54 protein-coding genes and 6 pseudogenes (1 of these 60 running past the window's edge) are annotated in these 57,671 nt (G+C 48.6%); 44 read left to right on the top strand and 16 right to left on the bottom strand.

What is annotated here, in order from left to right; translation table 11 throughout:
• The 4 genes and pseudogenes from BM135_RS10090 to BM135_RS10075 all read left to right on the top strand — a co-directional run.
• Positions 1-1,328, top strand: a pseudogene (locus BM135_RS10090) (type VI secretion system Vgr family protein) (it extends 711 nt beyond the left edge of the window).
• A complete protein-coding gene (locus tag BM135_RS10085; RefSeq protein WP_092519615.1) occupies positions 1,325-2,119 on the top strand; it encodes a DUF4123 domain-containing protein in 795 nt (264 codons plus the stop codon). The pseudogene BM135_RS10090 and the gene BM135_RS10085 overlap by 4 nt, the downstream one beginning before the upstream one ends.
• Positions 2,120-2,130: 11 nt before the next feature.
• Positions 2,131-2,700: a hypothetical protein gene (locus BM135_RS10080; RefSeq protein ID WP_092519614.1), complete on the top strand. Its 570-nt coding sequence runs from the start codon at positions 2,131-2,133 to the stop codon at positions 2,698-2,700.
• 1 nt (position 2,701) lies between these two features.
• Positions 2,702-3,127 (top strand): hypothetical protein, encoded by a 426-nt coding sequence (locus BM135_RS10075; protein ID WP_092519613.1) that lies wholly within the window; start codon positions 2,702-2,704, stop codon positions 3,125-3,127.
• A gap of 230 nt (positions 3,128-3,357) precedes the next feature.
• On the opposite strand, the pseudogene BM135_RS10070 reads toward BM135_RS10075, so the two are convergent.
• The 5 genes and pseudogenes from BM135_RS10070 to BM135_RS10055 form a co-directional block, all read right to left on the bottom strand.
• Positions 3,358-4,359, bottom strand: a pseudogene (locus BM135_RS10070) (helicase RepA family protein); the annotation flags it as partial.
• Positions 4,360-4,425: 66 nt separating this feature from the next.
• Positions 4,426-4,958: pseudogene (locus tag BM135_RS10065) on the bottom strand (primase-helicase zinc-binding domain-containing protein); the annotation flags it as partial.
• A complete protein-coding gene (locus BM135_RS16975) occupies positions 4,918-5,064 on the bottom strand; it encodes a hypothetical protein (RefSeq protein ID WP_175486069.1) in 147 nt (48 codons plus the stop codon). The gene BM135_RS16975 and the pseudogene BM135_RS10065, both read right to left, overlap by 41 nt.
• 105 nt (positions 5,065-5,169) lie before the next feature.
• Entirely contained in the window at positions 5,170-5,376 is a 207-nt protein-coding gene (locus BM135_RS10060; RefSeq protein ID WP_092519612.1) for a helix-turn-helix transcriptional regulator, read from the bottom strand.
• Positions 5,377-5,515: 139 nt separating this feature from the next.
• Positions 5,516-6,784, bottom strand: a pseudogene (locus BM135_RS10055) (tyrosine-type recombinase/integrase).
• 284 nt (positions 6,785-7,068) lie between these two features.
• Between BM135_RS10055 and BM135_RS10050 the strand changes: the two are divergent.
• From BM135_RS10050 to ssb, 13 genes and pseudogenes are all read left to right on the top strand, one after another.
• The gene (locus BM135_RS10050; RefSeq protein WP_092519611.1) at positions 7,069-7,956 is read left to right on the top strand and encodes a ParA family protein; all 888 of its coding nucleotides are present in this window, start codon (positions 7,069-7,071) and stop codon (positions 7,954-7,956) included.
• The gene (locus BM135_RS10045) at positions 7,953-8,345 is read left to right on the top strand and encodes a hypothetical protein (protein WP_092519610.1); all 393 of its coding nucleotides are present in this window, start codon (positions 7,953-7,955) and stop codon (positions 8,343-8,345) included. The genes BM135_RS10050 and BM135_RS10045 overlap by 4 nt, the downstream gene beginning before the upstream one ends.
• Entirely contained in the window at positions 8,332-9,564 is a 1,233-nt protein-coding gene (dnaB, locus tag BM135_RS10040) for a replicative DNA helicase (protein ID WP_422646143.1), read from the top strand. The genes BM135_RS10045 and dnaB overlap by 14 nt, the downstream gene beginning before the upstream one ends.
• Positions 9,482-10,981 (top strand): ParB family protein, encoded by a 1,500-nt coding sequence (locus BM135_RS10035; RefSeq protein WP_092519609.1) that lies wholly within the window; start codon positions 9,482-9,484, stop codon positions 10,979-10,981. Before dnaB ends, BM135_RS10035 begins: the two co-directional genes overlap by 83 nt.
• Before the next feature lie 107 nt (positions 10,982-11,088).
• Entirely contained in the window at positions 11,089-11,664 is a 576-nt protein-coding gene (locus tag BM135_RS10030; RefSeq protein ID WP_092519608.1) for a DUF2857 domain-containing protein, read from the top strand.
• A 35-nt stretch (positions 11,665-11,699) separates the two neighbouring features.
• Complete coding sequence (locus BM135_RS10025; RefSeq protein ID WP_092519607.1) at positions 11,700-11,954, top strand: ParE family toxin-like protein; 255 nt, start codon at positions 11,700-11,702, stop codon at positions 11,952-11,954.
• Between the two features lie 108 nt (positions 11,955-12,062).
• Positions 12,063-13,286: an STY4528 family pathogenicity island replication protein gene (locus BM135_RS10020; protein WP_092519606.1), complete on the top strand. Its 1,224-nt coding sequence runs from the start codon at positions 12,063-12,065 to the stop codon at positions 13,284-13,286.
• 386 nt (positions 13,287-13,672) lie between these two features.
• Positions 13,673-14,386, top strand: a complete 714-nt coding sequence (locus BM135_RS10015; RefSeq protein ID WP_092519605.1) for a PFL_4669 family integrating conjugative element protein — start codon at positions 13,673-13,675, stop codon at positions 14,384-14,386.
• A 55-nt stretch (positions 14,387-14,441) separates the two neighbouring features.
• Positions 14,442-16,145: pseudogene (locus tag BM135_RS10010) on the top strand (DNA topoisomerase III); the annotation flags it as partial.
• 183 nt (positions 16,146-16,328) lie between these two features.
• Positions 16,329-16,484, top strand: coding sequence for a hypothetical protein (locus tag BM135_RS16970; protein ID WP_175486067.1), 156 nt, complete (start codon positions 16,329-16,331; stop codon positions 16,482-16,484).
• Complete coding sequence (locus BM135_RS10000) at positions 16,460-16,924, top strand: STY4534 family ICE replication protein (RefSeq protein WP_092519603.1); 465 nt, start codon at positions 16,460-16,462, stop codon at positions 16,922-16,924. The genes BM135_RS16970 and BM135_RS10000 overlap by 25 nt, the downstream gene beginning before the upstream one ends.
• On the top strand, positions 16,905-17,210 hold the full coding sequence (locus BM135_RS09995; protein WP_422646142.1) for a hypothetical protein: 306 nt from the start codon (positions 16,905-16,907) through the stop codon (positions 17,208-17,210). Before BM135_RS10000 ends, BM135_RS09995 begins: the two co-directional genes overlap by 20 nt.
• Before the next feature lie 16 nt (positions 17,211-17,226).
• On the top strand, positions 17,227-17,745 hold the full coding sequence (gene ssb / locus BM135_RS09990; protein WP_092519602.1) for a single-stranded DNA-binding protein: 519 nt from the start codon (positions 17,227-17,229) through the stop codon (positions 17,743-17,745).
• Positions 17,746-17,828: 83 nt separating this feature from the next.
• On the opposite strand, the gene BM135_RS09985 is transcribed toward ssb, so the two are convergent.
• The gene (locus tag BM135_RS09985; protein WP_092519601.1) at positions 17,829-18,509 is read right to left on the bottom strand and encodes a DUF4276 family protein; all 681 of its coding nucleotides are present in this window, start codon (positions 18,507-18,509) and stop codon (positions 17,829-17,831) included.
• Complete coding sequence (locus BM135_RS09980) at positions 18,502-19,608, bottom strand: AAA family ATPase (protein WP_092519600.1); 1,107 nt, start codon at positions 19,606-19,608, stop codon at positions 18,502-18,504. The genes BM135_RS09985 and BM135_RS09980 overlap by 8 nt, the downstream gene beginning before the upstream one ends.
• A gap of 465 nt (positions 19,609-20,073) precedes the next feature.
• Here BM135_RS09980 and BM135_RS09975 point away from each other — a divergent pair, with 465 nt between their 5' ends.
• The 9 genes and pseudogenes from BM135_RS09975 to BM135_RS09935 all read left to right on the top strand — a co-directional run bounded on the left by BM135_RS09975 (position 20,074) and on the right by BM135_RS09935 (position 28,445).
• The gene (locus BM135_RS09975) at positions 20,074-20,355 is read left to right on the top strand and encodes a helix-turn-helix domain-containing protein (RefSeq protein ID WP_092519599.1); all 282 of its coding nucleotides are present in this window, start codon (positions 20,074-20,076) and stop codon (positions 20,353-20,355) included.
• A 156-nt stretch (positions 20,356-20,511) separates the two neighbouring features.
• Positions 20,512-21,057 carry a PFGI-1 class ICE element type IV pilus protein PilL2 gene (gene pilL2 / locus BM135_RS09970; protein WP_092519598.1) on the top strand — a complete coding sequence of 182 codons (546 nt, stop codon included), beginning with the start codon at positions 20,512-20,514 and terminating at the stop codon, positions 21,055-21,057.
• Positions 21,057-21,758: a TIGR03759 family integrating conjugative element protein gene (locus tag BM135_RS09965; protein ID WP_092519597.1), complete on the top strand. Its 702-nt coding sequence runs from the start codon at positions 21,057-21,059 to the stop codon at positions 21,756-21,758. The genes pilL2 and BM135_RS09965 overlap by 1 nt, the downstream gene beginning before the upstream one ends.
• Positions 21,734-22,273: pseudogene (locus BM135_RS09960) on the top strand (integrating conjugative element protein). The gene BM135_RS09965 and the pseudogene BM135_RS09960 overlap by 25 nt, the downstream one beginning before the upstream one ends.
• Positions 22,270-24,333, top strand: a complete 2,064-nt coding sequence (gene traD / locus BM135_RS09955) for a type IV conjugative transfer system coupling protein TraD (RefSeq protein ID WP_092519596.1) — start codon at positions 22,270-22,272, stop codon at positions 24,331-24,333. Before BM135_RS09960 ends, traD begins: the two are co-directional and overlap by 4 nt.
• 9 nt (positions 24,334-24,342) lie before the next feature.
• Complete coding sequence (locus BM135_RS09950) at positions 24,343-25,101, top strand: TIGR03747 family integrating conjugative element membrane protein (RefSeq protein ID WP_092519595.1); 759 nt, start codon at positions 24,343-24,345, stop codon at positions 25,099-25,101.
• A 193-nt stretch (positions 25,102-25,294) separates the two neighbouring features.
• Complete coding sequence (locus BM135_RS09945; protein ID WP_092519594.1) at positions 25,295-26,725, top strand: DNA cytosine methyltransferase; 1,431 nt, start codon at positions 25,295-25,297, stop codon at positions 26,723-26,725.
• Between the two features lie 9 nt (positions 26,726-26,734).
• Positions 26,735-27,208, top strand: coding sequence for a very short patch repair endonuclease (locus tag BM135_RS09940; RefSeq protein WP_092519593.1), 474 nt, complete (start codon positions 26,735-26,737; stop codon positions 27,206-27,208).
• Positions 27,201-28,445 (top strand): type II restriction endonuclease, encoded by a 1,245-nt coding sequence (locus BM135_RS09935; RefSeq protein WP_092519592.1) that lies wholly within the window; start codon positions 27,201-27,203, stop codon positions 28,443-28,445. The genes BM135_RS09940 and BM135_RS09935 overlap by 8 nt, the downstream gene beginning before the upstream one ends.
• A 139-nt stretch (positions 28,446-28,584) precedes the next feature.
• On the opposite strand, the gene BM135_RS09930 is transcribed toward BM135_RS09935, so the two are convergent.
• On the bottom strand, positions 28,585-29,355 hold the full coding sequence (locus tag BM135_RS09930; RefSeq protein ID WP_245737365.1) for a DUF5710 domain-containing protein: 771 nt from the start codon (positions 29,353-29,355) through the stop codon (positions 28,585-28,587).
• 195 nt (positions 29,356-29,550) lie between these two features.
• On the opposite strand from BM135_RS09930, the gene BM135_RS09925 reads away from it, so the two are divergent.
• The 18 genes from BM135_RS09925 to BM135_RS09845 all read left to right on the top strand — a co-directional run bounded on the left by BM135_RS09925 (position 29,551) and on the right by BM135_RS09845 (position 46,465).
• A complete protein-coding gene (locus tag BM135_RS09925) occupies positions 29,551-29,880 on the top strand; it encodes an integrative conjugative element protein, RAQPRD family (protein WP_092519590.1) in 330 nt (109 codons plus the stop codon).
• Positions 29,877-30,113: a TIGR03758 family integrating conjugative element protein gene (locus tag BM135_RS09920; protein WP_092519589.1), complete on the top strand. Its 237-nt coding sequence runs from the start codon at positions 29,877-29,879 to the stop codon at positions 30,111-30,113. The genes BM135_RS09925 and BM135_RS09920 overlap by 4 nt, the downstream gene beginning before the upstream one ends.
• Before the next feature lie 79 nt (positions 30,114-30,192).
• The gene (locus BM135_RS09915) at positions 30,193-30,525 is read left to right on the top strand and encodes a TIGR03745 family integrating conjugative element membrane protein (RefSeq protein WP_244175543.1); all 333 of its coding nucleotides are present in this window, start codon (positions 30,193-30,195) and stop codon (positions 30,523-30,525) included.
• 10 nt (positions 30,526-30,535) lie between these two features.
• A complete protein-coding gene (locus BM135_RS09910; RefSeq protein WP_092519588.1) occupies positions 30,536-30,892 on the top strand; it encodes a TIGR03750 family conjugal transfer protein in 357 nt (118 codons plus the stop codon).
• On the top strand, positions 30,889-31,545 hold the full coding sequence (locus tag BM135_RS09905; protein WP_092519587.1) for a PFL_4703 family integrating conjugative element protein: 657 nt from the start codon (positions 30,889-30,891) through the stop codon (positions 31,543-31,545). The genes BM135_RS09910 and BM135_RS09905 overlap by 4 nt, the downstream gene beginning before the upstream one ends.
• Entirely contained in the window at positions 31,542-32,375 is an 834-nt protein-coding gene (locus BM135_RS09900; protein ID WP_092519586.1) for a TIGR03749 family integrating conjugative element protein, read from the top strand. Before BM135_RS09905 ends, BM135_RS09900 begins: the two co-directional genes overlap by 4 nt.
• Positions 32,365-33,777 (top strand): TIGR03752 family integrating conjugative element protein, encoded by a 1,413-nt coding sequence (locus tag BM135_RS09895; protein ID WP_092519585.1) that lies wholly within the window; start codon positions 32,365-32,367, stop codon positions 33,775-33,777. Before BM135_RS09900 ends, BM135_RS09895 begins: the two co-directional genes overlap by 11 nt.
• A complete protein-coding gene (locus BM135_RS09890; RefSeq protein WP_092519584.1) occupies positions 33,777-34,133 on the top strand; it encodes a hypothetical protein in 357 nt (118 codons plus the stop codon). Before BM135_RS09895 ends, BM135_RS09890 begins: the two co-directional genes overlap by 1 nt.
• On the top strand, positions 34,121-34,522 hold the full coding sequence (locus tag BM135_RS09885; RefSeq protein WP_092519583.1) for a TIGR03751 family conjugal transfer lipoprotein: 402 nt from the start codon (positions 34,121-34,123) through the stop codon (positions 34,520-34,522). Before BM135_RS09890 ends, BM135_RS09885 begins: the two co-directional genes overlap by 13 nt.
• Complete coding sequence (locus tag BM135_RS09880; RefSeq protein ID WP_092519582.1) at positions 34,522-37,266, top strand: conjugative transfer ATPase; 2,745 nt, start codon at positions 34,522-34,524, stop codon at positions 37,264-37,266. The genes BM135_RS09885 and BM135_RS09880 overlap by 1 nt, the downstream gene beginning before the upstream one ends.
• A gap of 103 nt (positions 37,267-37,369) precedes the next feature.
• On the top strand, positions 37,370-38,524 hold the full coding sequence (locus BM135_RS17445; protein WP_245737364.1) for an inverse autotransporter beta domain-containing protein: 1,155 nt from the start codon (positions 37,370-37,372) through the stop codon (positions 38,522-38,524).
• On the top strand, positions 38,497-40,614 hold the full coding sequence (locus BM135_RS09875; RefSeq protein ID WP_245737363.1) for an Ig-like domain-containing protein: 2,118 nt from the start codon (positions 38,497-38,499) through the stop codon (positions 40,612-40,614). Before BM135_RS17445 ends, BM135_RS09875 begins: the two co-directional genes overlap by 28 nt.
• Before the next feature lie 130 nt (positions 40,615-40,744).
• Entirely contained in the window at positions 40,745-41,143 is a 399-nt protein-coding gene (locus BM135_RS09870) for a TIGR03757 family integrating conjugative element protein (protein WP_092519581.1), read from the top strand.
• Complete coding sequence (locus tag BM135_RS09865) at positions 41,140-42,108, top strand: TIGR03756 family integrating conjugative element protein (protein ID WP_092519580.1); 969 nt, start codon at positions 41,140-41,142, stop codon at positions 42,106-42,108. The genes BM135_RS09870 and BM135_RS09865 overlap by 4 nt, the downstream gene beginning before the upstream one ends.
• Before the next feature lie 14 nt (positions 42,109-42,122).
• On the top strand, positions 42,123-43,559 hold the full coding sequence (locus tag BM135_RS09860; protein ID WP_092519579.1) for an integrating conjugative element protein: 1,437 nt from the start codon (positions 42,123-42,125) through the stop codon (positions 43,557-43,559).
• Positions 43,560-43,564: 5 nt separating this feature from the next.
• A complete protein-coding gene (locus BM135_RS09855; RefSeq protein WP_245737362.1) occupies positions 43,565-43,903 on the top strand; it encodes a hypothetical protein in 339 nt (112 codons plus the stop codon).
• A complete protein-coding gene (locus BM135_RS09850) occupies positions 43,900-45,414 on the top strand; it encodes a conjugal transfer protein TraG N-terminal domain-containing protein (protein WP_092519578.1) in 1,515 nt (504 codons plus the stop codon). Before BM135_RS09855 ends, BM135_RS09850 begins: the two co-directional genes overlap by 4 nt.
• Before the next feature lie 628 nt (positions 45,415-46,042).
• Entirely contained in the window at positions 46,043-46,465 is a 423-nt protein-coding gene (locus BM135_RS09845; RefSeq protein ID WP_092519577.1) for a hypothetical protein, read from the top strand.
• Positions 46,466-46,619: 154 nt separating this feature from the next.
• On the opposite strand, the gene BM135_RS09840 is transcribed toward BM135_RS09845, so the two are convergent.
• From BM135_RS09840 to BM135_RS09800, 8 genes are all read right to left on the bottom strand, one after another.
• The gene (locus BM135_RS09840) at positions 46,620-47,168 is read right to left on the bottom strand and encodes a hypothetical protein (protein ID WP_092519576.1); all 549 of its coding nucleotides are present in this window, start codon (positions 47,166-47,168) and stop codon (positions 46,620-46,622) included.
• 201 nt (positions 47,169-47,369) lie between these two features.
• Positions 47,370-47,750: an SMI1/KNR4 family protein gene (locus tag BM135_RS09835; protein WP_092519575.1), complete on the bottom strand. Its 381-nt coding sequence runs from the start codon at positions 47,748-47,750 to the stop codon at positions 47,370-47,372.
• A gap of 193 nt (positions 47,751-47,943) precedes the next feature.
• A complete protein-coding gene (locus BM135_RS09830; protein WP_092519574.1) occupies positions 47,944-48,447 on the bottom strand; it encodes an SMI1/KNR4 family protein in 504 nt (167 codons plus the stop codon).
• Between the two features lie 692 nt (positions 48,448-49,139).
• Positions 49,140-49,553: a hypothetical protein gene (locus tag BM135_RS09820; RefSeq protein WP_092519572.1), complete on the bottom strand. Its 414-nt coding sequence runs from the start codon at positions 49,551-49,553 to the stop codon at positions 49,140-49,142.
• Positions 49,554-49,829: 276 nt separating this feature from the next.
• Positions 49,830-50,276, bottom strand: a complete 447-nt coding sequence (locus BM135_RS09815; RefSeq protein ID WP_038194260.1) for a DUF6386 family protein — start codon at positions 50,274-50,276, stop codon at positions 49,830-49,832.
• Between the two features lie 11 nt (positions 50,277-50,287).
• On the bottom strand, positions 50,288-54,676 hold the full coding sequence (locus tag BM135_RS09810; protein WP_092519571.1) for an RHS repeat-associated core domain-containing protein: 4,389 nt from the start codon (positions 54,674-54,676) through the stop codon (positions 50,288-50,290).
• 12 nt (positions 54,677-54,688) lie between these two features.
• Positions 54,689-55,108, bottom strand: a complete 420-nt coding sequence (locus BM135_RS09805; RefSeq protein WP_092519570.1) for a DUF1795 domain-containing protein — start codon at positions 55,106-55,108, stop codon at positions 54,689-54,691.
• 39 nt (positions 55,109-55,147) lie between these two features.
• On the bottom strand, positions 55,148-57,178 hold the full coding sequence (locus BM135_RS09800) for a type VI secretion system Vgr family protein (RefSeq protein WP_092519569.1): 2,031 nt from the start codon (positions 57,176-57,178) through the stop codon (positions 55,148-55,150).
• Between the last annotated feature and the right edge of the window lie 493 nt (positions 57,179-57,671).

Genomic DNA, 57,671 nt, shown 5'->3' with positions numbered 1-57,671 from the left:
ATCACCTCTCTCATATGCACAGCAGCGAAGGCTTCCGCGATTTTGGCAGCCAGACCCCCTATACCGTGTTTGAAAGTTACGGGCGCTTCCAGAAAGATGCCGCCGCTATCCCGTTTTTAAAATACCGACAAGAAGCATTGAATAACCAGAAGCAAACCGGCAGTGGCAGCAGTAACTGCATCAAACTGATGCCGGGCAAAATCTTCGAGATAAAAAGCCATCCGCATAATCCGCTGAATGTTCGCTGGCAGGTAGTCGGTATCAGCCATCACGGACGCTGCCCGCAGGCATTAGGAGACAGTGGTGGTGAAGGCACGACACTTTCTAACCATTTCAGTTTTATTTCCGGTCTCGATGATTACCGTCCGCCTTTTCACTACAAACCGCTGGCGGATGGTGATGAAACGGCCATCGTGGTTGGCCCGGAAGGAGAGGAAATTTTCGTCAATAAAGACGGTGCGATTAAAGTGCATTTCCACTGGAACCGCTATGACCAACCGGATGATGGCGCTTCGTGCTGGGTTCGTGTGGCACAGGGCTGGAACGGTAACGGCTTTGGTTTTATGGCAATACCGCGTATCGGGCAGGAGGTGATTATCTCTTATCTGAACGGCGATATTGACCGGCCCATTGTCACGGGGTGTGTTTACAACGGCCTGAACCGTCCGCCACTGGATTTACCGGCCCAAAAAACCCGCACCACCTTTAAGACCAAGACACACAAGGGCAAAGGGTTTAATGAACTGCGTTTTGAGGATGCAAAAGACAGTGAAGAAATCTATCTCCACGGTCAGAAAGACCTGACTGCACATATTGAAAATGATGCTTACTGGCATATCAAACACGACCAGAAACAGCGTATCGATAACAACCGTTACCACGATATCCGCGCCGATGACCATCATCAGGTCGCCGGTTCGCGCAAAATCACCACCGAAGGCGATGTGTCGCACCGGATTGCCGGCAGCCAGCATACCCAGACCGGGGATGCCACCGTGATTGACAGCGGGCAGGAAATCCACCTGAAAAGCGGTGGCAAAGTGGTGCTGGAAGCGGCGGCAGAAATCACGCTGAAAGTGGGCGGCAGTTTTCTCAAAGTCACACCGGGCGGTATTTTGTCTTCAATGATTAATGTCGGGCAGGGTTCCGCAGGCAGCGGGCGTGGGGTTTCACTGCAACTCCCAGAGGGGGTAGCACCGCTCGCACAAGTAGGGCAACTTCCGATGGCGGAAGCACTACCGGTAACCGAATTTCCGGCTAAACCCCCTTGTGCCATTCTCGCACAGCAAGAAGAAAATTGGGTTATCACCGGAGCAGAGGAAGCATGATGGAATCGGCTAATTGGAAAAATTGGTTATCACAGCAGGACAGGGGCGAGTGTTATTTTCTGGTCAACAGTTTGGCGGAGCCGAATCCCGTCCAGCTTTTTTATCTCAACGGTTGGACAGAGCAGGCATTTCCGCTCTACAGCGGTACACCGATGAATGCCATGCTGGAACAAAGCCCGTGGCTGATACAACCCAAAGTAAAATGCCTGCCGGAACTGGCCTTACTGCTGGATAAACACGCATTCAGCGATGCCAGTTGGGGCTGGGGATATCGCAGCACTTTACCGTGGTCATTTCAATTAGAGCATTGGCGGTTACATCAGCAGGTGTTGCTGCGTGGTCAGGTTGTAGTGTTGAGGTTGATGGATAACCGTATTTTCACACCGTTGCTGCCCGCCCTGAAATCGGGGGACTGGCGTGAACTGTTAACACCGGTTAATGAGCTGATGATCGATACGCCTAACCCGGTTTACTATTACCGGCCAGAAAATTGCCCTCAGGAACTGAACACAAGTTTATTTGTATTGGGCGATCATCTGATTGAAGCGCGTTACTCAACCGATACGACTCTTAAAAATCTGGCCTATGTCTTAAGTTGCCAGCTTTGGGAAGAAAATCCCGAATTGGCACTGAAACTGGACGAACCGGCAGGGCAATTGCAGCACAGCCTTGTCGTATGGCTGAAACAGGCAAGGGATGAAAAACAGTTACTGTTGAACACTTTATTACAGATAGCCAACAGGCTGCGATTAACAAAGATAGCTAAGGTTAGTCAACAACTATCTATATAAGGAAGAAAAGAATGAGTCAGTTAGAACCAACGGATTGCATTGATTGTCAAAATATATTGAGACATTGGATTGAATTTCAACTTGTGGATGAAGAAGGTAAGCCACTGGTTGGAGTGCCTTATAAAATACACGCCAGAGCTTTTAATGCTGCTAGGCGTGACGATTTTAACAAAGTGACTGCTATTATTAATGGAGGATTCACTGGTTATACTGATAGATTAAATAAACTAAGAACAGCAATTACGGTATTGAAGGCTGGACATCTTAATCAATTGTTAGAAGATGAAAGATTCGAATTTACTCGTAGTTCTATCTACAATAACCCAATTAATTCTTTTGCATGGGGGCTCTGGCATGATTCTGGTACAACACAACATGGACCGGTAAAAAATAGAGATGAAGCTTTGAGAGGTTATGAAAGAGCACAGGAATTACTCGCTGCAAGTCCTTTTCCAGAAAAACAATTGGATAAAAAAATATATGAAATAAAAAAGCGTAATGTCCCCAATTATATAAACGAGAGAATCGCGGTTCTGAGAAGAGTGGCAGAAAGGGAAAGCAGAGAAAGAAGAGGAAATTAAAATGTTTAAAAAAATTATTTTTTTGATGTTTATCATATCATCTTCCAATGTTTTTGCGTCCGAATTATCTATTTCAGTTTCTTGTTATACTGATGATGATAAACCGATAAATATAAAATATGTCACTTTGTATTCAGAAAAAGATAAAGCCTATCTTGGTTATGTTAAGTATGAAAAGTCCGATAATGCTATACCGATTGTTTTTGTGAAGGACGATGTAATATTAAGTGAGACTAGGCCATCTATCGATACAACGGTATGGCATGAAATAATTAAAGGGGAAGTCAATGGAACCTATACGGTTCTTTCACAAGGAACGTACTACTCTGGTTTAATATATAAAAATAAAAAAGGTAAGCGAGTTGATTTTGTAGAAATTGAAGATGCTTATGATGAAAAAATAGGTGATTGTGTCTGGAAAAAATAGGATCTTGTTTCCGAAGAATTTGGCCCTAGACCTTGTTTAGTATTTTGTGTAATCGCCATTTCATTTTAAACGTGATCGTTTAGATGGTCTCATTTTTGACCTGTTCAGATTGACACTGACGCGCTACACTTGTCTTCTCCTAGTTACCGGGCTAATACATTAACCCGGTAACTAGGAGAGCCGAAAAAATGCCTGCCAGAAAAAATATTTCCTCATCATCTCCTCGTTTTTTAATTTTCATTATTCTGGTTAACAATGGTGAGTTCCTGCCCGTTACGGGTAATCAGCCCGTCTTGCTCTAACTTGGTCAACCAGCGGCTGAAATTCTTCACATTAACCCTCATCGATTTTAAATCATCACGGACAAGGTCAGTGCGAGACCGGATACATTGCCATAATGCTGTGTGGTTATCGGTCTTATTGGGGATGCGTTCAATTTCTTCCTCTTCAACTGGATCACGTGGTCTGTCAATCAGAGCCAGTGATGTAATATCTTCACCATCTTTATCGGTAAAGAGTTCAACCACACGCATATTATAGGCTTTGGTTTCCGGTTCTTCGGCATCTTTCATTTTGGTACAGGTGATAACCAGCGAGCCGCCTTTTTTCCCTTTCCGGTTGATCTTGTATTCAACATACAATGCGGCACGAAGGGCGCTGGAACCTCTTGCACCTTTGCTTTCATCTTTGCCGGAATGGTGAACCACGAGAATGCTTGCCCCTGTCTTGGCTTTTAATTCATTACAACCCCGAACAAACGCGCCCATATCTTTTGAATCATTTTCATCAACCCCGCCAAAGCAGCGAGCAAGGGTATCCAGAATAATCAGGCATATCGGCTGACCGGTTTCAGCTTCAACCTACCGGGCGGCAATCACCAGTTCATGCACTTCGGCAGGCGAGGCCAGAAACACGGGAGTGTTAATCAGATACATATTTTTAACCGTCTGACCGTTGACGATTTCCCATGCTTTGATGCGCCGAGGCACGCCGATCCCACCTTCACTGACCACGTACAGTACGGAACCCTGAGCAACCGATTTTCCAGCCCATGCCTTACCCGTGGCAATATGACAGCCCCACGCTCCCGCCAGAAAACTTTTATATGATCCGCTCGCCCCGTAAATGCTGTATAAAGAATGTGCTGGAATGATGCCTTTAGCAACATAATCCAACTGTGCATCAAAGCCTTCTGAACCAATGGATAGTGGTAATTTTGTCTTACGCTTTGGATAAAGAGTTTCTACATTGTCATAATTTCGGTTTTCTGTTGTGTGACTGTTCATTAACTTCCCCATTTGATACAAGCCCTTACTGAATGCCTGCTTTGTTGCCTCAATACCATGATGCTGACGATAATCGTCCTAGTCAGCTTTAACGGCATCCGGTGGCAACGTGATCCAACCATTAACCGCAAGAGCTGCTTTTTCTGCTGAGATTTTGCCAATATTTGTTAATCCAGCCCTTTTGCAGCCAGATAAGGAGATTGCCCGGCAACAGTTTGCGCCATTAGTGATGCCACTTTTTCGGCAATCAGTTGTGTGGTTTGAATGGTTTCTCTGGTGGGTTTGGATTCTGGCAACGGTAACGCCAGAACATCTGCAACAACTTTTGCCACCTCACTGATGGAAACTCCTTTAGTTTTTGCCACCAAATCAAGCCCATCACTATAGTTCGGGGTATCACACTGGCGGCAATGCCAATTGCCGTGGTGATGATCATCGATAAAGTGAAAACGGTCAGTACTGCCACAAACAGGGCAGGTACCATGTTTACCTTTTGCTGGGATATCAATGCCGCAAGCTGGCAACAAATTTTGCCAAGAATACATGGCAGAAGTTTTCACGGTCTGGATCAGGTCGAGCGGTTTTTGGGTGCTTGCTGTTTTTTTGAACTGTAAATTCAGGGCGAGTTTGGGTATGCTGTGTATCAGCCATCGTTTTTACCTTTCTTAACGGTTGTTGGTGATACGCCTCAGATGTGGTCGGACACTCTGGGGCGTTGTGCTTTTATCTTGTTCTTATGTCATGTTATTTTCTGTGTTATGCCGCGCGTGATTCAGCAATGCGCTGGGCGATCCAGTCATCAATCTCTGCTTCAATAAAAGCCACTGAACGCGGACCAATCTTGGCCTGCTGCGGGAATGCACCGTCGCTAATCAGTTTGTAAATCCACGCTTTGCTGTAACCTGTTCTGCGTTGTACTTCCGGCAGACGGATCAGACTTATTTTTAATGCTGCCATTGTCATATTCATTCTCCTGTTACCGAGTCCCTGAGCGCTCATCGTGGACGTTATCTGATGACAGGCGGATTATTTAAAATGCAAGATTAAATGAACAGCGTTAATTGTTTTTCTCCCGATGAAAATTAACGAGTTGCAAATCGTACTATCGGTTTTTTCTGTCGCACAGTGGTTTGGCGAAGTCATACGGTGTCACGGATTTTTCCCGGTTCGCATCCAGATAATCCGCCGACCATTGCACCATCAACCGCCGTTCATCCAGATGTTTGGAAGTGTGAATATAGGCTGCCCGCACGTTGTTGCGTTCGATATGGCTGAGTTGGCGTTCAATGGCGTCATCACTCCACAGGCCGGATTCGCCCATCGCTCCGCGTGCCATTGTACGAAAGCCATGCCCGCAGACTTCGGTCTGGGTATCGTAGCCCATCGCCAGTAATGCCTTGTTAACCGTGTTTTCGCTCATGACTTTTCTGGAGTCGCGATCGCTGGGGAACATCACGTCGCAATTGCCACTCAGTTCGCGTAACGCTTTGATAAGCAAAACAGCCTGACGACTTAACGGCACAAAGTGATCCATTTTCATTTTCATGCCGCGCTCAGAGAATCGAACGCCTTTAATGGGTTGCCTTGTGGCGGGAATTTTCCACACGGCGTTTTCAAGGTCGATTTCCTGCCAGCGGGCAAATCTCAGCTCACTGGAGCGGACAAACGTCAGTAACGCCAGCTCTACCGCGATTTTGGTCAGTAGGTGCCCGCGATAAACAGACAATCGGTTCAGGAAATCCGGTAAATCTTCATGGGCAGGGCAGGGTGATGGCGTGATTTTACGGTGGAAAGTGCGCCAGCCATATCACTGGCAGGGCTGGATTCGAGAATATCATTCTGGACGGCATAGCGCATGATAGCGGTGACACGTTGCCGTAACCGCTGGGCGATATCATGTTTACCCTGTTCATCAATGGCTTTGACCGGAGCCAAAAGCTAGCTGGTACGTAATGTGGTAATATCGCGGGCGCTAATATGCGGGAAAATATATTGCTCAAGGCTGCGCAGCACTTTTTGACGGTGGCTGTCGCCCCAGCGTTTGTTGCTTGCCATGCATGGGGCGACTTGTTCAAAGGTGTTTACTTTGGCGGGCGTTGGTGTGCCTTTTTTCTCAGCTTTGGGATCGAGACCTTGTGCCATCAGCTTTTTGGCTTCATCGCGTTTAGCGCGGGCATCGGCTAACGATACTGCCGGATAAACACCAAACGCCAGACGGTCTTCTTTCTTATCGGTCGGGCGGTAATACTTCATCCGCCAGTATTTTGAACCGCGTGACGAGACCTCTAAATAAAGCCCCCCCGCCATCAGAGAGTTTGTAGGTTTTTTCTTTGGATTTTGCAGTTTCGATTTGCCGGGCATTTAGTTTCATTATTAAGGGCAATCCTTGTAATCGAACGGTAAATGCCCCGAAATTATGCCCTTCACTGCATCTTGATTGCAACAGACGAAACCAGACGTAGAAATAGTAAATAGTATTGATTTTGCTGGACTTGCTAAGAACTTTTTTGACTTGGCTGGACTTCACTGGAAGTTGAATTGGTGCCCGGAGGCGGAATCGAACCACCGACACGGGGATTTTCAATCCCCTCCTAAGTTGAAAAAATGTTAACGATGTAATTCTTATTACTTTGTGTACCGGTTCTGGTGCGCAAAATGATAATTCTTCCCATAATTTCCCCCAAAGGGGGCGAAGGTAAATCGACCCACGCGGCTAATCTGGCCGGTTTTTTTGCCGATGCCGGTCTACAGACTCTCCTGATCGACGCCGATTACTCACAACCCACATCCAGCAGTATTTTTATTCTGGACTATGAAGCGCCTGCCGGGCTCTATGAATTGCTGATGCAGACGGTAGATCTGGGGGAATCGAACCAGATCATTTCCCGTTCAACGATCCGTCATCTCGATGTCATTGTCTCCAATGATCCCGATGAATTATTGCCAACCGCGATGCTGCACGCCCCGGATGGTCGCCTGCGTTTGCGCAATATTCTGCAACATCCGCTCTTTCAACAATATGACGTCATTCTTATTGACTCCAAAGGCGCAACTGGAGTGATGACGGAACTGGTGGTACTGACCGCAACTCAGTTTGTGCTGGGGATAATTAAACCCATCCTACCGGATGTCCGTGAGTTTCTGCGCGGCACGTTGCGGATGTTGACCCGACTGCAATCCTTTGAGAATTACGGTATTAAGCTGCCGCTGATCCAGATACTGGCCAATGGTATTGAAGGCACCAATCTGGACAGAGATACACTTAATGAGTTGACCGATATTATCGAACAGCAACGCTACGACACGTCAGCGTTGGGTGGCAGAAAGGTTTATCAGTTGCTGAGCACCCGCATTGATCTGCTGGATATCTACAAACTGGGGCATGTTCGTGCTCAGCCTGTTCATCGTCTGGAATACAAAACCACCCGTAAAAGCCTGGCGGCGGCGCAAACCATGCACTGTCTTGCCTGTGAATTGTTCCCCGAATGGATCGCAAAGTTTGATGCGGTATTGATCAGCCAACCCACGGGGGACGTGCAATGAATGTTATCTGGCGTGCTGTCTGTTTTTGTTATGACAATGCCGAATTGCCGTTTACGGATACACAGGATGAGTGGTTTGTGTTTGTCGATGCGCCGGATCGTAAAACAGCACTGGCAAAATTTCAGGCATTATTACCGGTTGTCTGGGACATTTCGCCTGACATAGTTGAACATTTCAGTCCCCGCAGTGAAGAAGAATTACGTGCGTTGTCACTGATGCCCGGGACACCGGATAATGTGGCCTTGTTGGAATGCGGCTGGGAGCAGGGTAAACCGCAGTATTTAACCGCCAACGAAGTGCTGTTCTGGGTGGCTTCCCCCCAACTGCAACAGCGGTTAATCGCGGCGCTGAATTATGTCAGCAGGGAGGCCGATAATGCACAGGCATGATTTTTTACAAGCCGCTAATGAAGTACAACCCAGCAATGGTTACGCTGAAATGGCCGTGATTGGCGGACTGATGCTGGACAATGATCGCTGGGATGACCTTGTTCAGCTACTTACCCCTGACGATTTTTTCTTTCCGGCACACCGAATAATGTTTCAGGCGATGGCAGAGCTGACAGAAAAAAATACGCCGTATGATCTGTTGACGCTGACGGATTTACTGGCACATCAGGGGCGTTTGGACAGTGCGGGGGGCTTTGCGTATGTGGCAGAAGTGTGCAAAAACACGCCCAGTGCTGCCAATATTGTGGAATACGCCCGCATGGTGGCAGAAAAAAGCCAGTTACGTCAGTTACTGGCACTGGGTAACTCGTTGCGTGCTGACGTCTTTCAGCCTAATGTGCAGGCCGCGACTCTGGCTGAACAGGCTGAAAGCCAGCTGTTCAGTCTGGCGGAAAAAGGGGCTGCCCGCCAACAGCAGGCAGTCACCCTGCGGCAGGGGGCGGAGGCGCTGATTGACCATCTGGAGCGCATACAGGGCAGCACCGGGATCACGGGGACACTGACCGGGTTTCAGGCGCTGGATGACATGACTTGTGGCTTACAGTCGGGGGATCTTATCCTGCTGGCTGCCCGCCCCTCAATGGGCAAAACTGCACTGGCGCTGGCGTTTTGCCTCGGTGCATTACGAAGCTGTGAGGATGCGGTGGTGCAGGTTTTCAGTCTGGAAATGCCGATCGCCCAACTGATGCTGCGTTTGTCGGCGATGGAAGGCAGCGTGGCGTTAACAGCGCTGCGCAGCGGCCTGCTGGATGATGAACAGTGGGGACGCATCAGCCAGAGTCTGGATCAGTTTACCCAATGGGATCAGCGGCTGATTATTGATGATTGCAGCCTCCAGACACCGGCACTCTTGCGTGCCCGTGCCCGTCGTTATACCCGCAAATACGGTAAACCCGCCCTGATTATGGTGGATTACCTCCAGCTGATGTGCGCGCCCGGACAGGAAAACCGGACACAGGAAATTGCCGATATCTCCCGCAGCCTGAAAGCATTAGGCAAAGAGCTGGATTGCCCGGTGCTGGCACTGTCCCAGCTTAACCGACAAGTCGAAAATCGCCCCGATAAACGCCCCAACAATGGCGATCTGCGTGATTCCGGTTCACTGGAGCAGGATGCCGATGGTTTTAACGCTGGATCAACTTCGCCCCAATCCGGATAACCCCCGTACCCGTCGCAACCCGCGCTATGACGATATCAAAGCCTCGATCAAAGTCCGTGGATTGGATACGGTGCCGAAAGTCACCCGTGATCCGGACGGTGACGAGGTTTATATCTTCAGTGATGGTGGGAATACGCGTTATCAAATTTTGTCCGAGCTGTGGCAGGAAACCGGTGATGAGCGGTTTTACCGGGTGCATTGCCTGTTTAAACCGTGGCCGGGACGGTTGCAGTGTGTGATCGGACATCTGGCGGAAAATGAACTGCGGGGCGATCTGAGTTTTATTGAAAAAGCATTAGGCGTCTGTCAGGCCAGAAGCCTCTATGAAGCGCAGAAGCAAAAGAAACTCACCCAAAATGAGTTATCAGGGTTGTTGGGTGAAGCGGGCTTTCCTGTCAGTCGCAGTTATATCAGCCGGATGGAAGATACCGTGCAGTACCTGTACCCGTGGATGCCTAATCGACTGAATGCGGGGTTGAGCGTAGGGCAAATCCGGGGGTTACTGGCATTACGACAGGATGCGGAGACGGTCTGGCAGCAGTATGTTTTCAGTATCAATCCGGGATCCACGCGGACCTTTGATGAAGTTTTTGGAACCTGTTGTCGTCGGTTTGACGCACTGGAAGAGTGGTCGCCGGACATGTTCTGGGATGAGCTGATTGGCGATTTATTGCAGGCCCTACCACACCCGCAACTCAATTATGACCGCTGGATACTGGAATTAGATCCGAAAGAAAGTAATCGCAGACAACTCTTTGGCGAACAGGCCACCGCGTTTGAATACAGGCCGGCAGTTTCTGCTGCAACCCATAACATGACACCGATTCGAGCGCCAAACCCGGAATCGAACCCGCGGCGCGTTTCTCAGTCCGTCAGCAAGACGACACCGGATCCGGTGACGGCACATTCCCCGGTGGAAGAAACGGGCTCATCCGTCGTGTTCTCCCGTAAAAATCCGGTGCTCCCGCCTTATCAGCCGGATAACGAGGATAACCCGCCTGAATCACCTCAGCCTGCTCCGGAGGCCGAATGTCTGCATTTTGCCCAAACCGGGCTGGAACCGGTCAGTTCAGTCTGGGACATTTCCCCGATGCAGGACGATATTGAGCATCTGCAAGGTATGGTGTTCCGGCTGGCATTTGAACTGGCCGAAGTGATGGGCTGTGACTGCGATTTGCTGGCTGTGTCGGATGCAGGTTCAGCCGGCTTTTGTCTGGTGAATATGCAGGCAGCGCAGGCTTTTTCGCGTTTATTGGTCAGTCTGACCGGAGAAAGCGCGACTGACGCCCCGGCATTAACGCTAAGCGCGGTTCTGTTCGGCACCGCCGGACGGGAGGAACCCCCGTTATTGGATGATACCCAGACCGTGAAGTTTCTGCGTCTTCTCCGGGTGATCCGTCGTTTGCGTGAACTTTAGCGCCAGATAGCGCCGGAGATGATAACGGGGTAACTAGTCCGAGGCGGGTGCCTGTTTCCAATGCGTTGTTCAACTTGTTTTGACTGGCCTGATATTGGAGGAAATGTATGCATCATTTATCGCAAGCCACCAACAACCTGCTGTTGCAGTTGGTGATGGATTTGAAGAACGGCTATATCCGCCGTTGTGAGGCGCTGGGGCTGGCCCCCGCTGAAATGCTGATATTGCAGAATCTGACGATTGAAGATCTGCACTATCTGGGCAACAGCCCAGTGTCGGTGCTGACCATCCAGATCCATCACAGTAATCTGGTGCGCATCTTACATCAGGCGCGGATTGAGCAGCAGCGGTTGCAGCGCATTGACCGGGCACTGGAATTAGGCGGCTCTATTGAACTGATGCGCTATTTTTTCGGTTTGTCCAGTCTGGAAATCGCCGCCCGCCGGCGTATTTCCGGGGTGACCGTAAAACCGGGACGCAATTCGCCTCTGACAGAAGAGGAAAATCGTGAGTTGTGGCAACGCTGGCAGGCCGCGGCGATTGTTGATGCGGACAGCGCCGAAGGGCTGGATATGATGCTGGAGATGGCCGCGCATCATCAACTCTCGCTGACGGCCGTCTGGCATGCGGTGAAAGACTGGCCGCACAACGAAGCGTCTGAATCTGTCAAAAAACAGGCCTGAAAGTCCTCAGTGAAAAATAAACAGAAAAGGAAACGATGTCAGGAAAATTAACGGAAATGATGCCCAGCCTGCATGTCCCTGCAACGACACCACTGTCACTGCGTCGCAAGGCGCAGCATCAGGTGCGATGTTATCAGCGGGGTGAGCGCAATTACGTCCGGCTGAAAGAAAGAGGCACCGGGTATCTGAAAATCAATGTGGGGTTGTTCTGGCGTCTGTTAAGTCGTGATGACGGACAATCGTGGGAGCTGATGCTCCATGAACGTTACAACAATGAAATTCGTAAATAGTCAGTATTGAAGTGGTGTCATTCTGCATCTTGTTCAAGACAACAGGATGCAGCCCTGACATTATTTTTACCGATTAAATTGAAAGGCAAAGGCCGGAGATACGGGATCATGATAAACCTGTCAGCAGACAGCATAATTGCTCACACAATTGCCAAGATGAAAATACGTCTGGAACAACATTCAGACGATGACGTTTCACAACTTCGCAGTGGTCTGTTGTTTATGGGCAATATTCAGGATGCCTATCCCCGCCGCCTGTTACTGGATGATCGTCTGTCGCCGCTGGATAAAACCGGCTGGATGATGATCCGTCTGTATGCGTTGAATAATGAAGGCGCGGTGTTTCCCAGCTATGACGAATTACAGGCGTTGTTGGCGTCCCCCTATAAAGGCAAGGCCTCGCGTGAAACGGTCAGCCGGGTATTACTGATGCTGCGAATAACCGGTTGGCTGAGTCTATGCAAGCGTATCCGGGATGAGCATGGGCGGGTGCGGGGTAATATCTATGCGCAACATGATGAACCGCTGACCTGCCGTGATGCCGAAATGCTCGATCCCCACTGGCTGGATACCGTGGCGGAAGCCTGTCGCAGTAAAAACCGCACTATCAGCCAGACGGCCCGGGACGTGCTGACTGACATCAAAGAAGATCCGCTGATGCGTCATCGCCACAGTCATATCCGTTTGCTGGAAGAGAGGTTGAATGCGGTGCAGACACCGCAGCAAAGAGTGATGCGTCAGTCGCTTCAACAAGGTAAACATCAAACCGAACTCAGGGAAATTAAGCCGGGTTCGGAAACCGAACCCAGTCTTCCAAAGGGACAGAATGAGCTGAATTCGGATGCCGAACTCAGTCTGAAATCAACGCTTTATAGTGATTCAGCTAAACCGAACCGTTATGTACGTTCTTTCACACAGAGTGTGAATAAAAAAACATACGTTGATCCGCAATCCACGGTTTTTCTGCCGGAAGGACTTTGCCGACAACTGGAGCCGGACGATGTGACAATGCTGACCAGCCAGTTGCAGGCGCTGCCCGCTGAACAGGCGCAGACCGTGTTGAGTTGTCTGGACAAAGCGTTACGGGCCGGAAAAATTGGCAATCCGGTCGGCTGGCTGCTGACGATGATGAAACGGGCACGGGACGGGAAATTATACGGGCAGGCTGAAACTACGGCTACTACGCCTGCTGCTGCAAAGACATCTGTTGAATTCACTCAACCTGTTGAGCGGCCTGTATCACCTTCCTCGCAAGCCCATGTGCGCAGTGTCGTGAAAGACATCCGTCAGCGACTGACAATGGCGAAATACCGTCATGATAATACTGATTAAAAAGAAAACGACTGTGCCCGTGGCACACGAGATTAAAAAACAGACTGTTTTAACCCGCGTAATGAAGATGGAAAATCCTGCTGTGTTGTCTGAATCAATAGTGGTTGAAAATCATACAAGTGTGCCCGTGGCACACAAGATTAAAAAATAAACTGTTTTGACCCGTGTAACGAAGACGGAAAACCCTATTGTATCGTCTGAGTCAATGATGATTAAAAATCATACGGTTGTGCCCATGGCACACAAGACTAAAAAATCATCATTTCTGACAATAAATAACATCCTTCAATCTTCTCTTTTTCGATAACTGGTTATTCATTGAGCCACCGCCTGTTTTGCCCTGATAGTTTGACTGACTTATCAAGGCTAAACAGGAGTTTTTGTGCATGTCAGATTGGGAAGAAAAATCCGTATCCCGGCCGCCGCAGCGTGCTGGTGTCTTAACCTCTTCATTAACGATTGAACTGCATACCCACTATGCCATCCGGCTGTGGGCAGGGCGCCGGCGGGAAGATATCAGCAAGACACATCCGGTGACGGAGATCCTGGGGATGCCGCAGGTGATTAAGCGCGCGGGCACAATCAATGTGGATGCTGTTGCCGATAATCCGTATGCCGATACCTGGCTGGTGAAGCTGGAGCAGAAGCTGGAAGCCGCATCCACCAGTCTCCAACAGAGTCTTGTTATTTTGCAGGATACCCTGAATGCGGTGCCAAAGCAGATTACCCTATCCGCCGTTTCCTCTGTCGAACCCCTGAATATCGGCGTTTACAGTCATTCGCCATTAGGTTACCGCTGTGTCTGGTTGCTGGTTGGTTATGACCAGCTCGCGATGAAAACATTTCAGGCTTTTCATTACGGACTGATTTCACGGGCAGAGCGGGATGCTTTCCTGCACAACGGCAGCCGTGCCATCCGCCAGATTTACGGTTTTGTGCGTTCTTACCGTTCACTGGCTGTCACACGGCAGGATATTGCGGAGAAAACCCCGGCAGGGCTGGATGCCATTAAACTGCTGGGTGAACCGCATCCCGATATTCTGTCGGGCAAGCAGCGTTCAGCGTTCTCCTCTCCTTTGCGTTCTACAGAACACGATTAACGGAGGGGAAAAGATGCAGCTTTATTTATGTGAAAAGCCCTCTCAGGCTAAAGACATTGCCAACGATGCCGACCGTGAAGGGGAGGTCATTGCTCGCGAGTTGCTGGAATATTGTCGTTTCACCGGTGCAGTCAGGCGGTTGTGGTTGTCGGCACTGGATGACACCAGCATCCGGCAGGCTCTGGCGGCCATCTTACCGGGGGAGCAGACGGAAGCGTTATATCAGGCCGGGCTGGGGCGGGCGAGAGCCGACTGGTTGACGGGTATCAATCTGACCCGTTTGTATACCCTGAAAGCGCAGGCTCTGGGTTTTGGCGAGGTCTTATCCATTGGCCGGGTACAGACACCGACACTGGCACTGGTGGTGAACCGGGATAAGGAAATTGCGAATTTTGTGCCCAAACCCTATTGGCAGGTGATGACGAAGCTGGAAAAAAACGCTATTCATTTTCAGGCTAAATGGCTGCCCACCGCAGAGGAGGGCGATGAAGAAAACCGCTGTACCCGGGAGGCCGTGGCACAGGCTGTGCAACAATGTTGCCAGCAGGCCACACAGGCTACAGTGATGGCCGTCAGCAAAAAACGGGAGAAAACCCCGCCACCGCTCTGTTTTGATTTGGGCACGTTGCAGCAGACGGCATCCCGTCTCTGGGGGATGGGCGCCAGTCAGGTGCTGACAATTGCCCAGTCCCTGTATGAAACCCATAAAGCCACGACTTACCCACGCACAGACTGTGGGTATCTGCCTGTGTCCATGCAGGCGGATATTCCGGTGGTATTAACGGCACTGACGTGAACCGACCCGGCCATGACTGACATTATCAGCCAGCTGGACAAACAACGGGTTTCCCGCATCTGGAATGATAAAAAAATCACGGCCCACCATGCGATTATCCCCACACGTCATGCTTTTGACCTCACCCGGTTAACGACCGATGAGTTACAGATTTATCAGCTTATTCGTCAGCATTATCTGGCGCAGTTTCTGCCTGCGCAGGAAACGGATATGACGGAAGTGACGCTGGATATCGGAGGACAACGCTTCCGGGCGAAAGGGCGGGTGAATGTGGTGACAGGCTGGAAAACGCTGTTGACCGATGAAGCCGGGGAGCAGGCAGAACAGGAAACGGATTTGCCTTTACCGGTACTGCATCAGGGGGATTGCTGCCAGATTATTGAAGCGCGCATCCAGTCACAGCACACCAAACCTCCGGCTCCGTTTACTGAAGGCACATTGATTGCCGCGATGAAAAATGCGGCCAGTCTGGTCAGTGATCCGCAATTAAAGCAGGTTCTGCGTGAGAGCACCGGGCTAGGTACGGAAGCGACCCGTGCCGGGATTCTGGACACCTTGTTTAAACGCCGGCTGATTGAGCGGAAAAAGAAAGCGATTCAGTCAACGCCACTGGCACGGGAACTGATTGCCGGGTTGCCGGAGGTACTGACCAGTCCGGGCATGACGGCGTTATGGGAGCAGTCGCTGGATGATATTGCGCAGGGCAAAACATCGCTGGCTGTTTTTATGCAGAAACAGGCCCAATGGCTTTTACATTTAGTCGAGCGCGGCAAGGCCCTGCCGCTGCACCTGACGTTACCGAAAACCCCGGACTGCCCGAACTGTGGCAGCCGGATGCGGCAACGGCAGGGAAAAACCTCGCTATTCTGGGGCTGTGTGGATTACCCGGGTTGTAAAGGAATGCTGAATGACAAAGCGGTCAGCCAATCGCGAAAAGCCCGGCGGGCAAATCAAAAAGTTTGATGATCTGGTTGTTGATTGACGTGCTGACAGGATGCTTTAAGAATCAGCCTGTTTCTTAAATGATCGGTGAGCCTGCAACGATCGCCTTTGGGTGGCTGTGAAACTCCCGTAGCCTGAAAGGGAGTGCCTCAAGGCGGTACATCTGCCCCCCCTTTGGAAGCAGATATTGCCAGCTAAACGGCAATGAAGGTTCATTATTCTTTATCAGAACGTCAGCAACGTATACGTCTGACTCCCGGCGGGAAAAGCCATTCCCGTCAGGGGAGGGGATTTTCTCCGTCATTCCTTATTGTGACCTCCATGGAGAACATCGTATGTCTGAGAACACCACATCGTTAACCAAAAATGACTATTTCAACCTGAATATTAAGGGACTGGGTTATTTGAATAATATCCGCCATGTCAGCACTGCCAGCGGCACGTTTCTGAGTTGTGTGATCAATGCATTAAATGGCCCGAGTGATAATCCGGTCTATGTGCGTTTTGATATCACCGTGGTTGGCAAGGAAGCGACCAGTCTGGTGGGTCGTTGCCAGAAATCGGTGGATGAGGATAAAAAAGTACTATTGGGCTTTACCTTAAGCAACCCGTCTACTGATATTTTTACCCTGAAACGCGGTGACCATGCTGGTGAGCAGCGTGTCAGCCTGAAAGCCCGTCTGATTAAAGTTGACTGGATCAAAATCGGTCAGGACAAAGTCTATCAGGCTGAACAGTCTGATTCGGCTCCTCCCCAGAACGGAGTTGCGCAAACTGAATATGCAGAAAATTCATTCTGATATTCCTTTTACCGCACCGACTCGCCCTGATATTTCAGGGCAGTCCTTTTATTCTCAAAGACAACAGGATACAGAGATGAATATTGCCCCGATTGGTGTTCTGGCACTGCAATACTGCCATAAACAGTTACCGTTAGCTGTGTTACAAAGCCGTGCGGGATTTTATATCGGCACCATGGAGGCGGGCGTTCCGTGCTCCCGTGAATCAACCGAATATTTTGCCAGCCGTGAGCAGGCAGAACTGGCGCTGCAACAAGGGCGCTGGACACAACGCCAGTCAGCATAACAGGGAGGAAATCAGCATGTCTTCGCGCGGCATTAACAAAGTGATTTTAGTGGGTTATCTGGGACAAGATCCGGAAATCCGTTACCTGCCAACAGGCGGCACGGTGACAACGCTGTCACTGGCGACGTCAGACAGTTGGCGGGATAAACAAACCGGCGAAACTCGGGAAAAAACCGAATGGCACCGGGTAGTGATCTTCGGAAAATTAGCCGAAATTGCGGCGGAGTATCTGCAAAAAGGGGCTCAGGTGTACATTGACGGCCAGTTGCAAACACGCAAATGGCAGGATAATCAGGGACAGGATCGCTATTCAACCGAAGTGGTGGTCAATATGAATGGCACGATGCAGATGTTGGGCAGTCGTGGCGATACAAAACAGGTTCCTGTTCAACAGGCTAAGGCTAAGTCAGCACAAAAACCACAACCTTCTCAACCGACTAAAAAGGAGAGAAAACCAACACAAATGGCACAGCTTTCGTCTTTACCGGAAGAGGAGAAAGAAGAACCAGATTGGTCTGATGAGATCCCATTTTGACGTGGTTTAACCTATTGCCCTGTGACACAGGGCTTATTGCTAATATTGGGTAAGTCAATCGATTCTAAATTCTACGCACACATTTAAACGGTCATTAATATTTCAAACCTACATAGCCACTCATTGAATAACGGGCATTTTTCTCTCATCTTAGGAATGCCTATTTTCTCGGCAATCGCTATCCCTGTTGTCGTTTTGCCAAATGTTCCATTTGCTGACCATTTTTCCAATCGCTTTGAAGGCGCCGTTTGTGGGCTATTGTTAATCGATTCCGGTTCTCCACACTCTCGAAGTATCTGCTCTATCTCTTGTACATGGATATTTAACTCATTGGCGAGTATCTCTTTGTCACTAAAGAGTAAAGCTTCAAATTCATGCATCACGATGTAGGGAATAAAACGTTCATCGGCTCTCTGTGCGAATAGGAATGGGTGAATTTCATTCTGTGTTGACAGATACAGATGTTCAGCGATTTTCTTTGGTTCCCACTGTCTATTTAACGTTTCTAATCCCGGCCATTCATGGGTGCCGTAATAATCAATAAAGGTTGTGACATAGGTATCTGGACGTTGTTTCAGATGCATCTCAATGTCTTTCCTGACTCTTGAAAAACGCACATCCCCGCCTTTTTGTCCGGGTTTAGAAACTTGTGTGGCAGAGATGAAAATCATTTTCTCAGCCAGATAAGGTTGAAGTATCTTTTCAACAAATATCTGTTCTGTCTTACCTTCAACGATGGCCATGACTTCGATGTAATTACTCATAAGTCGGCCCTCCGGCAATGACGTTTTTAGCCCATAATTCACCCAGAGAATAGTTGTCGAGCCATTGAGAAAAATCTTCTTCATTTAAACGCTCAAAACGTGAAGCGCCCTTTTTACGATTCACGATGACAATATCTTCAGCAGAGAATTGATCGATTAAAATAGGGGATTGAGTGGCGATAATGACTTGGGTACGCTGAGCGGCCTGTTGAATCAACTCGGCAAGGATAACAATGGCCGCAGGATGTAAGCCCAGCTCAGGTTCATCAATAATAATCGTCGATGGCGGATTGGGTTGTAATAATGCCGTTGCCAGACAAATAAAGCGTATTGAACCATCGGATAAATGATAAGGCTGCATCGGATAATCTGAGCCTTTTTGCGTCCAGCTAATGTTAACTTCTTCCTTTAAACCACTTTGACGCGGTTCCAGAATGAAGTTATCAAAGAACGGGGTGACTAACCTGATGGCATTTACAATCGATTTGTACTCATTTGGCGTCTCATTTTTGAGTTTTAATAAGAATGCGCCAATGTTAGAAGCATCTGTACGTAACGTTTTGTTATCCTGAATAATTTCATATTTTCGCATTCCCGCTGTCGCACTGGTATCGTGAAAATGGTAAATCTGCCAGGAAGCGATGGCATCATAGACCGGTTTTGAATACGGTGCATCAGAGGAATTGTTCTCTATTTCAGCGACCATTCTGGATCTGCCATCATCGCTATCCCCCAGTGACCACCATCCGGCAGTATCTTTTGCGTAATAACAGGCTTCATCTTCAATCGCACAGCTATCTGCTGGTGTGGGAACTAATTTAAAGCGGAATCCTCTTTCCCCGAAGCGTGTCTCAAATTCCATTTTCTGCGTGACCTTATTGCCATTAAAGAGTAAATCGCCAGCGCCACCACTATCGCGTACATAGCGATTTAATGTGCCGTCTATTAATGCACGCAGCATTTTAAAAAAGGAGATTAAATTACTTTTACCTGCGCCATTAGCGCCAACAATCACGTTTAAGCTTTTAAGTTCAAACTCACTAAGCTCATGGATTGATTTAAACCCTTTAATCGTGAGCTTGTCTAAAGACGTAGTCATATCGCCTCCTTTGAAATGCTTTACTTCAGTATCAGACAAGGGGATAACTATTGATGATAAACTCTGCATCAGGACAGTTGTATTCAATGTTAACATAAGCCGCTGATAGCTGGAGCACTATTCTCTGAATCACATCTTCCTTTGGTTATGCTGACCGTCAGAGGTAACGCTGAATTAACGGGGGACTAATCACTTAATTTTACTGATTAAACTTACATGTTCGATTATTGAATTCGATAACTCAATCAGTTAAAGTAAAAAAGCTATCGGCAAAATCCGGTAGTGAGGAATCTCAGGCCTCATAAAAACACTCCACTGGTAGGTAGTTTCTACCAGTGTGCCTGTTATCGCACCTTCAATGGCGGTTCAGGCGGGGGAGGCTTCGGCCTCGCCGGTTGAGTGTTTCCGGTACCTGAGAATCCCTGTCTGAACCACCACCAATAATCAACAGAAGGGGACGCAGGTATGATTAACACTCAACAAGACTGGCACCCAGCCGAAATTATTTGTGCATTACGCAAGCGTGGTACCACACTCGCCGCTTTATCCCGTGAATCGGGACTCAGTTCTTCCACACTGGCAAATACCTTATCCCGCTCATGGCCCAAAGGAGAACTAATCATCGCCACCCGTTTGGGAATGGAACCCGCTGAAATCTGGCCCAGCCGTTATTTCGACGATTATGGCAATTTTATTGAACGAAAAATACGTCAGCCGGTTGATGAAAGCCAGCCAGTGGCTGAATAATGCTCTGATATCATCATGTGCAATGTGATAATACCTATTCAGAGGCTATCCATTATTTTTTGTTTCAGCAAACACAATTGAGTTGTTCATTGAATACATCACAGGGTTCCTTGCATAGTCAGGATTATTTTACAACTGAGCAGGAACCTATTTGGCATGAAAATAACGATGTTAATCGGCTTAATCGCGGTCATACTGACGGGATGCACGGCTCCGGTAAAACAACCGCTCCCTCAGCCTTCCCAAAATAGCTTTTCTTCCGTTACGCTGACACGAAACATCCAATCGGTTTCACCGGATATTTATCAGCAAACACCCGAAGTCGTCCGTTATGGCCGCTATGTGCTGGTCAGTACCGACCCGACAGCAGCGCAGCGTGATCCACTTTCCCAGCTGATGGATATTCATCTCCCCGCGTCCCAGAATCCCTCTGTTGCCGATGCTATGGGTTATGCATTGCGTCAATCCGGCTATACACTCTGTGCACCTGACAAGAAGAATGACATTTTATATCGTCAGCCGCTGCCATCAGTACATGCTCAGTTAGGTCCAATTCGGTTGCGCACGGCATTACAAGTGATGGCAGGGCCGGCCTGGCAACTGGAAGTGGATGAGGTGCAGCGTGTCATTTGCCACCATTTGCGACAGGGTTATCAACTCCCGGCTCCGGCTAAACAACAGCAGCATGGAGGCGGACGTTGATGAAATCATACCGATCCGGTCTATTGATGTGGATGCTGCTAAGCAATTCTGTATGGGCTGCAACACCCGCACCGTTAGCTTCGCAGCAGACACAATCGACAGAAAGCCAGCAGCAATCCCTGAAAAGTCAGGCTGAACAGTGGAAGTTAAGTGCCGATGAATATCAGCGTTATCAGCACCTGATGAGTGGACCACGGGGTATCCGGTCGCCGGGGCTTGATCCGTTAACGACATTAGGTATTGAAGCCGAAAACGATACCGAGCGCCGCAGTTATGCTGAACAGTGGGTTAAGTCAGAGTTTGCCCGTACCGAAAAAGAGCTGCGTTTCCAGCGGGAAGTGGATGCCGCCTGGCAGCGGCTGTTTCTTGATGTCTTGCCGGTCAATATGGAAAAATTGCGTGCGACCAATGGTCGGCTGGCATTGTTTGTCAGAGCCAAAGACTGCCCGCAATGTGAAACCCGTTTGGCCGAAGTGCTTGCTGCAAAGCAGCTGGTGGATATCTATCTGATCGACAGTCAGGGGAGTGACGATACTCTACGGCAGTGGGCTAAAAATCATCACATCCCGGTTGAGCGGGTACGCAATCGACAAATCACACTGAATCATGATGCGGGATACTGGTTCCGGTTTGGTAAAGGATTGATGCCGGTATTATTACGACAGGGGGAACAAGGATGGCATATCACGTCATTACAATGAAATGGCTGAGCATATTTCCTATTATCGGCCTGTTATGGATCAATACTGGTCAGGCTGAACTGAATGTGATTGCCGATTTAGGCGGAAAAGATGCTTCGCCCTTTTATGAAGGCATTAATGCTTAGTCGGATGCTGTTTCTGCATTACCACAATCTTCTTTACCGGAAAAATCGGGTGAAGCGGCCATGTTGCCGGTTAACACACCGGAACTGATACCGGGAAAGGTAACAAGCCGATCACTGCAACTACCAAGCATTGGCGCATTGTTTCTGATTGGTGATGATCCGGATTCACGTCAGTGGCTAAGCCAGCATGCAGCACGGCTTGCGCAATTGCACGCGGTGGGGCTGGTTGTTAATGTCAGTACAATAGCAGGATTACAGTCATTGCGCACCTTAGCACCGGATATCCTGTTATCGCCGGCTTCCGGTTCAGAATTGGCGCGTCGTTTGCAACTGCAACATTATCCGGTGCTGATCACTGAAAGCACACTCACACAGCAACCCTCACTATGAGCCGTCGTTATGTGGTTGAAGCCTTGCTGCGTCCGGCGGTAGAACTGAATACTGCTGTCGTTTCAGCTGTGGCGGCATTTATCTGCATCCGGGCACCGTGGGCGATTGCACTGGCACCGTCAATCAGTTATGTGATGGCCGGTGGTTTTGCAATATTGTCGATGATCCGCATGTGGCAGGGCATTCAGGTTATCCGCTATCGCCGAAACCTGCGCCGTCTGCCACGCTACCTGATGAGCACAAAGCAAATTCCCGTCAGTCATCAGCGCTTGTTTCTGGGCAGGGGATTTCGCTGGCAGCAGAAGCATACCCAGCGTTTGCAGGATACGCGGCGACCAGAGGTCGAACGATTTGTGCAGCCACCCCGGTTCTATCAGCTTGCCCGGGTACTGGAACGCCGTACCGAATACCGCTGGCCTAGGTTATCAGCGTTGTTACGCAAAGATTCGCCGTTAAATCTGGTGCGACCACTGCCTCCGGTGGGTGGCAATCCTGTGATCCACGGCATTGAACCACAGGAAGCGGAAGTGTTTATGGATCTGCGCGAGCGCGTCGGGCATACCTTAGTGATGGGTACTACCCGGGTGGGAAAAACCCGGCTGGCTGAATTGCTCATTATGCAGGATATTCGGCGCGATGAGGTAGTGATTGTTTTTGATCCCAAAGGGGATGCCGACCTGTTAAGACGTATCTGGGCGGAAGCTCACCGGGCTGGACGTGGCAGTGAACTTTCCCTCTTTCATCTGGGCTGGCCGGAAATTTCGGCGCGTTATAATGCCGTCGGGCGGTTTGGCCGGGTTTCGGAAGTCGCTTCCCGTCTGGCGGGACAATTGAGTGGTGAAGGGAACAGTGCGGCATTTCGTGAGTTTGCCTGGCGGTTTGTCAATATTGTCGCCCGCGCGTTAGTTGCACTGGGGCACCGGCCGGATTACACGCTTATCACGCGTTACGTCAATAATATCAGCGAACTGTATCAGCTGTATGCCACTAAAGTGATGGAAGACAGGCAACCAGCTCTGTTGGAACAAATTAACCATTACCTCGGTAAACTGAAAGAAAAAGATATTCCGCGCAATATGCAGGGGCAGCCGGATGCGTTCCGGCTCTGGGCAATGGAAATGACGCTGAGTTCAGAAGCGGGTAAGCAACTCTATGACCCCATTCTGGACGGATTACGTTCTGCCGTGCGTTATGACCGCACCTATTTTGATAAAATCGTCGCTTCTTTGCTGCCGTTGTTGGAAAAACTGACCACGGGAAAAATCGCAGAACTGTTATCACCGGATTATCTCAATATGGCGGACTTGCGCCCCATTTTCGACTGGGAGCAGGTGATCCGCAAGAACGGCATTGTCTATATCGGGCTGGATGCGTTATCTGACAGCGATGTGGCTTCGGCAGTGGGCAACAGCATGTTTGCGGATTTGGTCAGTGTGGCCGGGCAGATTTATAAGTACGGTATGAATGCGGGATTACCGGTACGTCAGGACGGGAAATTGGCGATTAACCTGCATTGTGACGAATTCAATGAACTGATGGGGGATGAGTTTATCCCGCTGATCAATAAAGGTGGTGGTGCCGGTATGCAGGTCACGGCCTATACCCAGACCTCCTCCGATATCGAAGCCCGTATCGGCAGCCCGGCTAAAACCGCACAAGTGATTGGTAACTTCAATACCCTGGTTATGTTGCGGGTGCGGGATAACCGGACGGCGGAGTTACTTACCAGCCAGCTGCCCGAAGTGGAAATCTACAGTAAGACCCTGGTCTCAGGGCATTCTGATATCGCCGATGTTGAACAGGGGCAGGATTTCACCTCGTCCACGCAGGACAGGGTTGGCACAGTCAAAACACCGCTGGTGACGCCGGCTGAGATGATTAACCTGCCGAAAGGACAGGCGTTTGCCCTACTGGAAGGCGGACAGTTGTGGAAGATTCGCATGCCTTTGCCAACCGGCGATGACGATGATGCCCTGATGCCGGCAAGTTTGCAGAAAATCGCCGAGCATATGCGACGGCACTACCGCACCAGTGAAGCCTGGTGGGAAGAAAAAGGATAATTTCTGCTTATGGCACAATCAGAACCGGCTTCCCGTCAATCCACTCAACCACCGCGTAAGCACAGCCTGCTGTATCGTGTGTTATGGGAATGGCCGTGGCAACTCATTGGGTTTATTGTGATGTCGTGGCTATTCAGCCTGTTACTGGAATATCTCGGGATGACTTTTCTCTGGCAGAATGAGGGTGCCTCCCACAGCCAGACGATGATGAACACCGAACTGCAATTTTTATCCACGGAATTTACCCAGAGCCTGCTGTTATCCGAACCGTCACAAACGGTCTCTGACTGGCTGACACAGGCTTATCAATGGCTGTTTGTCGACAGTGGTTTTATGCACTGGATACAGGGGCAGCGACAATATCAGCTCAATAGCCGCAATGATTTTATGCGTGAATTCAATGCGGTATTACTTGGTGTATCGGGCTATTTACAGGAATATGGGCTGGCCACGATGTTTATTACGATGGTCACGTTGACCCGGCTGGCGATCTTGGTGCTATCAGTTCCGCTGTTTGTGATGGTGGTTTTAGTTGCACTGGTTGACGGGTTGGGACGACGGGATTTACGCCGTTACGGAGCGGGGTATGAATCGAGTTTTGTTTATCACCATGCCAAGCGGGGTATTAAACCGGCCTGCACTATTCCCTGTGTGCTGTATTTATCGTGGCCGGATGTGGTGTATCCCACGGTGATATTGCTGCCTGCGGCACTCTTGCTGGGTATGACGGTGGTGATAACAACGTCGATGTTTAAAAAATATTTATAGTGAATGACGCTGTACGATGGAATGCAAAACGTTTTTTTGTTTTGTATTCTATCGTCAGCAGACAAGCCGCATGGCGGCGCGTCAGTGATTATTATACGTACCTGAGACTTCTTTTTGTCAGTTTAACTTTATCCTGTGTCAGTTGAGTGATATTATTACACTAATATATCCCTCTGATTAAATGGTTTTTACTATGAAAGAGTTAGAGTTAATTGCACAAAAACTAATTGCACAAAACGAAGAAGAACAATACCGGAAAAAGGAAGAAGACAAAGCTTTAATCAGTAAACTCGTTGAAATCTATGATCAAAAATATGTTGCTGAGGCACTTCGGGCTATTAGTCATAGCGACTGGACTCGTGAAACACTTAATCGCTGGTTAAATGGTAAAATGGTACAAAAGCAATTAACTGAGCTGGAAGTACAGATGCTCAATAGTTTGTTGCCATCACCGCCTGAACACCATCCGAATTACACTTTTCGTTTTATTGATCTGTTTGCCGGCATTGGTGGGATCAGAAAAGGATTTGAAGAGATTGGTGGGCAATGTGTGTTTACCAGCGAATGGAACAAAGATGCGGTTCGTACTTACAAAGCAAACTGGTATTGCGATCCTGAAGAGCATGTATTTAATTCTGATATCAGGGATATAACTCTGAGCCATGATATTTCTGCCAGTGATAAAGAAGCATACCAGAATATAGATCGTGAAATCCCCAATCATGATGTATTACTGGCGGGTTTCCCTTGTCAGCCTTTTTCTCTTGCGGGGGTATCAAAGAAAAATTCATTAGGCCGTGCTCATGGCTTTGAATGTGAAACGCAGGGAACATTGTTTTTTGATGTAGCCCGGATCATTGCTGCCAAAAAACCAGCCATTTTCCTGCTGGAAAATGTGAAGAACCTGAAAAGCCATGATAAAGGGAAAACGTTTCGGGTTATTTTGCAGGCTTTGGATGAATTGGGATATTCTGTTGCAGATGTTGAACATACAGGGAAAGATGATCCAAAGATTATTGATGGACAAAATTTCCTGCCACAACACCGTGAACGTATTGTTTTGGTTGGATTTCGGCGTGATCTTAATATCCACCAGGGATTTACCCTCAGAGATATGAATCAACTTTTTCCTGCGCAAAGACCGACTCTTAAAGAATTACTGGGCAGTAATGTAGATAACAAATATATCCTTACTCCTGCTTTATGGAAATATTTATACAACTACGCGAAAAAACATCAGGCAAAAGGAAATGGTTTTGGCTTTGGTCTGGTTTTCCCTGATAACCCGAATAGCGTTGCCCGCACCTTGTCCGCCCGTTACCATAAAGATGGCTCTGAAATACTTATCGACCGAGGTTGGAACCAAGAGCTTGGAGAGATAGATTTTGACAATGAAGAAAACCAGAAAAACAGACCAAGAAGGCTGACACCTCGCGAGTGTGCGCGTTTGATGGGATTTGAATCTCCGGGTGGTACGACTTTTCGTATTCCCGTATCAGATACTCAGGCCTACCGGCAATTCGGCAATTCTGTGATTGTTCCTGCTTTTGCTGCTGTGGCCCAATTATTAGCACCTTATATTGCCAGAGCGGTTGCGTTTAAAACCAGCAAGAAAGTGGCATAAGGTTTGATTATGGCTGATGTTCACCATCCTGCAATTCGTAGCAAGAATATGAAAGCGATCCGAAATTGTGACACAGCCATTGAAATAAAACTGGCAGCGATCCTTGCAGACACGGGCTTTCAGTTTCGGACACAGGTAAAAGAATTACCGGGAAAGCCTGATTTTGTGATCGATGAGTACCGAAAAATCATTTTTACTCATGGGTGTTTCTGGCATCACCATGAGTGCTATCTGTTTAAAGCCCCGATGACCAGAACCGAATTTTGGATGAACAAACTTGGGAAGAATGTATTACGGGATAAAGCTATTAATGAGAAGCTCAGGAGTAACGGCTGGCACGTTATGGTTATCTGGGAATGTGCTATAAAAGGCAGATTCAGATTACCCGCTCAGGAATTATCTGAAAGAATAGAAGAGTGGATTTGTGCAGGTAGTGGTTCTGTAGAAATTGATACTAAGGGGATACATAATAAAAATGTTTGAGCAGTTATCTGATCATTTCGAAGTCGCAGTTGCAAAATATCTTTCGGCTGTTGATGTTGATCCTAAAAAATCAAATCAACATGAAATTGGTGGATTGGTCAAAGCAGGATTTTCAAGATATCTTCCCGTTCCCGAACAAGGAGAAAAAATATTTTTTAAGGCAACACTGACTTATATTGCCGGAGAAGATAGCGAGCCGGTCATCTGTGAAGATCAATTAACGTGGTATGATACTCGTTATAACCAGCCAAACAGATCGGCTGAATATCGTATGTATTATAAAACGAATCCTGTTTCATCTCTGATGAACGAAGGTGATTTTTTTCTAATTATTAAACGTAATAATGGCGATTTGCTGCTTATTATAACTCCCCCGGGATCTTCAGTTGAATTACAGCTGAATACTTTATTTGGGCTGGGTAGTCTTGGTCATAATTTTTCCCGATCTTCGATTGAGGAAAAATCGCTTATCCTTCCGGTCAGGATGTTATTTGAAGACCTGGGAATAGAGCTTGAAGAACCTGAAAGTAAAAATGAAAATTTACTGGACACATTATTAAAGCGCTTTCCGGCTGGTTTTCCTAAGTCAAAAGAATTTTCTTTACTGGCAAGGGAACTGGCTTCAGGTGAACCAATAAATGAACCCGATAATACACTGATGCTATGGATGGAACAGGAAGAAAAATTATTTAAAACGTATGAACGCTATGAGGTAGAGAAAAAATTATCGCAGGGATTTGGGGAAAATGGGAATGATGTTGATGAATTCATTCATTTCTCATTGAGTGTTCAGAACAGGCGAAAATCCCGTGCCGGTTTTGCCTTTGAAAATCACCTGGATCATCTTTTCTCATTGCATAATCTGCAATTTCAACAGGGTTCTGCCAAAAATATAACAGAGAATAAGTCTAAACCCGATTTTCTTTTCCCATGTTTTTTTGCTTATCACGATAAATCTTTTCCTCAGGAAAATTTGCGGCTACTTGGCGCAAAAACGACATGTAAAGATCGCTGGCGGCAAGTATTGGCTGAAGGAGACCGAGTGGAGCGCAAGCATCTGATAACGATGCAGCCGGGGATAAGTGAGCAACAACTGGCAGAAATGAAGGATAAATCGCTACAACTCGTGGTTCCTGAATCTGTTCAGTCACTTTACCCTGTATCTTATGCCAATGATTTACAAAATGTTATGGAGTTCATTACTGAGATCAAGGAAATCCAAAGGTTAACTCAGTGATCTTGCAAGTGGAAACTGTACTGCATTTGTGTAAATACCTTTTATCAGAGGTGACCATTCAGGTGGTCACCATGATCTGCACTTGTCATTCCACAAGGTGCTATAGGTCATATTTTTCTTTTACTGCTTATTCCGCAGCCTATTGAAGATACTTTGACGGCACATTCACCACCTGCGTCATGCATTCAAACCAGTCACAGGCTTTACAGATACGGCCACCCAGCTTCGGATCGAAATGGTAGTGATTGTGCGAAATATCTTCACAATACCCTACAAAAGGCTGATCAATACGGTGAAGCTGAATAGCCGCCGCTTGTTCCCTGGACGTCGGGAAAAATGCGCCCCCGACTTCCGCAAACATATAGGTATCATCCTGTTGCGCCTCACAGTGTTCGCAGTGGTTTATCCAGTGCTGCCTGCGCAGCCGTTGGCTGACCGCTTTGCGCAGCGTATGATGAAAACCGGGCAGCACGTTACGCACGATAGTGGGAATATCCGCGATATAAAACAGAAACGCCGGGCTATCCTGCTCTGAGTAGTCTACTTCCGTGCCGGGTTCATCGCCGTTATCTGCTTCCAGTAGCTGATGTTCGGCAGGCAGTATAAATGCGGTGACGGTGGTGTATTCATGACAGTGTGGACAGGCTGTTTGGGTCTGGGCTAGATACCAAAATTCCGCATGCACATTGTAGAACGGCAGCCATTGCATAAACGGCTCCGGGTCAAAACTGCCGTCGATATACCAGATTTGGGTGGTTGCATCCCAGTGCGCGCCCAGTTTCCTCACCGTCTCATACTCATCATCAGGGACGTGTAAATCAATCCTCAGCATGTTACTTCCTTCATTGTTAAATCGTTGGCAATACCCTTTATCTTTCAGGTTGCCTCTTTGTTGGCTGCGTTCACTCACCTTGGTCACATAGTAAGCTATGCTCCCGGGGATTCACTTTCTTGCCGCCACGATCCAGCCTGAAATCTATTGGGTAAAATAAATTAGTCAGACTATTTAGCTAATTTTTACCAAAGCATAAAGAGTTTATTGCTGATCAGATTTAAAAAACACTGCATCCTCGGCATCCCGAACTCCATGATGAGGTGAGTGTTTATGCGTTGTTGCTTTTTCTTGTCCCGTTCTGCTTGTCTGCTGGGGTTGACCGTATTGTGTATGTCACTGGCACATGCGGCTGAGAAAGACGAGCTGGCAAGCGCAAAGCGTCTGATTGAACAGGTACAGATAGCACTGGAACGCGCAAGCATCGCAGAAAATCAGTCTGACACAGCAAAACGCCCTCGTTATGACTTTGATTATTCACGCATCAAAGCCGATCTCAATACCATCAAAGCCGGTATCGATTACTACCTTACTCCGTCCCGTGCCCAACCTCGTGAGTCAGGCACCTTATCCGGCCATTACCGTCAGGAAAACCCGCAATGACGCAGGTGCAACGCAATGCCTTTGAAGTGGCATCCGGGCACTTTGATATCACTTTTTTGTATCTGGTGTGTGTCGGATTTTTCTTAGCCACCTTATTTTTCTGGGCGGCCTGGGCGGCGGTAGATGTCTGGCATGGCTGGGCGAATGAAAAAGTGCGTAATCAGACCCTCAGCCAGTTTGCCCTTCGAACCGCGGTATTGCTGGTCATGGCTATTTGGATGTTTGCCAGTTAATGCAGCGAATACGATGAAAAGGAATAGATAGAACATGAAGCACATTTTTACCGTCTGCCGACGTATCAGCACAAACCTGATGACACGGCTCAGTACGTTCATGCTGTTATTCGGATTTTCCTGTGAATCAGCCTGGGCCGATTTACCGGCTATTGAACCGCCCAAAAGTGGTGGCGGAGGCGGATTGCTGGGACAGGCGAAAGGGTATGCACAGGATGGCATTGTGATTGGCGGGTTGATCCTTTCGGCAGTAGCGTTCTTTAAGGTCGCCTCGGCCGCCGTCGAAACTTTTTCCGAAGTGCGGGATGGCAAATCGACCTGGACCCAATTTGGCGCCATCGTCGTGGTTGGCGTGGTGCTGTTGGTTGCCGTGATTTGGTTGCTGTCGAAATCGGCCAGCATTATCTTTTAAGGTGATAACCATGCAGACGATCGCTTTCTTACCTGACCGTTTAAACGCTGAACCGGTGGTATTTCGCGGGTTCACCACGCCTGAGATGGGACTGGCCGCACTGGCTGGGATCACGCTCGGACTGGCAGTCAGTATTCCCCTGATCCCATTAACCGGTTGGGTCATGCTCCCGACCGGCATGTTGGTCATGCCCTTGTTACTGGTAAGCTTTGGCGGGCGTTGGCTCGCACACCTCAAACGTGGCAAGCCGGAGAATTATATCTGGCTGAAACTGGCAGAGAAAAAACGCCGACTGGGTATCGGTGATCCGGCATGGATTCTTACCGCTCAGGGCTGGTCGTTGCGCCGCAGCAGGAGCCTGCGATGAGCCGGTTTCGTCATGCGATCAAAAATCGGGATCAGCATATTTTGACCCTGAGAATGGCGTGCAGCATTTTGGTGTTGGTATTGCTGCTGACCCTGACCGGCTGGATGGCTTCACCGCGCAATCTCACCATCCATCATCCGCCGGACTTACGCACCGGCAGTACGCGCCCGTGGTGGGAAGTGCCTGCGTCGAGTGTCTACAGTTTTGCCTTTTATATTTTCCAGCAACTGAACGCTTGGCCGAAAAACGGGGCACAGGACTATCTGGCCAAAATTGATGCTTTATCCCCTTATCTGACCCCCGCGTGTCAGGATTTTTTACGGGAGGATGCCAAAACCCGGGCCGACAGTGGCGAGCTGCTTGATCGGGTGCGCGTGGTGTATGAAATTCCCGGCCGGGGCTATGGGACGCGCAGTGTGACGGTGCATGACCGGGATAACTGGGTAGTCCGGCTGGATTTGGTGGCGGATGAATATTATCACGCCGAACCGGTTAAACGGGCATTAGTGCGCTATCCGCTGAAAGTGGTGCGCTGGGAAGGCGATGCCGAGCGTAATCCCTTCGGGCTGGCACTGGATTGTTACGACGGCATGCCACAGCGGCTGGAAGCGATACCACAATTGTCGGAAGAGAAAAAGGGTGTATTTCAATGAGCAGAGTGCCATTTGGCTGTCGTAGTTTTTGGCTGGGATTGGTCAGCCTCTTACTGTTCAGCGTCAGCGCAAAGGCCGATGAACTGATGAAATGGGAACGTATTCCGTTATCCATTGCGCTCAAGGTCGGTCAGGAGCGGATTATTTTTGCGGACAGAAATGTCCGTATCGGTTTTCCTCCGTCGCTCAGCGATAAATTGCGGGTACAAAGCGTAGGCGGGGCGATTTATCTGAAAGCCAACAATACCTTCCCGCAAACCCGCCTGCAATTGCAGGACAGCGAAAACGGCGAAATCATTTTACTGGATATTACGGCCGCCAAAGCGGGGCCAGCAGAGCCGGTACGCATTATTTATTTGGATGAAAAAAAACCGGTCTCAAAAGAACAATCCCAGTCCCAGAGTAAACCTGAATTGTCGGCGCCCGTTCCGGTCGTTTTAACCCGCTATGCGGCGCAGCAGCTCTATGCACCGTTACGTACTGTAGAGCCAGTTACGGGTATTCAGCCCGTGAACCTGCATTTACCCGGAACCATCACTACCCTCTATCCGTCAGAGCCGATTGAAATTATGCCGCTGGCAGGTTGGGGATTGCACAATCACACTGTAGTGGCACTGAAACTGCGCAATCCCACCCAACGAAAAATCACCCTTGATCCACGGGCCTTACAAGGGAAATTTGTAGTGGCCACGTTCCAGCATCGTTGGCTGGGTGAGGCGGGGACACCGGAAGAGGCCACGGTATTGTATCTCGTCACAAAAGGGCTGCCGGATAACGCCCTTATACCTGAGCCGGTATCAGTGAAACCGGGAGGACGTCATGCAGGTTAAATCCAATGCGTTGGTGAAAATACTGGTGCCCATGGTGCTGCTTATCGGCGGATTTATTGGCATCAAAAGTTGCCGTTCAACGGAAGGTGCAGCGCCCGACACGACGTCGAATAATGTACTGGCTACGCTGTCACCGGAGGAGTTACAGGCGCTGGGGGTAGGGGGCGATACACCGGAAGATACCCTGCGTACCCTGATAGGGACACTGAATAAAGTGCGGGCAGAGCAGAGACACTTAAGCCAGCAGAATGCCGATATCCTGAAAGAAAATGACCAGTTAAAAAGTCAGCGTCACGATGTCGCGGGGCAGATAGACGCGGCCGTTGCCGCCATCCGTCAGGAAGATGAACAACGCCGACGCGAGTTACAGGATGAGCAGCAGGGGGTACTGGCACAGATTGATTTGCTGACGGAACGATTAAATTCAGCGCCTTTGCCTTCTCAGGATAATCAGATGCCGCTTGGGTTGGGACTGGCCGGTAGTCCGTATTCTGCTCAGCCAGCCAAGGGGCAGGATGAACTTATCTGGGTGCCCCCTGCTGATGAAAAGTCTTCAGATATGCAAGCTATGGGTAATGAAAAAACCACGGCGCAATTTCCGACTTCTTTTTTAAGTGAACAACCGACAACTGGGCAAAATACACCCCAAAATTCCTCGCTTAAGGAAGAAAACGAGAAACTGGTCTATACCCTGCCTGAAAATGCCACTTTGGTGGGCAGTCAGGCGATGACCGCGTTATTAGGCCGTGTGCCTGTCAATGGCACGGTCACTGATCCGTATCCGTTCAAAATTCTTATCGGCAAAAACAACCTGACCGCCAACGGTATCGAACTGCCAGAGGTGGAAGGCGCTGTTGTCTCCGGCTCGGCCAGTGGCGACTGGACACTGGCCTGCGTGCGTGGGCAGGTCAATTCCATCACCTTTGTTTTTCAGGATGGCACGGTGCGTACCTTACCGGGCACCGGGCAAAATCCGCAGGGTATCGGCTGGCTGTCTGATGAAAATGGCATTCCCTGTATCAGCGGTGAGCGTAAATCCAACGCCAGCACCTATCTGCCGACGTTGTTTGCCCTTTCGGCCATGAATTCAGCCGGGGACGCATTGAACGAAAGTCAGCGAACCGCGCAAACCAACGGTGCTGGCGGTATCACGTCAGCCTTAACGGGCAATGCCGGACAGTCGGCATTAGGAAAAGCCATGGCCGGTGGCATGAATGACATAACCGAATGGCTCAAACAACGTTACAGCCAGACTTTTGATGCGGTTTATGTTCCACCCGGTGCCCGGTTAGTGGTGCATATCACACAACCGCTGGCGATTGATTACGAAGCGAAAGGACGTAAGGTGCGTTACGGCTTGAGTGAGTCAACCCAATATAATCATCAGGATGTATTAGATTAATGGAAAAGCCTGTCTTTCAATGGTTGTTTAGTGCCAGCCAGCCTTATTGCCTGCAAGTGCCCGTTACGTGTCTGTCTGAACCAGCGCGGGTTCAGCTTGACTGGCGTTTTGTCGATAAAGAAGAGTATCGGTTATATCTCTCAGCTGGCAGGGTATACCGGTTGCTTGGTGACGGCGATGTTACCGTCTTTCGTCTGACGGAAATGCAATGGCAGGCTATTGTTGAGGGCAACGCAGAGGCTCAGCCTGAGCAGTGGGAACGCCTGCCTTTTACCTTATCCGAGCTGGCAGTGCACCCCGAATTTGCCACGTTTACGGCCATTGGCACCACGGAGTCTGGATCATGCAGAAAATAAAATATGGTTGGGTAGTGTGTCTGGCGGGGTTGTTAGCAGGCTGTTCGACGTCGAAAGAGGCCTTACTCCCTGCCGGCAAACAGACCGTGCTGGCGATGTGGGAGGGGAATAAGGCGGGTCATAGCGCAATATTGGCAAGGCAAACCTTGCGCCGGGCGTTAACCCCTGCCGAACGAAACCGGGCACTGGAAGAACCTTACCATTACAGTCGTTCGGTTGAGCATGAAATCAGCCAGCAGTTTCCCCGCTTACCCAATCCCGATATGGTGATGTATGTCTATCCGCATCTGGTTGCTGGCAAGACACCGATACTAGGCTACAGCACGGTGTTCCCGTTTTATCAGCAGGTGCAGTATGCCCTGCCGGGTGAACACACGGAGGTACTGTAATGCAAAACATTAAAGCATTGAATCGCCCCAGCCAACTGCGGGATGCCGATGAAGCGGCGATTTACCGGACGAATCCGTCCATTATCGACTACCTGCCCTGGGTGGAATATCTGGAAGACGGGCAATGTTTGTTGCTGGACGACGGTATTTCCGTGGGGGCGGTTTACCGCATTGAACCCGTGGCAACGGAAGGTCGTTCCCTTGAACGATTGATTGAGATTCGGGATCAGCTGGAAGATGCGATTCAGGACAGTCTGGAAGAAGACGATATTTCACCGTGGGTGGTGCAGTTTTTTTGTCAGGATGAAGATGAGCCGGCCAGTTATCTCAATACATTACGGGACTATGTGAAACCGTGGGCGCAGGGCACTGCCTTTACAGACACCTTTCTGGCTGAATCGGAACGCCACCTGAAGGGGATTGCTCAACCTGACGGGATATTTCAGGACTCTCTGATTACCGGGCAACCCTGGCGAGGTCAGCAACGTCAGACGCGTATGGTGATTTACCGCTGGCACCCCTCTGGCCACAAATCCCGTGCTGATAACCCTTCTCTGTCATCCGTCGCTGCACTTAATCAGGTCTGTGAGCGGTTGGTGTCGTCATTGGCTTCTGCCGGTGTCATGGCCACCCGCCAAAGTGGCGGACAGATCCACAGCTGGCTATTGCGCCATTTTAATCCGGCTCCGGACTGGGGCATGGAAAAGGCTGATTTTTACCGTACTGTGAGTTACGAGGCATCCACACAATCGGATCTTCCCGTCAATAATGATTTTGCTGAAAGTCTGTGGTTTACCCCGCCGGTGTCTGATCCCGAAAACGGACTCTGGTGGTTTGACGGCCTGCCGCATAAAGCCATTCCGGTTGAACGCCTGCGCCGCCCGCCAGCGCCGGGCACGCTGACCGGGGAAGTGAAACGGGGTGATAATATCAATGCACTGATGGATATGATGCCGGAAGGTACCGTAGTAACGCTTACTATTGTGGTGCAGGCACAGGATACACTGGAAGAAGATTTTACCCGGCTGGCAAAAAATGCGGTGGGGGAAAATACTGAATCAGCACGTGTCCGGCAGGATGTGCTGGAAGTGAAGGAATTACTGGGGCGACGCCATAAACTGTATCGCAGTGCGCTGACCTTTCTGGTGCGTGGCAAGGATTTGGGTAATCTGAATCAGCGGGTTCATCAGCTTTCTTCCACATTACTGAGTGCTGGATTACAACCCGTGCGACCGGAATTCAGTGTTTCCCCGCTGAATACATATTTGCGTGCCCTGCCGATGGGCTTTAACCCGCAGAAGGACAAAAAACACTGGTTTACCCGCCTGAGCTGGGTGCAACATTTGGCGGGACTCTTGCCGGTGACAGGCCGTTCGACAGGCACCGGGCATCCGGGTTTCAGCTTTTTTAATCGTGGTGAGGCACCGTTGACTTTTGATCCGATGAACAAACAGGATCGCACCCAGAATGCCCACTTATTGCTGTTTGGCCCGACAGGAGCAGGTAAATCTGCGACTCTGTGTGCCTCCCTGGTGCAATTGATGGCGATCCACCGACCGCGTCTGTTTATTGTGGAAGCGGGGAACAGCTTTGGTTTACTGGCTGATTATTACGAAAGTCTGGGGCTGACGGTCAATAAAATCGGTATCAAACCGGGTTGTGGCGTCAGTCTGGCGCTATTTGCCGATGCCCATCAACTGCTGCAACTCAGTCCCAATAAATGGCAGGACATTCCTGATGAATCGCAGGAAGACGAAAATGATGAACAGCGCGATATTCTGGGTGAGATGGAAATTGCCGCCCGGCTGATGATCACTGGCGGTGAGAAAAAAGAGGAAGAGCGCCTGACCCGCTCGGATCGGGGGTTAATCCGTGAAGCCATTATGATGGCAGCACACACCAGCTTTGCTGAGGGACGTCAGATGGTGGCCTCAGACTTACAAAATGCGTTGTATGCCATCGCCCGAAACCATCAACAGGATGAACACGGTCAGCCGTTAATCACGGCACATCGCCGGGCACGGGCGGATGAAATGGCCGGTGCCATGTCGATGTTTACCCAGGGCTTTGAAGGGGAACTGTTTAACCGTCCCGGTACGCCGTGGCCGGAAGTGGATGTCACGTTGATTGATCTGGGTACACTGGCGCGGGAAAACTATTCGGCACAGATGGCATTGGCAATGGTCTCACTCATCAATACCGTGAATAATCTGGCCGAACGGGATCAATATCAGGATCGAGAACTGCAATTGGTGATCGATGAAGGGCATATCACCACCACCAACCCGCTGCTCTCCCCCTATATGACCAAGGTGGTGAAAATGTGGCGTAAACTGGGCGCCTGGCTGTGGCTCGCAACCCAAAACCTCGCTGACTACCCGGATACCGCTGAAAAAATGCTGAATATGGCTGAATGGTGGTTGTGCCTGACCATGCCGCCGGATGAAGTCGAACAAATCGCCCGCTTCAAAAAACTGACCGAGGAACAAAAAGCCGTGTTGCTCTCCGCCAGTAAACTCCCGCGCTGCTATACCGAAGGCGTAGTGCTGGCGAAAAAAATCGAAGCCTTGTTCCGGGTGGTGCCACCGAGCCTTTATCTGGCACTGGGGATGACGGAAAAAGAAGAAAAAGCGGAGCGACGGGCATTAATGCGGGCGTATCAGTGCAGTGAACTGGAAGCGGCGGTGTTGGTGGCCAGAAAAATGGATATTGCGCGGGGATTACATCTTGAATCCAATGGGTGACAGTCGTTTAATTTTCATGTTCGAAAAAAGAATTAAGCGCGGTACTTAAGCTGTGTTTTCGGCATGTTACCCCTTTCAGCATGAATGAAAAGGGTAACAACTCGTGGTGCAAAAAATCCAATCCACTTGGTATAATAGAACAAAATCTCTGATTATCAGCTTGTTAAGTCTGTCACTGAGTTTTTCCGGTCAGGCTATGCCAGAAGATCAAAACCAAGACCCGCAGACACAAAAACTGGCCGAAATCACCGCCCAATGGAGTCAACTTACTCAATCGCAATCACCCAGCGAAGCGGCAAAAACAATGGCCGCCCAGAAGTTAACGTCTGCGGTGGCGTCGACACTGACACCGTGGTTAAATCAATACGGCAATGCCCGCCTCACACTCCCTTTCGACAATCATTTTTCGTTAAAAGACATTTCATTTGATTGGTTACTGCCTTTTTATCAACCAGTTTCGGGTACTGCATTCAGCCAGTTAGGGGTAAAAAACCATCACGGTCAGACAACAACGGCAGTCGGATTTGGCTATCGTTATGTCGCCGATAATTGGTTATGGGGTGCCAATGTCTTCTGGGATGCGTTGTGGCCGGAGCTGCATCACCGTTACAGTCTTGGGCTGGAAGCCTGGCATGATAACGTCAAATTGTCCGCCAATCTTTACCAGCGCTTATCTCACTGGAAAACCGCGAGGCTCACGGATTTTGATGCAAGACCGGCCAATGGCTGGGATATTCAGGCCGAAGCGTATTTGCCTGCTTTTCCTCATTGGGGCGGGCAATTGAAGTATGAACACTATTACGGGCAGCAGGTTGCATTATTGGGGGAATCAGAACGCCAGAAAAATCCGTATAGCGTCACCACCGGGCTGACTTACACGCCAGTTCCCTTAGTGACACTGGGCGCAGATTTTCGGCAGGGTAAACAAGGTGTCAGTGAGAACCGTTTTACTCTGAACCTCAATTATCAATTGGGCGTTCCGTTCAGCCAACAGTTTGATCCAAACGCAGTCGCGCCATTGCGCAATTTAAGATCCAGCCAATTTGATGTTGTAAATCGCCGCAGCGATATGGTGTTGGATTATCAGAAACAAACGTTGCTGACACTGGCTTTCCCTGCATCAATCAACGGATATGAAGGCAAAGAAGTGACCTTTGTACCGATTATCCAATCCAAATATCCGTTGGCACGTTTAGAGCTGGATACGGCTGAATTACAGCAGGCAGGAAAATGCTTGATCAACGGCCGGAGAAAGTGACGTTACGGTTGCCGAAAGCCACGGAAAAACCTGTTCGGCTTGCGGGAATAGCCATCGATAGCCGGGGTAACCGTTCCAACCGGGCAGAAATCATGATGGTGAGTTTGCCGACCGAAAAGCGATTGCAGGTGACAGCGAATAAAACTCAGGCTAAAGCCGATGGTCATGATAATGTGATCTATACCGTCCTTGTTACCGATCAGGAGGGGACTCCCGTCCCGAATCAAACGGTTATCTGGTCAAGTGATAAAGGCGAATTAGCCCAAACCCGGCAGAACACGGATGCACAGGGGCAGGCAGCGGTTGTGCTCCGCAGCCGTCAGCAGGGTCTGCACACCGTACGCGTTACTGTCGATGAGCACGTTACCATGGCGCTTTCGGTACAGTTTGATGCAGTGCTGATACCCGAAATCACCGTTGATAAACAGAGCGTTAAGGAGAATGGAAAAGCCATGGCGTCCTTGACTGTCACGGTTAAAAACGCCGACGGTCAACCTGTTCCAAATCAAGCCGTTGGCTGGCAGACCAATATTGGACAGTTCTCCTCATTTTCATTAATGACTAATGCGAAAGGGCAGGCCACCGCTTATTTAACCAGCCGGGTGTCAGGAAATGCGGAAGTGACGGTGGCGGTTGGCAGCGAAATGGTGATGTATTCTTCAATTAGCTTTATTGCCTCGCTAGCTCATACGCTTCAGGCGGACAAACAAACGGCTATTGCCGATGGTCAGGACAGCATCCTTTATACGGTGAACGTGCGCGATGCAGCAGATCAACCCGTTGCTAACAGCAAAGTGCAATGGTCAGCGGATAACGGGCAACTGCTGGATAAGCAGGGGCAGACAAACAGCCAGGGAGAAGCGACAGCCCGGTTAGTCAGCCAAACCTCAGAAACGGCAACGATGAAAGCAGAGGTGGCGGAAAAAACACTTCATGCTGCGCCGGTGACGTTTGAACGCTGGCTGAAACCCGTGATCACAGTGGATAAAGACCGGGCGAAAAGCGATGGCCAGGATACGGTGGTGTTGACCGCCACGGTGAAAGACTCATTGGGGTTACCCGTGGCAAATCAGTCGGTGATGTGGCAAACGGATCGCGGTGTGTTGTCTTCAGAACGAACAGAAACGGATAGCCAAGGGCAAACACAGGTTAAGCTGAGTAGTGCGTTGACAGGCGAGCATCAGGTGCAGATCCGAGTCGGCGATGAGCTGTTGGCTGCACCCGTGATTATGTTTGAAGAAGTCCTGTTGTCAACTGTTCGGGTGGATAAAACCCATGCGGTAGCTAATGGCACTGAGCAGGTAACGTTCACCGTCACGGTCATGGACAGTCGTGGCTGGGGGCTTTCGGATCAGACTGTTGAGTGGTCGGGGGACTTCAGCGAGATGATTTCTGTGAAAACCCAGACCGACTACTGGGGAAATGCAACTGTGACTGTTGTCAGCCACCGTCCGGGAAAAGGTGAGGTTATTGCGCGGATCGGTGATCAGCAACAAGAATCGCCAGTGATCGAATTTGTTTCGCCGCTGCGTATTGAGGATATTGTTGCCGTTGATAGTCAGGGCGGCAATGCCAACCAGAAATCATTTGGTACCAGAGGGCCTTCCGTTTTCTGGCGTGGTGCAAAATTTCGCCTTATCACGGCAGGCAATACAGGCCGGGTAAGCTGGCAGAGTGATTCGCCCGCGGTCACAGTATCGGGTGATGTGGTGACGGTGCAACAAAATCCTGACGGAGTAAGATTCACCGGTACTGATGAGACCGGGCAGCAGGTCGAATTGACCTTGACGGTTCACACCTGGTTTGAGCGCTCCGGCCTGACGAAAGCGTTTTATTCTGAGGCAAAACAACTGTGCAAATCACTTGGCAGCCGGATTGCCTCCAAATATGCACTCGAACAGCTCTATGAAGAATGGGGTAATTTTTATCTCTACAATGGCTGGGCACGGGAGTTTTATGTGACTTCTACGGATTATCTGGCAGCCAGCTCAGGTTCAGCAGAGCATCAGGCGAAATGGGCGTTTTGGGCAGAGACAGACAGATGGATGCGAAATGGTTGGGCGATGACGGGATTCGCGTGTGGCCATTAATGAATGATAGGGGATGTTTTACTTTGCACATCAATCCTTTTTTTCATTTTTCGGAAAACTAATTAATGGCTGATTTCTGCAACGTATTTCTTCAGGCTATCCCGGTACTTGATGAAACGGGAAGTGCACTATGTGGAAGTCGGCTCTATTATTCTGGGGGGGATTGCTGGCATCATTATCGGCCAATGCGAAAATGGTTATCTATACCGACAGCCAACATCCTCCCGTCAATTTTTCCCCAGAGACACCTATTATCTGGCTGGATACGGCTGAACAATATCAGAAAAAAATCTTCTCTCACCTTTCTGCCGATCCGCAGCAAGCCGCTATTCAAGCACAGGCTATGCTGCAATCTCCCCAATGGCGTGAACAGGAACAACAAATTTTCAATGATTACCGTGTCGTTGTTGATGCCTGGCAATTAGGTGTGCGCAAGTATCCTGCGGTGGTATTTGATGACTGTGATGTAGTGTATGGCACAGCGGATGTGGCAAAGGCGAGTGCACTCAGGGAGCAGGCTCAACCATGAGTATTCAACGTGTGACTTTTCCTGCGCTTATCACCCTAATAGCGGCATTTTCCCCGGTTACGCAGGCCTCAATCAATACCGCTCAGATTGTCGCCAGCAGTCTCTCGCCCGCCTGCATTCAGTGGCGGGTCAGCGGCATTTGTTACTGGCTGCTCTGTGGCTGGCATGGCTGCACAGTGAAAACGTCGGTTAAAGTCACGCATTACCTGCCTGAAGCGGTGGTGTCCACCTACCACGCCCCCGGTGGCAATCCGTGGTCAGAAATGGCACAGGTCAGTCAACTCTCCGGCGGAGTGGAAAATGCAGTGACCGGGGCGTTATCTCACTTGAGTACCGGCGGGGGACATCACAATATCCAAATTGCTGGGCAACGGCGTCCCAGCCTGCGTTTCAAATATGCTGATGCCATCGGGCATCCCGCGACTAACCTGATAGGCGGGCAAATCCCCGGTTATTCGTGCCGCAGTGCGGCCACACCGTTGATGCCTTATTTTCTCAGCACGCTGGATACAATGGCGTGGCGCTCCGGTTTGCCGGAATCGTTCTACCCGGAAGCCTTTATTCCCGGTCAGCGGGAGCTGGGCAGCCAGATGGCCGGTAATATGTGGGGCAATATTTATCCGCGCTCAGGGTTTGTCAATCAGACCGATGATGATAAGGCGTCTGCCGTGGTGGCACAGCGGGTGGCGGATATCATCACCCGTGTCGGGCAACCCCATGTTTATCAAACACTGAAAGGCACACGCACCGCCGGTTACTGGCCACCGGAACCAGTCACCGAAAATACTGGTGCCAAAAATCACCAATGGCAGCGGTTATCACCGACGTTAAGCCCGTCCTGCGCTGTGTTTCCTGACGGGGAACAGACTGCTGCAATCAATGGCAATCAGGCGTATGCCCTGTGGCAGCCTTACAGCTGCTGCCAGCGACGTGGCCAGCGTTTTCTCAGCAGCACGGATATCTGAAAAAGGGATGAATAATGACGAAAAGAACCGCCTTATTGCTGATAGTCAGCGGATTGACCATTGCTTCTGCACAGGCTAATGCAGCCGGTCTGTCCCTCACATTACCGCAGGTGAACCAAAGTGCACTGGGTTATGGGGCAGAAGCCAGCGGTGCGGTTTCCGATACGCTATTCTATACCCTGGGGGGCGGTTCGGTAATTTCTGAACCTGCCAGTCGCAGTGGTTCAGCCACCCTTGGCGGATTGGAGATGGGCTGGCGCTCGGATTTGATGTGCGGCAACTTTGACCTGAAAGCCACCGTCAGTAATCAGCTGAACGGTATCACGGCCGGGTTCAAGAACCTGATGAGTGATGTGATTCAGGGCGCGACCGGTGCAGTAGCCAGCTTGCCGGCGATGATTATCCAGCGGGCCAATCCGGGGCTGTATGACATGCTGACTAACGGCGTTTTGCAGGCCAATGTGGCGTTCGACAAAGCCCAGTTCAATTGCCGGGCGATGGCCAATAAAATGATGGATTTTGCGCAGAACACCAAATGGACTCAGTCGGCGGCCTTGCAGGAGTACAAAAGCCTGGTCAACGGCGGGGATGGTGATGCGGTGCGCGTCAATAACGCCGGCAGCAAAATGACCGGTGCCAGTGGGCATCCGTGGATTGGCGGCCAACGGCAGGGGGGCAAGGGACAGAATGCCATTCGTCCGACCCGCGATTTAGCCAGCGCCGGGTTTAATATGATGAATCAGCTGCCGGTACTGAGCCAGTCGTCTGTCAGCACCCAAAATTGTGAGGGCAGTGCCTGTCGCAAATTCAGCAATGCACGTGAAGCGGCCGAAGCGTTGGTCAGCGTACTGGGCGACCGGGCAATCCGTACCTGTGTCCACGCAGCAGAATGCGTCAGTGGTGGTGAAAAACACCAGCCGGGCACAACAGTCGCAGGTACGGGGTTTGCACCGATGCTGGAAGCGCATACCAAAACCAATACAGAACAATTGGTGAAACTGGTCAGCGGCACGGAAAAACCGACGCTGGCAAATCTGGCGAAACTGAAAACCGGTAGTCTGACGGTGACTAAAGGCGTGATTCAGGCGTTGCAGCGTGATCCGGATAAGGCCGCACTGACAGCCCGTTTGGCGGGCGAACTGGCGATGGCAGAAACCACAGAGACGGCGTTGCTGATGCGGCGGATGCTCATCACTGGCATGTCCGAACCCAATGCGGCGGCACAATCAGAAGCGCTGGCAGAAGGCGAACGGCGGATTGAGGCACTGGACCGGGAAATCAATGCGTTAAAAAATGAGATGCAGCTGAAACGCGAACTGGCTCACAATGCCATCCTGACCATTATCGAGCGGGACACCCAGCGCATCAGAATGCATCCACAAAAACAGATCCCGGACAGCACCGATGCACGCTTTTATCAGCTGGAAGCCCCAAACCGTGAGCGCAGGTAAGGCGTATGATGGCAGAGAAACGTTCAATAGTCAGAAAAGGTGTCGGGTTATTACTGGTTATCGCTCTGGTGATGACGGTGACGTTAGCAACAGGCTGGGCGGGGATGCGCTATCCCGAAAACCTTTCTGCCTTCAATCGCTGGATGGAAAGTCATCAATCGCTTTGGCTGTTGTGGCGATTAAGCCTTTACGGATGGCTGCTTTGGGGCTGCCGGAAAATCTGGCAAAGGGTAAAACATCAGACGGAACACCACGCAACGCTGATAAGGATGATAGTGGTCAGCCTGCTGTTTATTCTGCTGTGTGAATATGCCCTGTCAGGCCATGTTGAGGGCACAATATGACCACCAACAGTTATCTGGAATATTTTCTGACCTTACTCGGTTGGGTCGTCAACAATGGCCTGTGGCAAATACTGATTGCAACCGGGCTGTTTACGCTGCCTTTAGTGATAAAGGTAATAGCCATTTGGTTGAAAGTGCGTGAAGGTGGCGAAGAAGAGGGCAATGGTGGGTTACAGTCGCTCGCCCGGATTGAAAACACCCTGTACTGCGCTTTTTTCGTCATGGTGGTGTGTTGTGTGCCGCTGGTCAATGTCAGCCTGACGACCCTTCAGTACGACCCGTCCCGTGCCAAAAGTTGTGGCACCTGGACACCGAAAGCACCGGATAGCAGTGGTTATGCGCCGGTGATATCCAGCCTGAATAATCAGACGGCAGCCGTACCCCTCTGGTGGGCGGTGGTACACCGGTTGTCCAAGGGAGTAACGCAGGCAGCAGTGGCCTCTATTCCCTGTCGGCCGGATTTACGGCAACTGCGTTTTGACGTACAGCATACCCGTATCAGCAACCCGGCACTGGCGGCGGAGTTGCAGGATTTCACCCACGATTGTTATGCGTTGGCACTTTATCAGTGGAAACAAAGTGATCAGGGGCAAACCACCGATCCGGCTACCCTGAATGATATCGACTGGCTGGGCAGCCGCACGTTTTTAGCCGGGGATTACCAAACCCTGCAATCGCGCACGCCCAGAGCTGACTTTCCGTGGCAGGCGAGCCGGGACAATGGGCGGCCTTATACCGGGCAGGGCGGATATCCGACCTGCAAAGCCTGGTGGTCAGCCACCAAAACCGGACTGAAAGACCGGGTACTGGCACAAGCCGATCCGGGCTTGTGGCTGCGCCTGTCTGCAACCTTGAAAATACTGGGCAAAGATACGCAGGAATATCAGGAAGCGGTGATCCGCCGTCTGGTCAGTCCGGTGAATCTGACGGTTTCTCAGGACGGTTATGTCTATGCCGGGTATGGCGGCAATGCCGATCCCGGCTTGTTAGATGGATCTAATCGGATTGGTGCTTCGGCTGGTGCTCTATTGGGCGGATTACTCGGCATGCCGATGTTCGACGCGGTGCGTCAGGCTCTGCCGATGATGCAGGCGGTGATCCTGATGGCGCTGTATATCTTAATCCCGTTGATCCTGCTGTTTGCAGCGTATGAGTTTAAGACCGTATTCACGCTGACTTTTGTGATTTTCGCGCTGAATTTCCTGACGTTCTGGTGGGAAACTGCCCGCTGGCTGGACAGCTATTTACTGGAAGCCTTGTACGGCTCAGAAACCCACAGCCTGTTTAATCTGGCCGGCATTCAGAACACCTCGGATGATTTAATCATGGGGCTGGTGATGGGTACGCTGTTTATTGTGCTGCCGATGGTCTGGCTGGGTGCACTGGCCTGGGCCGGTGTGCGGATGGGGGATATGGCCGGCATGATGAGTCAGGGCGTAGGGCAGGTCAGGCAATCTGCGGGCATGTTCGGACAGATGGTGATGCAGAAGGTGTTGTCCAAAGGAAAGTAGTCAAATGAGGTGCTTAAAACTTAAGGGAGAGAACGTTATCCCCTAAGTTGAGTTTGAATGTGATATTTCCTTTTTTTAATCTATTGATAATTATTTCGATAATTAAAATAAGTCATATTGTCGCGTTAATGTTTTAATTCATGCTCTGCTGAATTCAGGTCTTATATTCACATAACTAACACAGCACTTATGACCTGTATCACAAAAAAGTAAATTATGTAATGCCATTTCAGTCAATATACCTTATATATAAAGCGCTATACTTTCATGTTTGTATCGATATCCTTTTTAGGGTAATAGACGATATTTAATTATTATAGAAGCCTCAAGGGTCGCAACCGTTGAGGCTTCGCTACTTATTACCATGGCAATAAATAGTTCGTAAAAACAGTTAGTCAAATTTTTCATCTGATTAGATGTCTTATTTACATAATCCTATAAAATTGTAGGTCATGTCCATATTTTGCGGAATATGTGTTTTCATCATTTTTAATGTATCACAATGAGAAAAGGCGATTTGACTGATTTAACTTAAATGTTAAGGTTAGTTTTTTCGTTATTGAATTAATAATGAAAATAGTTAAATTAGAACCTATTTAATGTGCTGAGAAATGGATTAAAAGAAGTGATGAACGATACCAAAGAAAAGGGTAAGAACAGGATAAATAAAAAACACCCTAACTATTTTATTCCTTACCAAACGACGTATGATTTACGTTTAAGCAAAAGGGAGACAAATTTAATCAACATCCTGATACAGATTCAAGGCTATGAATATGGCTTTTTTACCGTGTTAGGTGTCCGCCCTTTGTCTCAACGGAGTGACGGAAAAAGTAATGCTATTTATGTCGTCAGGTGTCGGTGTGGTAAATATGCCGTCAGGACATTAAAAGCAATTAAAAACCCGAGTAATATTAATGATATGTGTGTGCATTGCCAGCATCTATTTAGTCAAAGGCGTAAAGAAACCTTTCGCACGACAGGAAAAGATGTTGATTTGTCAGAACTAACCGGAATTAAATGTAAAATCCCTTTGGAAATTAAAGAATAAGGAAATAGTGTCGTGCTTCGGGAGTGAATTTTCGGAGTACACCTTATTCTGCTCAGGATGCGGGAACTGATTGGAGATTATCAGGCAGGATGATAATAAAAAGCCGGAAGATCTCTGTAATCTTCTGGCTTTTTCATGATGATGTGCCTTTATATCAACTATTTTTTAATACCATGGGGTTAAAAACAACTATTTTTTTGTCCTTAGTAACACCACATGGCATAAAGCCTTTTTTAAATATGGAAAATATTTCCTCTAATTTAGAACTCTCATTGAAAGAAGATAAATATCGATAAATACTAACTATATTTAGCATATGATGACATTCATCACTAACTTCTTCTAAAAATGAATCATATTCTACATTATCAGCTAATCCTTGCTTCTTTCTCATCAGATATAATTTTCTTTTTCTAACATTTTCCTTTACATAATCCTCAGTTGACACCTTTGTTCTGTCAAGAATATCTTTATCTGCCTTTTTATAATCCTCATGAAGATAAAATTCAGATATGAGATCGGAAAAAAAATTGCTCCAAATTGCATATGGACTTGGAACATCCCGATCAAAAAGAAGTTTTATAGCATCTTCTTTATCTTCTATAATTTCATATCCTTTTAATTTATCAGAAGAACCAGAAAGAAAATCAGAGCTTTTTAAAAAAATCATTGGCTCCAGATAAAAATCTATCGTTTCATGCATTGATATCACTCTAATATTTTACTCAATGATCAAACATTCTTTGTCGTTCCCCTTTAAGAGTTCAATGATAAAGTTAATGATGACCTTTTCTACTTGATCCCTATAGGTTGAAATAGTATAGGGACTTTCCAGTTTTATACTTGATGTGAACTATTCAGCCAAGATAGATTTAACTCATTATCTTGGCTGATTTCTAGATATTTACATTCCTAATTTATAAATATTATCGGCTTCCTTATCCCCATCCTCATCCATATCAACGCTACCTAATGCACCCAAATCTAAGCTATAAATAACATCACTTTCCTGACCTTTTTCTACATAAATAAAATAACCAAGTTCACCATCTTGACCAATTAAAAAGTAGTTTTTCTCAGCTTGTTGAATAGTATATGTTTTATTTCTTTCAAGAATATAGTCGAAATTATAAACATATATATTCTCTTGTTCTTTACCAGTTATCTCGATATAAGGTTTATCTTGAATTTCCTCAGACAAAAACTTTCTATAACAATGGGGTAATTTAATATCTATTTCTTTTTCAATAAAATCTAATCTTTCTAAAACTTCTTCTTTATTCATGAGTTTTCCCTCTTGATAAACCTAAATGTTAAAGAATGGATTTTTTTACTCTAGATTATCAGTTTGTATCATATCGAAAACTTTTTTCTTGCTTGAGGCTGGAAGGTAATTAAAATCCCACCTTGTTGTTATCTCACAAAACAGGGTGGGCTGGCATAGATCTACAGAGATACTACATTAAATCTAAAGAAAACTATATTTTCCTAGATTTGCTTTTGACTAATTTAATAATCCAATCATTGAATGATGAAAACTCTGCCTCTTCAATCCAATATTCAGGAGGAACATCAGGATAAAAAATAGAATAGCAATTTTTATTCTCTTCTAACATCCAAAAGCCGCCAAAATATCCTGTTTTAGGTATAGATGTTGTCAATAATAAATTAGGATATAGATCCTCACCATATCCCTCAAATACTTCTTTTGAAAAGTTCTTTATTTCGGCTGGTTCTAATACTTCAACTCCAGCAGTAATATCACTTGAAAATATATCTACAGAGCCAACATTTTCAAGGAAATCTTTATATTCATCAGGAAGTAATATATTGTTATTACTTTCAAAAGTAATAAGTTCAGTATGATTGAATTTCTTTTTTAAGATAAATGAAAATAATTCCCCATCGCCTAAATCAATCAATTCACCATTGCTTTTTACAAGACATTCATTCAATAAGTTATAAGCATCAACAATTTTCATTATATCACCTTAAGAGATTAAATAAATTCCATATTTTCCTACCTACTTTCTGATAAAGTATATGAATTCTTAGAGCAGAGCCAGTTCCATTTATTTTTTTAAAGAATCATTCATTCTTTTTTCTTTTAACAAAGTAATTTAACCAGAGAGAAAACTCCTTGATATTGCCTGTCTTTTTATTTTCATAAAATAGACAGTCACCATAGAATTTTGAATTTGTATTAAAATTAAACTTTTCAAATGTGACAGTGAAAATACCATCAACATATCCTCCGGGGATATATTCATGATCTTCATAACGCGCGTTAAAATAACATCCTATTTTCTTGTGATAACCAATAATATGATCAAAAGAATAACACAAAGGAACTATTGTTGGATATTCATAAGAGTAATAAGGTCGATCGTGAGTTAAAAGAAATCAACCCGGTTGTAATTTTAATTCTGGTAAATTTACATGTTGTAATCTCATGTTTTTCCATAATTACTTTATTTAATTCCTATTCTTCCAACCTGATAAATGCGATAAAAATAATCAAGCAAGAAAGTGTAATGAAAAAATCAATGATAAACTTGATTACGATCTTTGCTACTTTAGTTCTATAAGCCGGAAATCATGGGGATCTTTCCGGCTTTTTCAAATGGACAAGCCAAGTAGTTTTTGGCTTGTAATATGTAAACTAGTTTATGTGTTACATACCATTTAATATTTCATCTAGCCAACTACTATTTTCCCTCTCACACTCTATATTTCCGACAAAGAAAAATAGATCATTTTTCTTTATATCTAAATCATATTCAAAATCAGGTATAGCAAAAAGATAGCTTATTTTATCTATCTTGTTTTCTTTCAGTTTTATTGAAACTGGCTGGATTATAAAATCAAAATTTGGCTCTAAAATAGGATTTTCTTCTCTAGAAACTTCGCCTAATTCACCTTGCTCTTTTCCATACCAAATAACAATGGTATGGTCATAATCTATGAAACTATTTTCCAACTTAAAATCACGCTCAAATTTGCAGCCTTTATCTGTATTAACAAAGTTATTTAAAATGGATGTATAGTCCATTGAAGTTGAACACCAAACAGCATATTGCTCTTTCATAGTCAGTACACCTAGTTAAAAAGGCAAATCCAGTGGGGCCAAAAAGAAGTCGTTTACTAGACCATTTCCTTACAGCACTTAAGTATCCATTGATATTTTTTGCAAGGCGCATCAAAAAGGATTTTTTAGAAAAAATAAACAGGAGCGTCTCACTATTATGAAAAACTATTTAGAATATATTTAGCTGTAATAGTATAGACATGGCTACTTTTGATTTTTAAAGTAGCCATATTTTATTGGTTGGAGTAATTCTAAGAATATTTCCAATTTTTTGATTTAATCAAATCTGATTGGTTCTTGAAAATTATTAGAACCACATTGACCTTTTACTAATGAGATTAGTAAATTATCCTCTTCTTTCTTTAAAAAGATTGTATAGTTACCAGGAGTTATAAATATTTTCTTCCCAGAGATATATTCTGAATCATCAGGCTCAAGATCACCTCCTGTAGTATCTTCTCCTGCCCCAATAAATATTTCTCCCGATGGAGATTTTATACATACTTCAACATCAGGATTTTCTATATTATCAACTAACTCAACAGAATAAATCCCATCATCCACTAATCCCAAAAAAGCAATATTACCTTCATTCATTTCACGTAATTCATCATCGGGAATAGACCACCAGTCAGGAGTATCTGTTTTCCTATGCTTTATTGCTTGCAGATCAAATATAGCTAATGTTGCTGTATCTGTTGTGAAAGAAAAAGAGTCTTTCATTTATAGCATCCTCAAATAAATATTATTTCACTAATTTTATCACCAGCCTTTAATCCTGCATTTCTGCCAGCGCTTTTTAAAGCACTACCAACACTTTTATTGATAGACTCATTTAACATTTTCAGTTTTTGCGTTGCAGAACCACCTACTATAAGGTCAACTGGATGATCAGCATTGAGTTTTGATAAGTTTGGTGTTTTACCAAATATTCTTTCATAGCGTTCAGAAAGCGCTTTCCTATAGGCACTTTGTAATGATGAAATCCTTACATTATGTGTGCCTGGTGACCAAACTAACTCGCCTCGTTTAGCGGCTCTGTTCAATGCATTTTGTTTTATCCTAAACTCCTTTTCAAGGAACTTGCGCTCAGCATCAGATAAGTTCGTGCTCAAAATCTTTGGCTTATTAACTGTTAATACAACGCTACATCCTGCCAACCCAAGTGGGTCAACCCAACCCGTAGGATTGTGGACATACCCGTAGGGATTTTCACCTCCATCTAGCCCGATTGGATCGGGTGTCAGGTACTGCCCCGCAACAGGCGAATAATACCTGAACCGATTGTAGACTAACCCACTCTCGTCGTCCAACCATTGGCCGGCAAATTTTAAGCCCGGATTCAATTCGGGGTTTTCACCCTGAATACCCAGCCGCAGCCCGTACAAGCTCTGCGGCGGCTGGCGCCAGACCCGGTGCCCGGATTCATCGAATAAGGCCAGTGGCTCACCAGTTGGCGCACACACAGCGTACTGAGTCTGAATTTTCCCAGCGCTCAGTTCACTGCGGTTTTCCTGATTTGGGCTAAAGAACTGCACTTGTTGCGCCAGCAACTGCCAGCCATCAAACACCAGATGACGGATGCTGTACAGTCGGTTGTGCCGGTACTCCCGAATTTCAGCTGGCACATCGCCGTCCCATAGGTAGGTGGTGCGCATTCCTGCCTGTTCGCACACTTTTTCCGTGCGCCGCCCTAAGGCATCATAGCGATAATCCCACTGCTGGCCGCCCGGCGTTTTCACCCCAATCAGCTGGTTCTGGCTGTTCCAGCGGAACTTGGTGAGCTGAGCGCGATGGCCTTCCTGCCACAGCTGCATGGCAGTCATCCGCCCCGCATCATCATACTCAAACAGGTGTTGCCCGAGCTGGCGTAACCGGTGGCCTTTCTGGTAAAGCCGTTCACCGTCAATCTCGTGCAATCCGTCAAAACGGCGGGTAGGGTAGCCGGAGGCATCATATTGATAATGTTCCTGCAAACGATCCCGGTCACTGACCAAAGTGACCTGCCCGTTGCTGTTCACCACATAATGCAGCCATTGCCGCTCATCGTTTGCGGCCACCAGATTGAGCGCCGCGTCATAGCGATATTCCCTGTCCAATCCCGCCAGTGTCGGTTGCGGAATATCCGCGACTTCATGGGCTTCAAAGAATTCGGTGTTGCGTCCGGCACGTTGTGCGGTCAACTGCCCCATCAGGGAATGTTCTTGCCGCAGGATAAAACCTTTATCTGACTGGCGATGCCATTCATGACCATCGTCATTCCGCTCAATCTTGAGCGTGTGTTCACCGTTGAGATTGAATTGCCGCAGTTCACCCACCTTATTGGCTTCCGATTTTACCTGCCAGCATTGGTCATCCGATGTTTGCAGCGTTCTTGCCACGGTTTTACTATCCGGGTAATCACGCTGGATGTCGCCGTGTGCCTGCGTCTCTTTCACGATGTGGTCTTTATCATCATATTCGAACGTCAGTGGTGTACTGTCAGGCGCTGTGACTTCCAGCAGACGCCCCAGAATATCGTAACAGTAGGTGGTGGTGCCTTCGGGCGTGTGCATGGCAGTCATGCGGTTGGAGGCATCGTATTCAAAACGTGTGATATTGCTCAATGCATCCCGTTTTTCAATACAGTTAACGCTACCATCATACGCATAGTGCCATTGCGTGCCCGCATAATCGGTTTCAGTAATAACCCGTCCGTCTGCATCCAGTGTATAACGGTAGCTTTCACCCTGCGGGTTAATGACTTCCAGTAATTGCAGGCTGTCAGGGTCATAACGGTACTGCCAGCGGTGACCCTCGCCATCCACGCGGGCTACGGGTAAGTCAAACGGTCCGTATTCGATATGCCATGTCACACCACGCGCATCCGTCCACTCGGTCAGGTTACCGTGACAATCATGGCGAAAACGCTCCAGACTGTTGTTCGGGCGATCGCTTAAAGCTACCCGGTGATGGCGATCGTATTCCCACAGCCACAGTGCACCGCCACCCGAGGCCAGCCGTTGCAAGCGGTCATGGCTGTCGTAGCCCAGCCGCAGGCTGCGGTGCTCTTCATCAAACAGTCTGGTCAGCCGTTTCTGTGGGTCATATTCCCACGACCGTTTGTATCCCTCTGTGTCCTCTGCCGCAATCACCAGCCCGAACTCATTGCGCGTCAGCGTGGTTTTGTTGCCATCCGGTGCAATAAAGCACTCTGCATTGCCATTATCGTCATATTGCTGCCACCAGACTCGTCCCAGCGGATCGGTCATGCTGATAAGCCGGTCTGAATTATCGTAGTGATACTGCCATGCTGCACCGGTGGCATCGGTGAATTTGGTTATCAGCCCGGTATCCGCCAGATAATCTAACGTCAGGGTTTGCCCTTCCGGTAAAATCTGGTGGCGCAGATTGCCCCATTCATCATAGTCATAACGCGTGATATGCCCACACGGGGTTTCAACCTGAGTCACCTGTTGTTGGTCATTGTAGTGCCAGTGTGTGGTGTGTCCTTGTGGCGTCGCTGAACGGGTGATACCCGGTTCATAGGTCAGTTGCACCGGATAGAACCCGCCACTGCCGATGCTATGGATACAACGGCCTTGTGCATCATAGGTATAATCAACCGCCGTCTGGTCGCCATCCGACCAGCGGCTAATCAGCCCTTGTTCGTTATAGTCATAGAACAGATGAAATTGCTGGGTACTGTCCGCTTCCGCCAGCCAGCCATTGCCATGATAGGCATAGCGTGCCATCACGTCATTCAGCCCATTGTCAGTGCGATGGATCGCTTCCAGCAGACCCTCTTCCCGGTAGAACAGCCTCAGTTCCGGGCCATCGCTGTGGGTGACTTTTTCCAGTTGATGTGTATCGTTATGCTGAAAACGCACGGCATTGCCATTGCGGTCACGGTGTTCGGTGAGTAACCAGCGTTGTATCGTTTTCTCCCCGGTGGACACCAATCTGGCGAAGTATTTGCGTACCGGGTTATTCCGTTCTGCCAGAACAAATCCGGATTTTTCCCGGCTTAAGGTAAAGTCGGGGTGCTCCGGGTTAATGCTGTGGTCAACACTTTGTGGCAGGGCAAAATGCAACGAGGCGCCTTCGGTGGTCAGGATTTCTATCCTGTCTCCTGTGACAATGGCACATTCTGAGAAGTTGTCGAACCAGTTCTCGCCCAGATATCCTCGCAACCCCGGTGACCAGCTACGGGTAAATAGCAGCGGCAGCGTCTGTCCCAGCTCAATATCGGTACGTTGATCAAATAGTGCCCCGGTGGTGACATCAATCGGATCACCGGTAAAGAATTTTTTCGTACCGGCCCAGTAACGCTTTAATCCTTTGGTTGCCTTAAACGCGGTTTTGGCACACTGGAAGTATTTACCACGCACCACATCACCAACTTTTTTCGCGCCTTTAATCGCTCCTTTCAGAACCGCCTGCCTGCCCGTTTTGGTCAGCAGTTTGCCAATCCCTTTTGCCAGCCCGCGTGAGGGGGGAACGATAAATTCGACAGCGATCAGTAATGCCCGTTGCCAGCCGGAAAATTCTTCCTCGATTTCCAGATACGTGCCCTGACCGGAGCCGATAAAGACCTTGCTCGCCCCGCTTTTGATGGTGGAGCCGCACACCAGCTTGTCATTCATCCGCGCGGCGGGTTCGCCATTGATAAACACCGATTCACTGCCCTGTGCTATCAGCGGTGGCGGATGTTTACTGCATGTGGCTAAATCCACTGTTGCCCGAGCAGCCGGTTTCCCCTCAATCAATACATTCGGTGAACCTTTGCTGATTGCGCCATCCGGTGGCCCGATGCTGTCCACCATATTGGCCACTGCTGAGCTGACATCACTGATAAATCCGCCCAGGGCAATGGTACCCGCTGTGCCTAATGCCAATACCGCCGCTGTCGCTAACCCTCCCGTGCCCACGATCACAGCCGATGCTGCCGCAAAGACAGCTGCGCCAATTAATGCGCCGACAACAACACCCGCCAACGCACCCAAAAAGCTCGAGTGCTGGATAATATCCCCTTCACGTGCCGCCGCCGGGCCGCGTGGTTGTGAAGGTGGCATGGCTCTGCCCACGGCATGGGTCGCCCCCACACGGGCAATCCGTGTTACGATTTCGTCACCCAGTCCCATGATGATCTCCCGTCACGCAGCCTGAAAACTGGTGATCACCGCCAGTAACGCAGTGCGTTGCCCTTCTTCAAAAGGTTGTGGTGACGTCAGATTAAAGGCCAGTAACTGGCAGCCCCGGATTTGCAATACCACCATCTGGTGCATTTCCCCTTCCGGGCTTTGCCAGTGGTAATCCAGCCGCCACGCGTCTTCGCCACTGAGTGCCATTTGTAAACGCTGATGTTCCTGATAGCCCGGCAGGTGGGTCGCAAATTGCGTCAGCGTTTGTTCGTAATACGTTGCCGCATCGGTTCCCAGCGGTACAGGTGTCCGGTTAATCACCAGATTGACCCCACTGTCATCCGGCAGGACAAAAACCTGCATGGTTTCATCGCGCCAGTTGGCAGGGAGAGTCAGGGTGCCTTCATTCATCCGGTAAGGTTGTGCGCTCATCGTGTTTCCTTTTTCACTTTTTTAAAATGGTTAACGGGATTAGTTCAGGGTGATCACTTTCTGGCCGTTGATAATGACGGTGTTGCCGGTAATATGGATGTTGCCGTCCTTATCGATCGAAATACTGCCTTTGGTATTGCCGATATGGATACCCTCTTCGGTGGACTGGATAGTGATGGCACCCTTGGCACTGAGCACACTGGTTTTCTCCACTGTCACCTGTCGTGTCCCGATGCTGCTGACTTCCGTGCCAATGATTTCCTTATGTCGGTCTTTACGCACTGTAATGGCCTGATTGTTACCAACACTTTCTGTGTGGTCATGCACCACGCGGGTTGACCTGTCATTGAGGACTTCTGTACTCATATCCTTCTGCGCATGCAGGGCCAGCTTCTCACTGCCTTTTGCATCCTCAAACAGCAATTCGTTGTAGCCCTCGCCTTTGTGGGTTTTGGAGCGGAAAGCCATTTGGGTTTTACTGCCCGGCAGCCCGCCCGGCGGGATGTTGCTGGCGTGATAGGTTCTGCCGGTGACGATCGGCTGATCCGGGTCGCCGTGCAGGAAGTCCACCACCACTTCCTGCCCGATACGCGGGATCGCCAGCATCCCCCAGCCTTGCCCTGCCCACGGCTGGGTAACGCGTATCCAGCAGGAACTCTGGTCATCACTCTTACCGTAGCGATCCCACGGGAACTGGAGACGGATACGGCCATACTGGTCACAGAAGATTTCTTCCCCGGTAGGGCCGACGACTTTGGCGATCTGCGGGCCGTCAATGACCGGTTTCGGTAGCGGAGCCGGGCGCCAGTGCTGGTTATGGTGGATAAAGTGGAACTGGCTGTTCAGGGTGGTGCCTGTGCCACTGTTGGCGGTTTCGAGTGCCTGAGGTTGGCTGCCGGCATGACTGGCGCCCACCACCTGCCAGGACTGGTTCAGATCTTCACGCGGGTGGTTGTACAGGGTGAATAACTGCCCCGGCTGAATGGCAATCGCATGACCACTGCCTTGTCCTGTCACGGCATTGTTGCGCAGCGCCTCCAGACGATAACGGGTAAAATCCTTACCGTGCGCCTCATCCTTAAAACGGCCCGGATAGTCGTAATGTTCGTAATACACCTGCTGGAGCGTGTCTTCCTTCATTTGCTGGCTGAATTCGGCCGGCCACGTGGGATTTTTGAAGGTGTAGTCTTTGAGTTGCACCATCGCCGGTCGAACCTGTGCTCGGTGTGTCAGGTTGCTCACCGCCGGCTCTCCCAGCGTACTGGTGTCACCCGGCTGGTAGGGCAGGACAATGCCTGGTGGCACAGAGCCGGCATCATCGGCAAACACCAGCGTATTGCGCCCGTTGTCACATTCAAAAAAGTAGAAGATACCTTCTTCCGCAGTCAGGCGTTGCAGGAATGCAAAATCACTTTCCTGATATTGCACGCAGAATTCGCGTTCCGGGTGGGCATGGCGCAGGCTGAAGACGACATCACGGATACCGTGCTCTTTCAGAATGGTGGTGATAATGGCCGCGATGTTCAGTTGCTGGAAGATCCGCGAATTCTGACGCAGGGTGGTGCGCCACAGATCCGGGCGAATACTTATCTGGTAGGTGGTTTGGTGCAGTCCGGTATTGCCCTGTTCAAAGCTGGCGACGATACCCGTGATACTTCGACTTTCCACGCCATCCTGTGTAATCGTCAGGGTGGCGGTGCGGTCGAGTACGGCCGGAAAATCGATCGCCGGATCAGCGCTCGCCAGCCCCACTTCCAGCTGGAATGGCTGGGAAAAGTGTTCATTCAGGGTAAAGTCGGTGACGACAAAGGTTTGTGGCGCCAGACTGCCGGCGGTCAGCGTAAATTGCAGGCCGCTGGGCGAACTTTCGCCCTCACCCCCCGGCAACTGGCTGGCTTTTTGCAGGGCTTTGGTGGCGGCGTGCTGACCATCTGCCGCCCGTTTAGCCAGTCCCTGTCCGTGGCCGCCCAACATCCCTTTGGTTTGCTGAGCCAGACGGGCGGCTTGTTGCCCCTGCTCAAACAACTCCCTTCCTTGTTGAAGTTTCGCAATGTGCTTTTTTACTGACATGGTGTATCTCCCTGAGATAATGACGGATAACGTTATGGGGCAGGTTATCCAGCCTGATAGCCGTGCAGGCCATAACGTTCGGGCACAAGATTTCAATCAGACCAACGTTGTTTCTGACAAATTCGATAATTAAAAAATCACGACGCGGTGTTATTTCTTTTCCGGCATCCAGGTAAGCTGAAAATTTCACACAGCGGTATTGATATAATTTGAATAAACTTTGATGTCAGAATGCATCGTTTAATTCATGGCAGATAATAATAATGGAAAATAATAAATAACGGACAAGTAAAAACCAAATGAAATCAAGTGAAATAAAAACTCTCATCCTACAACGGCGGGATAAAAAATTAAAATGATTGCTGAATTAGCGTGATATGCCATGTTTTTATATATAACTTGGATTCACATATTAAGCGCAACACCGTAATGAACGAAGTAAATGAGTGGGTATTCCTTTAAATAACTCATTCGGTGTTTTGTAATCTCGTGT

The sequence above is a fragment of the Xenorhabdus japonica genome (assembly GCF_900115195.1).
GTDB classification, from domain to species: domain Bacteria; phylum Pseudomonadota; class Gammaproteobacteria; order Enterobacterales; family Enterobacteriaceae; genus Xenorhabdus; species Xenorhabdus japonica.
The sequence above is the reverse complement of the archived record's forward strand: the minus strand, read 5'-3'. Positions and strand labels throughout refer to the sequence as shown.

What these genes read in the sequence shown, in the direction of transcription:
- BM135_RS09995 (WP_422646142.1), top strand. Translation starts at nt 16,905, where the DNA reads ATGCAGAAAATTCATTCTGATATTCCTTTTACCGCACCGACTCGCCCT.
- BM135_RS09895 (WP_092519585.1), top strand. Translation starts at nt 32,365, where the DNA reads ATGCAGGTTAAATCCAATGCGTTGGTGAAAATACTGGTGCCCATGGTG.
- BM135_RS09850 (WP_092519578.1), top strand. Translation starts at nt 43,900, where the DNA reads ATGACCACCAACAGTTATCTGGAATATTTTCTGACCTTACTCGGTTGG.
- BM135_RS09900 (WP_092519586.1), top strand. Translation starts at nt 31,542, where the DNA reads ATGAGCAGAGTGCCATTTGGCTGTCGTAGTTTTTGGCTGGGATTGGTC.
- BM135_RS09835 (WP_092519575.1), bottom strand. Translation starts at nt 47,750, where the DNA reads ATGAATAAAGAAGAAGTTTTAGAAAGATTAGATTTTATTGAAAAAGAA.
- BM135_RS09865 (WP_092519580.1), top strand. Translation starts at nt 41,140, where the DNA reads ATGAGTATTCAACGTGTGACTTTTCCTGCGCTTATCACCCTAATAGCG.
- BM135_RS10000 (WP_092519603.1), top strand. Translation starts at nt 16,460, where the DNA reads ATGTCTGAGAACACCACATCGTTAACCAAAAATGACTATTTCAACCTG.
- BM135_RS09875 (WP_245737363.1), top strand. Translation starts at nt 38,497, where the DNA reads ATGCTTGATCAACGGCCGGAGAAAGTGACGTTACGGTTGCCGAAAGCC.
- BM135_RS09800 (WP_092519569.1), bottom strand. Translation starts at nt 57,178, where the DNA reads ATGTCAGTAAAAAAGCACATTGCGAAACTTCAACAAGGAAGGGAGTTG.
- BM135_RS16970 (WP_175486067.1), top strand. Translation starts at nt 16,329, where the DNA reads ATGAAGGTTCATTATTCTTTATCAGAACGTCAGCAACGTATACGTCTG.
- BM135_RS09910 (WP_092519588.1), top strand. Translation starts at nt 30,536, where the DNA reads ATGCAGACGATCGCTTTCTTACCTGACCGTTTAAACGCTGAACCGGTG.
- BM135_RS09870 (WP_092519581.1), top strand. Translation starts at nt 40,745, where the DNA reads ATGTGGAAGTCGGCTCTATTATTCTGGGGGGGATTGCTGGCATCATTA.
- BM135_RS09980 (WP_092519600.1), bottom strand. Translation starts at nt 19,608, where the DNA reads ATGACTACGTCTTTAGACAAGCTCACGATTAAAGGGTTTAAATCAATC.
- BM135_RS09905 (WP_092519587.1), top strand. Translation starts at nt 30,889, where the DNA reads ATGAGCCGGTTTCGTCATGCGATCAAAAATCGGGATCAGCATATTTTG.
- BM135_RS09920 (WP_092519589.1), top strand. Translation starts at nt 29,877, where the DNA reads ATGACGCAGGTGCAACGCAATGCCTTTGAAGTGGCATCCGGGCACTTT.
- ssb (WP_092519602.1), top strand. Translation starts at nt 17,227, where the DNA reads ATGTCTTCGCGCGGCATTAACAAAGTGATTTTAGTGGGTTATCTGGGA.
- BM135_RS09940 (WP_092519593.1), top strand. Translation starts at nt 26,735, where the DNA reads ATGGCTGATGTTCACCATCCTGCAATTCGTAGCAAGAATATGAAAGCG.
- pilL2 (WP_092519598.1), top strand. Translation starts at nt 20,512, where the DNA reads ATGAAAATAACGATGTTAATCGGCTTAATCGCGGTCATACTGACGGGA.
- BM135_RS10085 (WP_092519615.1), top strand. Translation starts at nt 1,325, where the DNA reads ATGATGGAATCGGCTAATTGGAAAAATTGGTTATCACAGCAGGACAGG.
- BM135_RS10020 (WP_092519606.1), top strand. Translation starts at nt 12,063, where the DNA reads ATGATAAACCTGTCAGCAGACAGCATAATTGCTCACACAATTGCCAAG.
- dnaB (WP_422646143.1), top strand. Translation starts at nt 8,332, where the DNA reads ATGCACAGGCATGATTTTTTACAAGCCGCTAATGAAGTACAACCCAGC.
- BM135_RS09985 (WP_092519601.1), bottom strand. Translation starts at nt 18,509, where the DNA reads ATGAGTAATTACATCGAAGTCATGGCCATCGTTGAAGGTAAGACAGAA.
- BM135_RS10060 (WP_092519612.1), bottom strand. Translation starts at nt 5,376, where the DNA reads ATGACAATGGCAGCATTAAAAATAAGTCTGATCCGTCTGCCGGAAGTA.
- BM135_RS09945 (WP_092519594.1), top strand. Translation starts at nt 25,295, where the DNA reads ATGAAAGAGTTAGAGTTAATTGCACAAAAACTAATTGCACAAAACGAA.
- BM135_RS09925 (WP_092519590.1), top strand. Translation starts at nt 29,551, where the DNA reads ATGCGTTGTTGCTTTTTCTTGTCCCGTTCTGCTTGTCTGCTGGGGTTG.
- BM135_RS09950 (WP_092519595.1), top strand. Translation starts at nt 24,343, where the DNA reads ATGGCACAATCAGAACCGGCTTCCCGTCAATCCACTCAACCACCGCGT.
- BM135_RS09855 (WP_245737362.1), top strand. Translation starts at nt 43,565, where the DNA reads ATGATGGCAGAGAAACGTTCAATAGTCAGAAAAGGTGTCGGGTTATTA.
- BM135_RS09885 (WP_092519583.1), top strand. Translation starts at nt 34,121, where the DNA reads ATGCAGAAAATAAAATATGGTTGGGTAGTGTGTCTGGCGGGGTTGTTA.
- BM135_RS09965 (WP_092519597.1), top strand. Translation starts at nt 21,057, where the DNA reads ATGAAATCATACCGATCCGGTCTATTGATGTGGATGCTGCTAAGCAAT.
- BM135_RS09815 (WP_038194260.1), bottom strand. Translation starts at nt 50,276, where the DNA reads ATGAAAGACTCTTTTTCTTTCACAACAGATACAGCAACATTAGCTATA.
- BM135_RS16975 (WP_175486069.1), bottom strand. Translation starts at nt 5,064, where the DNA reads ATGGCTGATACACAGCATACCCAAACTCGCCCTGAATTTACAGTTCAA.
- BM135_RS10075 (WP_092519613.1), top strand. Translation starts at nt 2,702, where the DNA reads ATGTTTAAAAAAATTATTTTTTTGATGTTTATCATATCATCTTCCAAT.
- BM135_RS09915 (WP_244175543.1), top strand. Translation starts at nt 30,193, where the DNA reads ATGACACGGCTCAGTACGTTCATGCTGTTATTCGGATTTTCCTGTGAA.
- BM135_RS09805 (WP_092519570.1), bottom strand. Translation starts at nt 55,108, where the DNA reads ATGAGCGCACAACCTTACCGGATGAATGAAGGCACCCTGACTCTCCCT.
- BM135_RS10015 (WP_092519605.1), top strand. Translation starts at nt 13,673, where the DNA reads ATGTCAGATTGGGAAGAAAAATCCGTATCCCGGCCGCCGCAGCGTGCT.
- BM135_RS09840 (WP_092519576.1), bottom strand. Translation starts at nt 47,168, where the DNA reads ATGCATGAAACGATAGATTTTTATCTGGAGCCAATGATTTTTTTAAAA.
- BM135_RS09845 (WP_092519577.1), top strand. Translation starts at nt 46,043, where the DNA reads ATGAACGATACCAAAGAAAAGGGTAAGAACAGGATAAATAAAAAACAC.
- BM135_RS09820 (WP_092519572.1), bottom strand. Translation starts at nt 49,553, where the DNA reads ATGAAAGAGCAATATGCTGTTTGGTGTTCAACTTCAATGGACTATACA.
- BM135_RS09890 (WP_092519584.1), top strand. Translation starts at nt 33,777, where the DNA reads ATGGAAAAGCCTGTCTTTCAATGGTTGTTTAGTGCCAGCCAGCCTTAT.
- BM135_RS09830 (WP_092519574.1), bottom strand. Translation starts at nt 48,447, where the DNA reads ATGAAAATTGTTGATGCTTATAACTTATTGAATGAATGTCTTGTAAAA.
- BM135_RS09880 (WP_092519582.1), top strand. Translation starts at nt 34,522, where the DNA reads ATGCAAAACATTAAAGCATTGAATCGCCCCAGCCAACTGCGGGATGCC.
- BM135_RS10050 (WP_092519611.1), top strand. Translation starts at nt 7,069, where the DNA reads ATGATAATTCTTCCCATAATTTCCCCCAAAGGGGGCGAAGGTAAATCG.
- BM135_RS10080 (WP_092519614.1), top strand. Translation starts at nt 2,131, where the DNA reads ATGAGTCAGTTAGAACCAACGGATTGCATTGATTGTCAAAATATATTG.
- BM135_RS10025 (WP_092519607.1), top strand. Translation starts at nt 11,700, where the DNA reads ATGTCAGGAAAATTAACGGAAATGATGCCCAGCCTGCATGTCCCTGCA.
- BM135_RS09975 (WP_092519599.1), top strand. Translation starts at nt 20,074, where the DNA reads ATGATTAACACTCAACAAGACTGGCACCCAGCCGAAATTATTTGTGCA.
- BM135_RS10045 (WP_092519610.1), top strand. Translation starts at nt 7,953, where the DNA reads ATGAATGTTATCTGGCGTGCTGTCTGTTTTTGTTATGACAATGCCGAA.
- BM135_RS10035 (WP_092519609.1), top strand. Translation starts at nt 9,482, where the DNA reads ATGGCGATCTGCGTGATTCCGGTTCACTGGAGCAGGATGCCGATGGTT.
- BM135_RS10030 (WP_092519608.1), top strand. Translation starts at nt 11,089, where the DNA reads ATGCATCATTTATCGCAAGCCACCAACAACCTGCTGTTGCAGTTGGTG.
- BM135_RS09860 (WP_092519579.1), top strand. Translation starts at nt 42,123, where the DNA reads ATGACGAAAAGAACCGCCTTATTGCTGATAGTCAGCGGATTGACCATT.
- BM135_RS09935 (WP_092519592.1), top strand. Translation starts at nt 27,201, where the DNA reads ATGTTTGAGCAGTTATCTGATCATTTCGAAGTCGCAGTTGCAAAATAT.
- traD (WP_092519596.1), top strand. Translation starts at nt 22,270, where the DNA reads ATGAGCCGTCGTTATGTGGTTGAAGCCTTGCTGCGTCCGGCGGTAGAA.
- BM135_RS09810 (WP_092519571.1), bottom strand. Translation starts at nt 54,676, where the DNA reads ATGGGACTGGGTGACGAAATCGTAACACGGATTGCCCGTGTGGGGGCG.